The organism is Paenibacillus sp. CCS19, assembly GCF_033239625.1.
GTDB lineage: Bacteria > Bacillota > Bacilli > Paenibacillales > Paenibacillaceae > Paenibacillus_T.
The window spans coordinates 57,672-115,342 of the sequence record NZ_BTCK01000011.1; the positions used below are offsets into that span (position 1 = coordinate 57,672).

56 protein-coding genes (2 of these 56 cut by a window edge) are annotated in these 57,671 nt (G+C 41.1%); 53 read left to right on the top strand and 3 right to left on the bottom strand.

The annotated features are described in order from the left end of the window. The 32 genes from SBI19_RS10330 to SBI19_RS10485 form a co-directional block, all read left to right on the top strand. Nucleotides 1-198 carry the end of a hypothetical protein gene (locus SBI19_RS10330; protein WP_317967693.1) on the top strand. The gene continues 3,204 nt to the left of window position 1, outside the view, so 198 of the gene's 3,402 nt are visible here — the last part of the coding sequence; its start codon lies off the left edge, out of view; the stop codon is at nucleotides 196-198. 133 nt (nucleotides 199-331) lie between these two features. Beyond that, complete coding sequence (locus tag SBI19_RS10335) at nucleotides 332-646, top strand: hypothetical protein (RefSeq protein WP_317967695.1); 315 nt, start codon at nucleotides 332-334, stop codon at nucleotides 644-646. 455 nt (nucleotides 647-1,101) lie between these two features. Next, entirely contained in the window at nucleotides 1,102-1,908 is an 807-nt protein-coding gene (locus SBI19_RS10340; protein ID WP_317967697.1) for a hypothetical protein, read from the top strand. 1 nt (nucleotide 1,909) lies between these two features. After that, nucleotides 1,910-2,755, top strand: coding sequence for a DNA adenine methylase (locus SBI19_RS10345; protein ID WP_317967699.1), 846 nt, complete (start codon nucleotides 1,910-1,912; stop codon nucleotides 2,753-2,755). 627 nt (nucleotides 2,756-3,382) lie between these two features. Further along, on the top strand, nucleotides 3,383-3,874 hold the full coding sequence (locus tag SBI19_RS10350) for a hypothetical protein (protein WP_317967701.1): 492 nt from the start codon (nucleotides 3,383-3,385) through the stop codon (nucleotides 3,872-3,874). Nucleotides 3,875-5,199: 1,325 nt separating this feature from the next. Then, complete coding sequence (locus SBI19_RS10355) at nucleotides 5,200-5,754, top strand: recombinase family protein (RefSeq protein WP_317967703.1); 555 nt, start codon at nucleotides 5,200-5,202, stop codon at nucleotides 5,752-5,754. Nucleotides 5,755-5,784: 30 nt separating this feature from the next. Next, nucleotides 5,785-6,450: a hypothetical protein gene (locus SBI19_RS10360; RefSeq protein WP_317967705.1), complete on the top strand. Its 666-nt coding sequence runs from the start codon at nucleotides 5,785-5,787 to the stop codon at nucleotides 6,448-6,450. A gap of 14 nt (nucleotides 6,451-6,464) precedes the next feature. Continuing rightward, complete coding sequence (locus tag SBI19_RS10365) at nucleotides 6,465-7,103, top strand: hypothetical protein (protein WP_317967707.1); 639 nt, start codon at nucleotides 6,465-6,467, stop codon at nucleotides 7,101-7,103. A gap of 179 nt (nucleotides 7,104-7,282) precedes the next feature. After that, nucleotides 7,283-7,807 carry a hypothetical protein gene (locus tag SBI19_RS10370; RefSeq protein WP_317967709.1) on the top strand — a complete coding sequence of 175 codons (525 nt, stop codon included), beginning with the start codon at nucleotides 7,283-7,285 and terminating at the stop codon, nucleotides 7,805-7,807. A 1,258-nt stretch (nucleotides 7,808-9,065) separates the two neighbouring features. Next, entirely contained in the window at nucleotides 9,066-9,551 is a 486-nt protein-coding gene (locus SBI19_RS10375) for a hypothetical protein (protein WP_317967711.1), read from the top strand. Then, nucleotides 9,541-10,284 carry a hypothetical protein gene (locus SBI19_RS10380; protein ID WP_317967713.1) on the top strand — a complete coding sequence of 248 codons (744 nt, stop codon included), beginning with the start codon at nucleotides 9,541-9,543 and terminating at the stop codon, nucleotides 10,282-10,284. The genes SBI19_RS10375 and SBI19_RS10380 overlap by 11 nt, the downstream gene beginning before the upstream one ends. Before the next feature lie 15 nt (nucleotides 10,285-10,299). Next, complete coding sequence (locus tag SBI19_RS10385) at nucleotides 10,300-10,824, top strand: hypothetical protein (RefSeq protein ID WP_317967715.1); 525 nt, start codon at nucleotides 10,300-10,302, stop codon at nucleotides 10,822-10,824. After that, nucleotides 10,790-11,491 (top strand): hypothetical protein, encoded by a 702-nt coding sequence (locus tag SBI19_RS10390; protein WP_317967717.1) that lies wholly within the window; start codon nucleotides 10,790-10,792, stop codon nucleotides 11,489-11,491. The genes SBI19_RS10385 and SBI19_RS10390 overlap by 35 nt, the downstream gene beginning before the upstream one ends. 352 nt (nucleotides 11,492-11,843) lie before the next feature. Next, entirely contained in the window at nucleotides 11,844-12,647 is an 804-nt protein-coding gene (locus tag SBI19_RS10395) for a GLUG motif-containing protein (RefSeq protein ID WP_317967719.1), read from the top strand. 361 nt (nucleotides 12,648-13,008) lie between these two features. Continuing rightward, nucleotides 13,009-13,311 carry a hypothetical protein gene (locus SBI19_RS10400; protein WP_317967721.1) on the top strand — a complete coding sequence of 101 codons (303 nt, stop codon included), beginning with the start codon at nucleotides 13,009-13,011 and terminating at the stop codon, nucleotides 13,309-13,311. 22 nt (nucleotides 13,312-13,333) lie between these two features. Then, nucleotides 13,334-14,179 carry a hypothetical protein gene (locus tag SBI19_RS10405; protein ID WP_317967723.1) on the top strand — a complete coding sequence of 282 codons (846 nt, stop codon included), beginning with the start codon at nucleotides 13,334-13,336 and terminating at the stop codon, nucleotides 14,177-14,179. Nucleotides 14,180-14,417: 238 nt separating this feature from the next. Further along, nucleotides 14,418-14,687: a hypothetical protein gene (locus SBI19_RS10410; RefSeq protein WP_317967725.1), complete on the top strand. Its 270-nt coding sequence runs from the start codon at nucleotides 14,418-14,420 to the stop codon at nucleotides 14,685-14,687. A gap of 99 nt (nucleotides 14,688-14,786) precedes the next feature. Next, nucleotides 14,787-15,194, top strand: a complete 408-nt coding sequence (locus SBI19_RS10415; protein ID WP_317967727.1) for a hypothetical protein — start codon at nucleotides 14,787-14,789, stop codon at nucleotides 15,192-15,194. 315 nt (nucleotides 15,195-15,509) lie between these two features. Then, nucleotides 15,510-16,181: a hypothetical protein gene (locus tag SBI19_RS10420; protein WP_317967729.1), complete on the top strand. Its 672-nt coding sequence runs from the start codon at nucleotides 15,510-15,512 to the stop codon at nucleotides 16,179-16,181. A 156-nt stretch (nucleotides 16,182-16,337) separates the two neighbouring features. Beyond that, a complete protein-coding gene (locus SBI19_RS10425; RefSeq protein WP_317967731.1) occupies nucleotides 16,338-17,009 on the top strand; it encodes a GNAT family N-acetyltransferase in 672 nt (223 codons plus the stop codon). Between the two features lie 42 nt (nucleotides 17,010-17,051). Continuing rightward, complete coding sequence (locus tag SBI19_RS10430; protein ID WP_317967733.1) at nucleotides 17,052-18,521, top strand: protein kinase domain-containing protein; 1,470 nt, start codon at nucleotides 17,052-17,054, stop codon at nucleotides 18,519-18,521. A gap of 220 nt (nucleotides 18,522-18,741) precedes the next feature. Beyond that, nucleotides 18,742-19,557 carry a YkgJ family cysteine cluster protein gene (locus SBI19_RS10435; RefSeq protein ID WP_317967735.1) on the top strand — a complete coding sequence of 272 codons (816 nt, stop codon included), beginning with the start codon at nucleotides 18,742-18,744 and terminating at the stop codon, nucleotides 19,555-19,557. A gap of 534 nt (nucleotides 19,558-20,091) precedes the next feature. After that, nucleotides 20,092-20,991, top strand: coding sequence for a hypothetical protein (locus tag SBI19_RS10440; protein WP_317967737.1), 900 nt, complete (start codon nucleotides 20,092-20,094; stop codon nucleotides 20,989-20,991). Continuing rightward, nucleotides 20,981-21,481: a helix-turn-helix domain-containing protein gene (locus SBI19_RS10445; protein WP_317967739.1), complete on the top strand. Its 501-nt coding sequence runs from the start codon at nucleotides 20,981-20,983 to the stop codon at nucleotides 21,479-21,481. Before SBI19_RS10440 ends, SBI19_RS10445 begins: the two co-directional genes overlap by 11 nt. Then, nucleotides 21,478-21,966 carry an excisionase family DNA-binding protein gene (locus tag SBI19_RS10450; RefSeq protein ID WP_317967741.1) on the top strand — a complete coding sequence of 163 codons (489 nt, stop codon included), beginning with the start codon at nucleotides 21,478-21,480 and terminating at the stop codon, nucleotides 21,964-21,966. Before SBI19_RS10445 ends, SBI19_RS10450 begins: the two co-directional genes overlap by 4 nt. 21 nt (nucleotides 21,967-21,987) lie before the next feature. After that, nucleotides 21,988-23,124 (top strand): hypothetical protein, encoded by a 1,137-nt coding sequence (locus SBI19_RS10455; RefSeq protein ID WP_317967743.1) that lies wholly within the window; start codon nucleotides 21,988-21,990, stop codon nucleotides 23,122-23,124. A 63-nt stretch (nucleotides 23,125-23,187) separates the two neighbouring features. Continuing rightward, nucleotides 23,188-24,183, top strand: a complete 996-nt coding sequence (locus tag SBI19_RS10460; protein ID WP_317967745.1) for a DUF4365 domain-containing protein — start codon at nucleotides 23,188-23,190, stop codon at nucleotides 24,181-24,183. Between the two features lie 264 nt (nucleotides 24,184-24,447). After that, complete coding sequence (locus SBI19_RS10465; protein WP_317967747.1) at nucleotides 24,448-25,407, top strand: amidoligase family protein; 960 nt, start codon at nucleotides 24,448-24,450, stop codon at nucleotides 25,405-25,407. 30 nt (nucleotides 25,408-25,437) lie between these two features. Next, complete coding sequence (locus SBI19_RS10470) at nucleotides 25,438-26,103, top strand: gamma-glutamylcyclotransferase family protein (RefSeq protein ID WP_317967749.1); 666 nt, start codon at nucleotides 25,438-25,440, stop codon at nucleotides 26,101-26,103. Beyond that, complete coding sequence (locus tag SBI19_RS10475; RefSeq protein WP_317967751.1) at nucleotides 26,100-26,372, top strand: hypothetical protein; 273 nt, start codon at nucleotides 26,100-26,102, stop codon at nucleotides 26,370-26,372. Before SBI19_RS10470 ends, SBI19_RS10475 begins: the two co-directional genes overlap by 4 nt. Before the next feature lie 237 nt (nucleotides 26,373-26,609). Beyond that, a complete protein-coding gene (locus SBI19_RS10480; RefSeq protein WP_317967753.1) occupies nucleotides 26,610-30,074 on the top strand; it encodes a MucBP domain-containing protein in 3,465 nt (1,154 codons plus the stop codon). Between the two features lie 223 nt (nucleotides 30,075-30,297). After that, nucleotides 30,298-31,242, top strand: a complete 945-nt coding sequence (locus SBI19_RS10485) for a hypothetical protein (RefSeq protein ID WP_317967755.1) — start codon at nucleotides 30,298-30,300, stop codon at nucleotides 31,240-31,242. A 99-nt stretch (nucleotides 31,243-31,341) separates the two neighbouring features. Here SBI19_RS10485 and SBI19_RS10490 read toward each other — a convergent pair whose 3' ends face one another. Together SBI19_RS10490 and SBI19_RS10495 are read right to left on the bottom strand one after the other, a co-directional pair. Then, nucleotides 31,342-32,037, bottom strand: coding sequence for a helix-turn-helix domain-containing protein (locus SBI19_RS10490; protein ID WP_317967848.1), 696 nt, complete (start codon nucleotides 32,035-32,037; stop codon nucleotides 31,342-31,344). 204 nt (nucleotides 32,038-32,241) lie between these two features. Further along, complete coding sequence (locus tag SBI19_RS10495; protein ID WP_317967757.1) at nucleotides 32,242-32,445, bottom strand: helix-turn-helix domain-containing protein; 204 nt, start codon at nucleotides 32,443-32,445, stop codon at nucleotides 32,242-32,244. A 183-nt stretch (nucleotides 32,446-32,628) separates the two neighbouring features. Here SBI19_RS10495 and SBI19_RS10500 point away from each other — a divergent pair, with 183 nt between their 5' ends. From SBI19_RS10500 to SBI19_RS10510, 3 genes are all read left to right on the top strand, one after another. After that, nucleotides 32,629-33,969: a stalk domain-containing protein gene (locus SBI19_RS10500; protein ID WP_317967759.1), complete on the top strand. Its 1,341-nt coding sequence runs from the start codon at nucleotides 32,629-32,631 to the stop codon at nucleotides 33,967-33,969. Nucleotides 33,970-34,103: 134 nt separating this feature from the next. Then, nucleotides 34,104-34,820, top strand: coding sequence for a hypothetical protein (locus SBI19_RS10505; RefSeq protein WP_317967761.1), 717 nt, complete (start codon nucleotides 34,104-34,106; stop codon nucleotides 34,818-34,820). 71 nt (nucleotides 34,821-34,891) lie between these two features. Continuing rightward, entirely contained in the window at nucleotides 34,892-35,776 is an 885-nt protein-coding gene (locus SBI19_RS10510) for a DUF5677 domain-containing protein (RefSeq protein ID WP_317967763.1), read from the top strand. 118 nt (nucleotides 35,777-35,894) lie between these two features. On the opposite strand, the gene SBI19_RS10515 is transcribed toward SBI19_RS10510, so the two are convergent. After that, nucleotides 35,895-36,323, bottom strand: a complete 429-nt coding sequence (locus SBI19_RS10515; RefSeq protein ID WP_317967765.1) for a GIY-YIG nuclease family protein — start codon at nucleotides 36,321-36,323, stop codon at nucleotides 35,895-35,897. Nucleotides 36,324-36,451: 128 nt separating this feature from the next. Here SBI19_RS10515 and SBI19_RS10520 point away from each other — a divergent pair, with 128 nt between their 5' ends. From SBI19_RS10520 to SBI19_RS10605, 18 genes are all read left to right on the top strand, one after another. After that, a complete protein-coding gene (locus SBI19_RS10520) occupies nucleotides 36,452-36,922 on the top strand; it encodes a hypothetical protein (RefSeq protein ID WP_317967767.1) in 471 nt (156 codons plus the stop codon). A gap of 875 nt (nucleotides 36,923-37,797) precedes the next feature. Next, nucleotides 37,798-38,382 carry a recombinase family protein gene (locus tag SBI19_RS10525; RefSeq protein ID WP_317967769.1) on the top strand — a complete coding sequence of 195 codons (585 nt, stop codon included), beginning with the start codon at nucleotides 37,798-37,800 and terminating at the stop codon, nucleotides 38,380-38,382. Continuing rightward, the gene (locus SBI19_RS10530; protein WP_317967771.1) at nucleotides 38,382-38,669 is read left to right on the top strand and encodes a hypothetical protein; all 288 of its coding nucleotides are present in this window, start codon (nucleotides 38,382-38,384) and stop codon (nucleotides 38,667-38,669) included. Before SBI19_RS10525 ends, SBI19_RS10530 begins: the two co-directional genes overlap by 1 nt. Before the next feature lie 326 nt (nucleotides 38,670-38,995). After that, nucleotides 38,996-39,340, top strand: coding sequence for a hypothetical protein (locus SBI19_RS10535; protein ID WP_317967773.1), 345 nt, complete (start codon nucleotides 38,996-38,998; stop codon nucleotides 39,338-39,340). Nucleotide 39,341: 1 nt separating this feature from the next. Continuing rightward, nucleotides 39,342-39,842 carry a hypothetical protein gene (locus tag SBI19_RS10540; protein WP_317967775.1) on the top strand — a complete coding sequence of 167 codons (501 nt, stop codon included), beginning with the start codon at nucleotides 39,342-39,344 and terminating at the stop codon, nucleotides 39,840-39,842. A 546-nt stretch (nucleotides 39,843-40,388) separates the two neighbouring features. After that, nucleotides 40,389-40,655 (top strand): hypothetical protein, encoded by a 267-nt coding sequence (locus SBI19_RS10545; protein WP_317967776.1) that lies wholly within the window; start codon nucleotides 40,389-40,391, stop codon nucleotides 40,653-40,655. Between the two features lie 299 nt (nucleotides 40,656-40,954). Next, nucleotides 40,955-42,484, top strand: coding sequence for a PIN domain-containing protein (locus SBI19_RS10550; protein WP_317967778.1), 1,530 nt, complete (start codon nucleotides 40,955-40,957; stop codon nucleotides 42,482-42,484). Nucleotides 42,485-42,632: 148 nt separating this feature from the next. After that, nucleotides 42,633-43,283, top strand: a complete 651-nt coding sequence (locus tag SBI19_RS10555; RefSeq protein ID WP_317967780.1) for a hypothetical protein — start codon at nucleotides 42,633-42,635, stop codon at nucleotides 43,281-43,283. Nucleotides 43,284-43,971: 688 nt separating this feature from the next. After that, on the top strand, nucleotides 43,972-44,937 hold the full coding sequence (locus SBI19_RS10560; protein WP_317967782.1) for a DNA/RNA non-specific endonuclease: 966 nt from the start codon (nucleotides 43,972-43,974) through the stop codon (nucleotides 44,935-44,937). A gap of 385 nt (nucleotides 44,938-45,322) precedes the next feature. Next, nucleotides 45,323-48,034: a DEAD/DEAH box helicase gene (locus SBI19_RS10565; protein ID WP_317967784.1), complete on the top strand. Its 2,712-nt coding sequence runs from the start codon at nucleotides 45,323-45,325 to the stop codon at nucleotides 48,032-48,034. 773 nt (nucleotides 48,035-48,807) lie between these two features. Further along, on the top strand, nucleotides 48,808-49,641 hold the full coding sequence (locus SBI19_RS10570; protein ID WP_317967786.1) for a metallophosphoesterase: 834 nt from the start codon (nucleotides 48,808-48,810) through the stop codon (nucleotides 49,639-49,641). A gap of 19 nt (nucleotides 49,642-49,660) precedes the next feature. After that, on the top strand, nucleotides 49,661-50,383 hold the full coding sequence (locus SBI19_RS10575) for a nucleotidyltransferase family protein (RefSeq protein WP_317967788.1): 723 nt from the start codon (nucleotides 49,661-49,663) through the stop codon (nucleotides 50,381-50,383). 19 nt (nucleotides 50,384-50,402) lie between these two features. Further along, complete coding sequence (locus SBI19_RS10580; RefSeq protein ID WP_317967790.1) at nucleotides 50,403-51,089, top strand: nucleotidyltransferase family protein; 687 nt, start codon at nucleotides 50,403-50,405, stop codon at nucleotides 51,087-51,089. A 271-nt stretch (nucleotides 51,090-51,360) separates the two neighbouring features. Continuing rightward, a complete protein-coding gene (locus tag SBI19_RS10585; RefSeq protein WP_317967792.1) occupies nucleotides 51,361-53,916 on the top strand; it encodes a UvrD-helicase domain-containing protein in 2,556 nt (851 codons plus the stop codon). Between the two features lie 40 nt (nucleotides 53,917-53,956). Then, complete coding sequence (locus SBI19_RS10590; RefSeq protein ID WP_317967794.1) at nucleotides 53,957-55,126, top strand: hypothetical protein; 1,170 nt, start codon at nucleotides 53,957-53,959, stop codon at nucleotides 55,124-55,126. A gap of 405 nt (nucleotides 55,127-55,531) precedes the next feature. Next, the gene (locus SBI19_RS10595) at nucleotides 55,532-56,689 is read left to right on the top strand and encodes an ATP-binding protein (protein ID WP_317967796.1); all 1,158 of its coding nucleotides are present in this window, start codon (nucleotides 55,532-55,534) and stop codon (nucleotides 56,687-56,689) included. A 2-nt stretch (nucleotides 56,690-56,691) separates the two neighbouring features. Further along, nucleotides 56,692-57,297 (top strand): hypothetical protein, encoded by a 606-nt coding sequence (locus SBI19_RS10600; protein WP_317967798.1) that lies wholly within the window; start codon nucleotides 56,692-56,694, stop codon nucleotides 57,295-57,297. A 48-nt stretch (nucleotides 57,298-57,345) separates the two neighbouring features. Beyond that, nucleotides 57,346-57,671 carry the 5' portion of a hypothetical protein gene (locus tag SBI19_RS10605; protein ID WP_317967800.1) on the top strand. Its footprint extends 232 nt past the window's final position, so only the first 326 of its 558 coding nucleotides appear in the window; its start codon is at nucleotides 57,346-57,348; the stop codon falls past the right edge of the window.

Consider the following 57,671-nt stretch of genomic DNA (forward strand, 5'->3'; position numbering starts at 1 on the left):
ATGAACTCTGATCTTGCGACTCCGGTAGATAAGACCAAATTCTTCAGTGTAGGCTTACCTGGCTTCACCAAGCTTCAACTCAAAGTAGGCAACGCTCAGATGACTGCTGACAGCTCCACTGGTCAAATCGGAGTACAGCAACCGCAGTTCCTAGCAACCAACGTCTCCGTCCTCGACACTTTTAGCAATGTCCAATGAGCAGGGGGTTCCCACTGAAGCTGCCAATCGGCAGCTTCTTTTTTTTCCTCTGAAATCACGCCCCTCAAACGCTTCCCTTATCCACACTTCCAAGTTAGAATACAAGCCACTATTCTTTTGGGAGGGACTAAAAATGCCAAAGCTGAATGAGATCTTGCTATATCACCGCCATCCGTGGACAGTACCAGTAGTTCCTGAAATTGATCCGGACGAAGGCTTCTATGATGTGCAGCCGTGGCAATTCCCGGAGCCAGTCTTGCAGCTTCTCGATCAGATGTTCACCGAGGTTGAGGATTTCTTCACGTCGAATAATTTGCCCTTTGAGGTAGCTATCTACGAAGTAAAAGAGGTGTATGGTCAGCTCGAAGTCTCGAGCTTCACGCCGCATCCAGAGGTAAGCGACATTTTTATTAAATACTCCGAGCTGTCCCGCACTCTTTTTACTTAAGGGGTATCTAGGCTAGAAGCTGGCGACAAAATCGCCAGTTTCTTTTTATGTTCCGATTATTTCATGCCGCCGACAAAACGAAGTCCGTTTTTCTTTTAGCCCTTTCTGAAAATCTGTAAACCGAATTCGAAGTTCGTTCCACTTTAACAGTTGATATAAGATCCTAAACATAGTCATTAGCAGAGATATGCTCAAAACCAATAAAGTCCAACCTCAATAATAATTTCACCTCAATTCGACCTTAAAGTTGTGTTCCTTCTTCTACCCACTTTGCCGATCTGACCCATTCACCCATTCTCCCTATCTTACATAGCAGTAACCTAGCAAAGGATAATTTGGACACGAACTCAATTTCAATTTGAAGTTGGGTGTCTTTAAGTATTTTTTACGGTAATTTTTCAAGAGGTGATCACTCAGTATGTGAATCCAAAATTCACATGCGAGGTGCTTTAGAAATGGCGAAGAAGAAGGAAACACCAAAAGTATTATCAGGGAAGCTGCCCTCAGAAGAAGGAACAGTTATTGCAGATAGTGGTGATGGCATTCCTAAGGTGAATATCCCCGAGTCTATTCGTGAAAGTATTGAAAATGATTGGGATGTTGAAATCTTGTTAGAGGAGCATCCAGAATACGAGGGCAAAGTGTTCGTCATTAAGATGAAAAGTACTGGTGGCACGACAAAGCCAGTTTTCTTCCTTCCTTCTGACTTGTATGACCAAAAGAGTCAAAAGAAAATTATCAGGGAGCTTGTTAATAGAGGAAGATTTGTTCCTGATGAGATTCAAGCGCTAATTGAATACGTAGACTGTTTGAAAGTAGCCGGACCAACAGTAATCTCAACTGACAATGGTCATTATAAGCAGCACATTGCGGAGACATCCGATTCTGTTGACGCAAATACAGTTGAAAAAGTATACAACATGATAATCGAACACGTTATTGATAACCGTTCCGTTTTCCCAGACAGAAGTTGTAATAGTTTTAAGAAAGATGATTGTCATGGCGCTATCTTAGATGATCGTGCGGCAAGGAAAAAATATGGAGGACTTACTGTAGCTATCGTTGAGACACACTTGCAAGAGATAGTTGGAGTTCGTAACACTAAAATGTTGAACGCAGTTCTTAATGAGCTTGCAAACAGAGGTTTATACCATCTAGGAGCAAGTGAAACAAGGCGAAAGGTTACACTTGCAGAGCGATGTGTTATGAATGCCCACGTATTCAAAATTGAAGAGTCTCTCCTTCTGGAAGGGGTAAACTAAGATGTATGAGGTCAAGAATATCAAAGTAGTGAAGACAATAGGCGGAAAAATTCGCTTATTGTCGAGATTAGTACCCATTCTTCTCTTCGTCTTTAGAAGAATGGGTGTTATCGGATATCTCGATTTATTTGGAGGAGGCAATAAGTTCATACCTCAACTACATGGGTATCCTCTTGCTGAGCGAGTTTACAATGAGTTTGACACTGGTATTGCAAATTTGATGGCATGTTTCGCGGATTGGGGTAAGACTCGAGATGTAATCCGTCTCGCCTGTCATTTGCAAGATACTATACAGTCTCAAGAGGATCTTGATAATGCGAACAAAAAGAGATGTCTTGAAGAAACTCCTCAACTTGAATCTGCCGCGCTAACTATTTTAGTTATTGACTACAGCAGAGCCGCTGATCGTAAGCACTTTATTAAAGAGAATGCAGCCAAGGGGGTCAGCTATTCCAGTCTTAAGCGTTACAAAGAACTTGTTCCAATTATGCGAAATGTAACAGTAACAAATAACAGTTATGAGATATACATTGAGAGGTACAGTCATCGGAGTGACTTTCTATGCCTATTAGATCCACCATACGTTGACTCCGACATTTATTTAGATGGTTTTGGTCGACAACAGCATATCGACATGACGAGACTCATTGTAAATGTCCAAATGAAGATTATTTTGTGTGGAACGGACAATGGCGTATACGATTATTTGGTCGAACGTGGATGGTATAAGTACTGTCTCGGGAAAATACCGAAAAGTAGTGCGGCAAAAGATGGTGAGGAGCAGGAAGAATTCATTTGGTGTAATTTCTCTATTCCATCGTACTTATTGCCAAGGCAGCGGAAATAACCGATCACCCAATCTACCCAATCAACATTTTAGGAGTTGATTGGGTAGCCCTTCATATCGCCGTACAAGCCTTCAAACACGATATGCTAATCACATCAAAACCCTCCCAAGGGTTTTCTTTATTTTGCACTTAATTCGTCATTACGTTAACGAACACCTGATCATAGAGAGACATTCGTGAATGCGGCTCTTGAAGCAGGAGATTGAGTTGAGCCACTGCAAGACATGAACGAATTTGAAGAAATAATTCAAGAGGTGACTTGCAATGAGTGTGGGCAAGTAACAAATAGTCCTTTGAAAACAAAATAAGTAACAACCTACTAAATCCCACTCGCATAAGGAGTTGAACATCTATCGGATGGGTATGACGCCAAGTCATCAAGTAGCAAGTTAAGTGTATGTAGTCGAGAAACATGGAAAAAGTCACAGAAGACAAGCAATCATGACAGCGTATGTATTTTAAGCTGGCTCGGGGTATCTGCATGGAAGTCAGGATGCATATGGAAATAGATAACCAACCTTGAGAAGTAACTAAATCACTGAGCTATATAGTGCTTGGTCTCATCCTAATCGGGGGATCGAACTCAACCACAAAATTAACCGGCTCAAAGCCGCAGGAGGATTACTATGGCCAAGAATACGCTGAAATCCATTAAACATGAACTTGAGAAATGTCGTATGTCTAAACAAATGAATTTGAATGTTGAAACCATTGATATTTTAGATATCGTGGATGCCCTAGCACCCTATGAAATGGTCGAGTTGGATGGTAAGACTGATGAATATTTGATGGACTTGTTAAAAAATGGGGTAGTGGAATGGGAGAATCAAGAACAATTTTATTCTGCTGATTTCATTGAGGGTCTTTCAAATGACTTTTTCTTTACTTACTATAATAATATCGTAACGGGGTCATGCATTGTAGAATTTGTAGTGCATTTTGATCCATTGGGTGAAGGCTACCTCCCAAGAGTTCTTTTGAATTTCGATGACAGCACAGGATTTCGCAACATCCTAGAACGATGGATTGTTAAGGATGACAGCGTTGGGATCGTCCTTCATCGAAGTTCTGGTGTAATAAAACAAATAATGATGTTCGTTAATGGTCAGCCTATGTAACCAAGAAAATCGTAAATCGCCCTCTACGCCCCGTTCAACCCCCAGCGGTATTCAGATGCCCCCATCCATGTCATACAACGGCGTACGCCCCCCAAAAAATCGATCCGTTAGTCTCGCCCTAACCCCGCCTTATGGATTTTCGCTTTTATTGGGTTATTATTATTGAGGATGCAGGCTAACACAACAACAGACTAGTACCGAATTCACCAATTTAGTCTGGGAGTAATCCGAGCTATCGTAAAGGAACACATCGCCCCTTATACGGCACGGCGTTTCTTTTGAAATGTCGAAAATGTTGTCAGTAAGAATTAATAGGGGTAGCGCATGAGAAAGCATATCCCAATGCACAGAAAGAGAGCAGCCAGTTGCAGCTGCTCTCTTTGCATTTTCAACCAGAATGAGCCCACAAGCTGGCGTTACATCGCACGGCATATGCCCACGAACCTGTCCAATAGTCGTTGTCCTCCAATTAAATATGAGCTTATTAACTACGTGATAAGGACAGCTCAGCCCAAAATGAGTTTATTACCTACGTAATAAGCACAGTTCTTATGAAGATGAGTCTTTTTCATGCAGAGTAAGAACAGTTTGCAAGAAGTTGAGTCTTTTTCTTCAAACACAAAGATATGTTTAGACGAGAAATCACTACACGTTCAAGATCCATCCAACCACCCAGGCAGATTAAACAGAATTCCCGACCTAACCAACTCGATAATGAGTATTCGATCAGTCGCGAAGTACAAACTCCTAAAAATCAGTAAATGTGACCCTCAGCTTCGGATCACCCCCATTCGGGGTAGCCTTTCCCCACCGCTTGGGGTAGCCCTCCCTCGGCTTCCCTCTCCACGGCTTCAAGCATCGCCTGTGCTGCCCTTTGGCTCCTTCGCAGGTCTGCTCCGTCCAAGACCATGTATCGCTGCTTGTGGCGGCTACGGGCGCGGTCATCTCTATTCGCTCCTTTTGTCTTTTTCAGTCTTGTCTATTTCGTTATTAAAAGTGAAAACTTTCAGAAGATTGTTTAATGAAAGTGTGTACTTTCATTAAAAATCATGTTATATTATATCTATAAGGTAAATAAAACCAATTAAGTAAAAATAGAGGGAGATGACGCTTGTGTTCGGAACTTGGATGGCTTCATTGAGCGCAGGGATGCTTCTTGTAACGTTGGTAGCGGGAGTGGTGCTTTTTCGCTTAGCACTTGTTGGTTTCGGTGGAGATGTAAGGATGAGTGACCGCAAGGTAGCGTTGATATTGATGATATTCCTTCTATCCGTATATTCTGGTTTGTTTGCAGCATTTAACTAAGTTGAGAGGGGGTATCGGTCATGAAGTACGCTTACGTTCGGGCTAGAAAAGCAAGTGAAGTCGAAGAATTTAGGTTGAAAAACAAACATGATGAATTGTTTGTTGATACAGTAAACTCTTATGGGGTTTCCAGTGGCAGTTCGTTAATGAACCTACTCGCTAAAATCAGTAACGGTGACGAACTGGTTATCGAAAGTTTCGAAAGCGCTTGCGGTTCAATTTCCGAATTATGTAGTTTGCTTTGGACTTGCGCCGATAAAGGGATTAACTTAGTTTCTGCTGAAGGAATTGATACACAGAAGTTCAACTCCGAAGCTAAAAAGTTGCTTAAATACCTTCCACGGTTTGAACACTCTAAGCAAGATGAGGCGAAATTCAAAAAGATGGGTAGACCGCAGGAATACCCAGATGGTTTTTGGGATGTTTATTCCAAGTACCGATATGGAAGTATTGACGATAGGAACAGTGAAAAAGCCGCAGCCGAGTTGAATAAATTGGCTAAGTTGGCTGATACAGAAGCACCAGAAATCAAGGTTCACACGTTTTACAAGCTCGTGAGAGAATTCGAACGTTAGAGAGAAAGCACTTAAAAGGGAGGATTCGCAATGCTTACATTTAGCGCAAATCCAACAGTCGATCAAGTCCAGAAGGCAGCTTCTGCTGTAGTTCCGAATAAGTCTATCAAACAGCTTAACGAGTTTGAACGTATAGGTCTGAGTGAGGGTTTCGTTAAGATGGCAGAAGGCAAGCTAACAAAGCCTGAGTTCAATGCTGGAGCTTTCGGTTGCACCATCGAGCGTAATATTAAAATGTCAGTTATTGATCGGGAAATTCCTTTAATCTCATCGGAGGAGTATGAAGCTGGTGTTAGAGGGGTATCAGAGACTTATGTTCAGGTCGACTCTTTTGCCAATAATGACTCTTGGTTGGAGAGCTTGAGATTAAATATAAGCATGGTCAAGGAAGTTTTCGATCTAATGGAAGATCATATTATTGAGCAGGAACGCCAAAGTGGTAAGCGTTACGTAACGAGCTTGAGCGCCACCATGAAAAATGCCCTTTCTGGTAACTGTCGCAGTATGACGACTCTCTCCCGTCTGGTTCAAGACTACAAGGATTTCAACTTCTTACAAGTACCACAATGCAAAATTGTAATGATCGATTTCTTGAAGGACGTTAATTCGTTGGGAGGACTCATCGAATACATCTTAAGGCATCGTGAACTTGGCGAAGCACTTGGTCTTTACGACAACAATACTCTTACAGCTTAAGGAGGGCGTTTACCATGATAATTATTGCTGAAACTGTAAATCCTAAATCTTTGAAATTGCCTATACGTATTAACAACTTGAACGGCGAACCTACATTGTTGATTCCTTCGGAGAAAAATAAGGCGTGTTGGGCAATTCTCCAGAATAGGATGCATCTCCTCGATAATGTTGAACATTCATCGTTTGAGCGTTTCACTTTTCTTGTGGATCAGGAACAAGGTTTCTTTGGACGATTTGATAACAGAATTCGTGAGCTTCTTAAGGATGGTAACAAACTCTATCTTCGGAAAAAGCGCGGATATAAAGAAATGACACTGATCTATGCAAATGGTGTATTCTATCCCACTAAAAGAAAAGGGTTAATGGTGAGTGGACAGGGATCAGGTGACGATAACGAATATAAGTGTTGCACCCTTCGGAAAGGAATCATTCTGAAAGATCATCAAATGATCGGCTTGTTCAAGAATGGCGAAGTCGGAATGCTTGGTATCGACTCCATTTATGAAAACAATCACATTGACAGGGATACCTTCAATAACTCTGCTTCAAACCTGATTTTAGGTACTAGTGGGGAGAATCAGGAACATAAGAATGCTAATCTCGAACGTAAAGTACTTGTAAAACGTGGGGGGCAAATCGTTTTTAACGTGTGAGAATATAAATAAAGTTAAAGGGGATTCAATATAGTGGGATTCATGTTGAATATGGTGAATGGCAAGGAGGTGTCGATAGTGGATACCTCCTTTAATTATCTCTATGGAGGGGTTCTTATGAAACAGTCAGTAGGAGGTGGTATAATTATGCAATATGCTTACAGATAGGGGATACTCTAATGCCGAAAAGAGACGTTCAATTAAAGAAGCAGTTTCATATAAGAAAAAACGAACTTGATTTTAATAGTATAAAGCCAGTGCAGAATAAAGAGGGCTACGCAAAACCTGATCATGGATTTTGGACTGCAACTTACATGAGTGATTTAGAATATGGAGCACACTTTAACGAAGTGCTTAATTGGACAGGAAAATGGCACTTAATTGATCCTAAGGAAGCCAATATCTTTGTTGTAGAAGAGCTGGAAGATGTACAGTTCTTGTTAGAACACTATGGACGTCGAGCTAGTAAACACGATGGTATTACTTTTGTTGATTTCGAGAAACTCAGCCGAGACTTTGATGCATTGCAACTGACGCAACAATGTTTTGAAGAAGGCTCTCCAGTAAAAACACTTGAACTGGAAGGGTATGGTGAACTAGATATAAATAATTCAGCTCTGCATCCCTTTTATCAATGGGCAGGAGAGAGTACACTATGGTTCAATATAAAGTTTAACAAGTATGAAATAGTAGATGAAACTTAACGATGAAGGCTCCCACGCATGTAACTGGTGGGAGCCTTTTCTATGTTTAATGACTCAGCAACCAATGTCGGAAGGTCATCCCAACATCTACGACTTTGGTATTATCCTCAGCGATCCGCCTTTTGTTCCCTTCTCGCTACATCAGGGGTAGCTCCTTAAATTTTCTCACGAGCCTGGGCAGGAACTTCACGAGTTGTATCCCTGCAAGGATTCCCCTTTACAACATGCTTAGAAATTCATGACCTACATTCGCCGCGGTGGATAGTTTTCTTGTTCGATATATTAACGAGCAGTTTTTAAAACCAGGTATTCCTCAGTATGAGGGGTAGATATTTTATTGCCGACCGAAATTTGTTTTATAACGGTCATGAGACTTTTATAACAAACCGAAGTTGTTTTTATAAAATTCATGAGAGTCTTATGATAAAGCGAAATTACTTTTATAAAAGCCTAGAGAAATTATAACGAAGCGAAGTCTCTTTTATTAAAGTCTAGAGATTTTTTAGCCGACTGAAGTTTGTTTTATAAAATCCATAAGAGTTTTATAACGGAGCGAAGTCACTTTTATAAAGGTGTAGACTTGTTATTATTCCCACGAACATGATCGTTCAACTGTATGAGGTAATAATAGTCATTTTCGATTCTGCACCAAAGTTGAAATCATGTTTTATTCAATGAATTAAATACTTCGATGAAGTTAACGCCCATTCATATTCCTCTGATTATGTAGTTTTACTCAGTATTCGGTTATATTCACCATACTTTGTTGTAAGAACACTGTATTTCTAATCTCGAATATGAAAAGCCGACAGCTTTAGGAGCTAATAATGAGGCGATTGTCCTAATTATGTAGATTTTCGTAGACCTCCTATTATATTCCCCCAAACAATAGAGGAAACTTCTGAGATAACTTGTTTTCACGATACTACTCCATCGATCGGATAAAATTTCACTTGTTCAGCAAATAGCTCCTCTTTTAACAGAATACAATCAAGCATTTTTATACTACTTGACTCTCCTACTGAGGAAAAATTACAGTCCAATTTTCCCGCAGCTCGAACCCCGTGGGACGTCTGTGTTTGTGGCTCTCTCAAAAATAAGGGGATGCCTTAGACTTGAAAGTGTTGTAATCGGCTTCCTAAATCCTAAGTAGGGTCAGGTTTGAAAAAATCATGCTTATTTTGTTGTTTTTAGCCGACTTCATCCAAAAAGTAGGAAGTTTCTGTAATCGAACTCTGTCAAGAAGGGGATGTTCAACATGGGAAAGGACATTGAGATGGCAGTACCGCTAGTTGCACATGAGTACCGCTTGTTAATCGAGGGTTATGGGGAAATCAAAGCCAGGTCGGAGTCGGGTTCTTTGACAGATGAAGAACGATACTTACTTCATCTTAAATTGCTCACCATCGAAGGTATCAGCTTGATATTGGAATTGATAGAAGATAGTTCGAAAAGAAATAAAGTCCTGTTAGTCTTGTGCCTTAGCGGAGAGAAGTGCTCGTCGAGGAAGTACATGAGTAAGGAGTTCAAGAGTCAAGCTGCATTGAGAGCGGCGAGGAATCAGTTCCGTTTCCTGTTGGCATCGACTTTGTTCAAGAGCGATAAGATTGAAGCCCTTTTAAAAAGCGAGTCACGGCAAGAGGTGGAGGAAGTAGTGCGTTGGTTTAACACGGTATTCGATAACAGCGAATTGAAGCGATACTGCGATAATTCTCCTATGGGGGGGCATTGTCATGAAGCATAAAACTAATATCTTTCGTGAAGTAAAGGCTCTAAGGGAAACAGTCCAATACCGCATTAAGGATAACGTCTACAATGATGAGCTTGAAGTCGAGCATAAGAGGTTGGAGGCTATCGATGAAGTTTTACGTTATCTCAAGAATCTCTCAATAATTTCGCATGAAAAGACAAAGGAACGTATTCATCATTATCTGAAAAAAGCCAACTTGAATGCAAGAACGACTGCAGCTGCCTTCGATGTCTCGGTAAATGCCATTGAGGTAAGCGTGAAATATGTATCGGATAAGATCAGGTCTTTGATTGGTACACCTCTTAAAGTAATTGAGCAAGCAAATGATATTTCGACCATCGAGTCAGGAATGGTTGATTTTCGTAAAGTAACAGAGACGGGGACACCGGTTTACCGACATTTTCTCGCAGGGGTAGAACCTTATTTTCCGAAGCCGCGTTATAATCCGAAGTTTAGTTTAGCTGATTGCCAGAAGGAGATCTCCCGAATCGCAGTATTCGCCCACTATGCGGAGCAGGTCTTGTCAAAGGAATGCGATCAGGACAAGTTAGCCCATATTCTTTCGTTAGTGAGCTCCCTCAACGGTTCGGTAAACGACCGTGAAGCACTAAAACGGTTTTTCAGTGGGGAGTTCGGTCAATCGGAGACCGGGGAGAATCTGAACATCAGAGAACAGATGAATCAGATGCACCATTGGCATCAGAACAAGAATCCGTACATCGATTGAAGTGGAGGTTTTATCATGGCAAACACATTTGTTGCAATTAAGAAGACAATCGGGTTACTTAATGCCCAGTCGCGTTATTGTCGGGATACAGTTAGGTTGGAGCTAATTCAGGAAAAAGCCGATGCTCTTGAAGAGGTCTTCGACTTTGCAAAGGAATACGTTACTTTCGCCAATCATCAGATGTCCAGTACTGTTGGAGATCGCCTTCATTATTATTTAACCGATGGGAAGATGAACAACCAAAAGGTAGCAGATCGTTTTGGGGTTCCTGTTAATGTGGTGGCAGGAAATGTCCATTATGCATCGAGAAAATTTGCTGATTTGGTTGAAGGGCAGATCGATGCAATTAATCATGCAGGTGATATCGATACAGTTCGAGGGGCATTAACCACATTTCGTACCATTAAGAAATTGGTGGTCAATCCCTACGACCTTCCTGAAGTTTCTGAAGAACTATTGAGTTCTCTATCTAGGAGGAGAAAATCTAAGATGGGAGGCGTTAAAATTGCCAAGAATAAGTCGCAAGTCATCATTCCATAAGTATCTTACTCCAGATCCGACCTCAGCTCGCGTCATAAGAGTGGCTATTGCAGACCTCGCTGAATTAATTGAAATTTCGAATGGATCATATACAGAGAGCGGGTTTTCCAAATTGTCGTATTCTGTAGTTAAAGCCCAGCTTCGACCTTATATAGATGAGTTCTTCGCTACATTTAACGAATCAGTGCCAGTGGAGCCGAATGACTCCGCTGGCTTTTCTTCGTGCATAGCAGCCGAGCAGCTGGAAAGATGCCTGGTCTTTGACGCATTCCGTTCACCAATGGGTCTCGCCCAGGAGTTAAAGTTCATGAAGGAGAGGGATTTCCTTACAGGGGTCGGGGTATTTGCTCTCACCTCGAAATTCGGTTTTGGTGCGGAATCCAAGATGTTCAATTTAATCAAGATAACAGAATACAACTTGGAATCCATGCGTAATTTATCACTCAGATTGATGGTTGCCATTGTTCAACCAGATGACTGCTGGCAGATTGCTCTCGGAAACATTAAGGTTTCTTCGGTGGGAAGGAAGAGCTCGGCAAGTGTAATCTTTGCTCTATTTGATCCAGCAGTACTCTTATCTGCATTCTTGTCGAACAAGGATTTGCGGACTGTCGAACATGAGTCAATTCCAGTGTTTGTCTCTTTGATGGGAGATATGAGCAACTAAATGTAGGCGCATTCTGCTGTTTTATCAGTACTTTGTAACAAAGCATTTAAGGCATCGGTAAGAGCCTTTCGAGAGTTTTCGATATACTCAGAAAAGCGTCCAAGGGTGATACGGCAAGAAGTTTTGCAATTATTATTTTGGAGATGATACTTGATTGGTATTTGGAACAATAGCTCGAGATTTTCTACCTTGTATATGAATCGTAATTGAGTGCTGATACCTATATGGGGTAGTCAGCACTTTTTCTTTAGAGATTCTCCGATTTTAAGAGTAGTACTTTAATCAAAATTATTATTTACAAGGCGGCTTAAACAAAGGTCGCTAATTTATTTAGAGAGGAAAGTGTTGGGTTATGGGAAAGACGGAAATGAAAATTGCATCGTTAGTTCTAACTGCGGCAATATTAGTTGCCGCGGCACCAGCAGCTTTGGCAGCCCCTGCTTCACCTAGCGGTTCGGGAACAACATCCGATCCCTACGTTCTTGTTAGCAAGGAAAATCTAGAGTGGTTCTCAAATAAGGTGAATGGTGGAGCTGTTACCGCAAATGCAAAGCTTGGATCTGATATTGATGCAAGAGGATTGAGTATGGACCCTATTGGCACACCCGAACACCCGTTCACTGGAGTATTCGACGGACAGGAGCACCTAATTAAAAATTTGAAGATCGTTAAGCCCAACAGCAATAACGTAGGTTTATTTGGTTTTACCGAGTACGGTTCAGTTATTAAGAACCTCGGTCTCGAAAATGAGAGTGTGTTGGGTGCGTCATTCACTGGTGGCTTGGTCGGACGTAGTTACAGCATGATTGAAAATTGTTACACAACCGGTTCGGTATCGTCCAGCTACAATGCATTCAATGTAGGTGGTCTTGTAGGTAATAATCATGGGATTATTAAGTATTCCTACTCAGGTGCTGATGTTAGTGCATCATTTATTAGAGTAGGTGGTTTAGTTGGTCAGAACGGTGGAACACCGACTAAAAAAGCCGAAATTATTGATTCCTCTGCAACTGGTTCAGTTGCAGCAAGGGGGATGGTAGGTGGCTTGGTTGGTGAGAACTGCTCGTTCGGATCAGTAACAAATTCCACTGCTTCAGGCGGGGTATCTGGTCGAGATTTCACCGGAGATGTAATAGGTCGAAACGTACCTTGGTAATGGTATCGATCATACCCTGCATATATCAGAATAATATTAGTTTAAGAGATAATTTAGCAAAATAATCACTACTAAGTAGCCAGAATTTCTTCTCATTGGCTACTACCGAACTCTCCCTTCTTGCCCACGTTGCGATCTGCAATGTGGGACTTTTTATTTGAAGTTGTTATTTTTCATTCATTGAGAATAAAGAACTTTAGGAGTTTTTTGAAGAGCTAAATTATAGTCAATAGAACCCAAAATCTATGAATTAGATTGTCGATTGCAGAATTCCTTATTTGTTGTGGAGTTTGACTTATCTTAGGGGTTCTAGAAAGGATTTTTGGTCCTATATGCACACAAAATTGGAGGTATTGAGCTTATGGCTAAATTGATGACTAAAGCGATAGTAGGAGTAATGTACAGTCGCAAAACATGGACAATTTATAAGGCGGGTGTTTGGTTCCTCGAAATGTTAGCATTCACAGTCGCCCTTATGGGTGTTACTGTAGCTTCCTTGCTACTGATCTTTAACACAGGGGGGCAAGGAAACTTCGAAGTCTCCGAAACCATGCGCAATACAGTTGTGGTTTCATGTATGTTCCTTGCAGGTATATTTGCTTATTTCAGAATTATGAAATTTAAACCAGAAGAGAAGGTAAGGAAGGCTCTAGAAATTAAATAGAATTTAGGGGAGTGGCTATACAATGAAGAAGGGGTCATTTCTTTTTTTACTATTAATGTTATTCTCCTTATTTACTGGAGCAGTAGGGGCATTTGCAGCAAACGATGGTAGTTCAGATATAAAGAGTATTCAAATTCCGGTTGGTGATAAGAAGCACATGAGTGAAGTCTGGTCAAAGATGGGGACAGATGGTGAGTACTTAAAGTTGCAATTTAAAGCAAACTCAGGTGTTGAATCTTCTGATACCCGACTACTGGTGTATGATGACAGCAGCGGTGCTATCAAATTCAATAGCACTAATTTTAATGCAGCAACAGAAAAATCCCGTAAAAATGCATTAGGTATATTCATTGAAGAATTGCAGAAATCGCCTGTATCGACACAAACCCAACAGAACCTCATCGACACTATGTCATCTTATAACAGTGATGTCTCAGTTTTGTTGATACCATTGGTAATGGATAGTACGAAAGCGGATGTATTCACGGCTATGAAATGGTTAAACCCAATCTTGCCAGTTGTTCGCGTTATTTTCGGTATCGGTGCTGTGTTACTTTCAATTTTTCTTATTGGTTCTACTATTCTAGACCTTGCTTTCATAGGACTTCCCTTTGCCCGAGAATGGATGGATGCTCGTTCAGAAAGTAATGGAAAGCCGCGATTCGTTACAAATGACGCATTATCAGTTGTAAAAGAAACAGAAGCTTCTCTTGATTCATCTGGAGGGTATAAAAATGCTTATGTAATTTACTTACGAAGAAGAGCCCTAACGTACATCGTACTTGCTATCTGTCTGCTCTACTTGGTTGTCGGCGAACTTGGTGGTCTTATCGCATGGATCTTGAAACTTGGTAGTGGGGTTGTATAAGTTGTAAAGCTAACCTCATCTTTGGAAGGGGTTTTCCTTTTTTCTCGAACTATAGTTTCCATTGATAAGTATCAGGTGACCTTGATCCTGCAAGGCAGGATTTTCTTGCCGTTATTCGTCAATTGGGGTATATTGGTATCAAGTTAATAATTTAGAATGCGGAAGCACCGCAGACATTGCCTTAATCGGGCGAAGTCTGCGGTTTTTTGTGTTCAATAACAATTTGGAGGCGTTGTAGATGAGTTGTGTATTTTGCCAGAAGGAAGCTGAAATGCTGTTCAATCATTTAACCCATGACATGGGTTCACTTTGCATGGAGGATTACATGAAGCTCCACGGTTCCTGCGGGGTATGTAGTGCGAGCTTCATGCCGCCAGAGGTTCTTCCCGACACAGATTATCGTATCGAAGCCAAATTCATCAGTACGGGAAACAAGATTATCATGGTATGCGACCAATGCTATGGTGCGATCAAGATGAAGTTTTCCATTATGTTCGAGGAGGGGTAAGTGCGAATCAGCATTTGACTTTCTGTCTCTTTGACTGTTCAATTACAGATAATAACTAAGGTCAAGTGGAAATCAATGATGTATCGAGGAGGCAGGAAGATGTTTATCATTGAAGCTCACAATGGTAGCCGAACTTGGATATCGGGTATCCTTCAAGATGAGGAAGCGGCGAAGGATTATTTTAATTCAATCCCCGAAGACTTGAAGAAATTCCAGAGTATCATTTCGGTAAGCACACTATCTTATCCGTTCTACATTGTTGAGGGGCGGAAATCCTTCAGATACTTGAACCGAGCCGATGTTGAAGGTCTTTTCGACAGAATCAGTAAATTGGACGATGAGGATCATGTTTACTTCAACCTCTACTTTATCATTCAGGATTATCGTCACTCGGAGCCAGGGTTAGATAATATGGGGATCTTGAATCACATGCACATCGACAACCGGTTCCTTATGAATTATCAACGATACGGGATGGACTTATTGGTAAGGAACAGGATGGCGTAGTTCTCTCCGCAACTGCTCGGATCGGGGTAGATCTGGGCGAATTTCATGATCCAACTGGTGATCTAAATACATGCTAAGTGGAGCAGATAATTCGAACGTGCCAGCTCCTTTCAGATAGCTCCATGTGCGCCACATCCCCGCAAATGGGGCATTTTGTTTGGATCACCCGATCACCAACCAGAGATTGAATGCTTGGAATCCTCTGATTAATCGGTAGTCTATCCTATTCTGTAGATTTCTGTCGACTTTATGGAAGGTATTAGGAACTAACCTATAGAAATTATAAAGTAAGTCTTTTTAGAATGAGGGTCGAGCATGATACAAGGAAAAATGAAATCGATTTTGATCGGTGCAATTAATAAAGCTGAGACTGAGACATTTAGGCGAGTTTCTAAAGGTCGCCTAAACGGAGAGGAAAATATTACAGCAGCATTGCTAGCTCTAATAGAGTCCAAATGTTCTGATGTTTTGGAGAAATATAACAATGTGAGTGATAGATTCCAATATGAGGTAATATCTAAAGACTTTCCTAAGAATACAATGGAGCCTGTAGTCGGTGCAGATTTTGCAATTTCCTTACGTAAATTCAATGTCTGGAGGGGTAACGAAAAGGAAGTGCTAATAAAGAGTCTCCTAGTGCAAGCGAAGTTGCCCTCTAACAACGATTATGGGAAATTGAAAGAGCAAATTGGTTTCATGGAGAGAATCACAAAAGAATCCTACGTTGCTGTGTATGATGTTAGTGAAGATCGGGTGTTCCTTGCAAAATATATTGATGTTATAGCAGCTAACTATCGTGCGTCGAATGTGCCAAAGGAGAAAAGATTTACACTCGGTGACTTTTTCTCGGATATATTTGTTTGCAAGAAAGCTGAGGTTGGATTCGATGCAAGTAACCTTAAGAACAAAGAAGATGTGCTTGCCTACATTCCAGGTCATGAATTTGATCAGCAAATAGAGTTCATTGTAAAAGAGGCTATCGAATGATTGTATTAGGGTCTTTATAGTTAGATATCTGGGACAGCCATTATGCGCTGTCTCTTTTTTCTGTAGATTTCTGTCGACTTAATGGAAGGTATTAGGATGTAGGCTGTTGAATTATGGAGTACAGACGCGGCTTCGGGCTATAAGGGGGTTCCTGCTTTGAAAGATGAAGATCAGCGGGTTAACGAGGAGAAGTTAAAGATAATGGATGTCCTGAAAGGTCTATTTGGCGAGAGCGATTCGCTCGATGATCTGAAGCGAATGCGTAATTATAAGCCGATCCCTTTGAAGCGGAAAAGTGATATCGAATACGAGGTTAAGTATCAATCGTCTCAGATTGAGGGTGAAGGTCATCGTGTCCTCAATGTCGTGACCAACAAGTATAACGAACAAGTCATCATATATCGATTGTATTACGATGACGATCAAGACGATATCAATATCAATTTGCGTATTCGGATCATTACAGATAAGGGCGTAAAGCTGGCTGACCCCAATATCTACTTGCACGTATTTCAAGAGGAACAGCGTATTGAGATAGCAGACATTCGTATCGAGGGTGCTCACGTTAATCGCGGCTACGGTTCCATCGTCATGAACGAGATCTTGAAGCTCGCTCACCAGTTAGGTATCAAGTTCATCGACGGTTGGATTTCCGGTGTCGATTGGGGTCACATTGAACGGTCGGCTCACTTCTATCGGAAGTTCGGATTCGATGTCGAGCTAAATGAGGGGGCTGGAAAGATCCTCTGGTTGAATGAGGAACTTGGGGCTACTCGGGAAGCGTTTGAGCTTTTATCGAAAGCAGATACATTTGAATTCAATAAGTAGTCACATCACTCCCAATTCAATGGAAGTTTAAGGAGGGATATTGTGTTATCGGAGCAGAACTATATAAAAATCCTAAGTTATCTCGATAAGCGACTATGGGATGGTAAGATCTCAGATACCAACTGGCAGTATTATGGTCTTGTTTTGGATTGGTATTTTGATAATTCTGTACTGAGTGCTGAGTACTTGGATATTGCTGACTTCTTTGACCAGAATGGTGGTCTTAGAATAGTAGAAGACCAGTATTTAGTTGACCAATACAGTGGATTGCCGAACAATAAGTGGTTACATGTGCTGCAAAATATTTTGAACATTCTCAAGTTCTCCTCGATAAATAAAGAACAAAGTAACAACGTAATTGAACTCATCACAAAAGTATTATTGAGAGACAACGTAAAGGTTAGAAATCCAGATGCGGGAGACATCATTTTAGCTCCTAACGACATTTTGGATTATGGCTCTTACTGTAATATTGTGCGGGTTAGGGAAGGGGTTTTAAGGAAAGAGCTGCAGCCCCATTTTCAAAATGATGAAAAGCTTCAAAAACGCATGAGATATGAATTTGAAAATATGCAGAAGCTTGAAGGTTGCCCACAAATTCTGAATGTGTATGAATACGATTCGGACAACCATTCGTATTTGATGGAACAAGGGGATAAAAATCTCTTTAAGTACTTAGAAGAAGAGTTCGATCTCTCTGTTGAAGATAAGCTGAAAATCGTATTGTATATTCTGAACGGTATGGCATATGCTCATGAGCAAGGTATCATTCATCGTGATCTTCATTTAGGAAATATATTAAAGATTAAGAATGATTTTGTGATCTGCGACTTTGGGTTAAGTAAGGACTTATCTATTGAACGCAGCATGAAGTCGTCGATGACGGAGAAGAACAATCATCTTTTTGTTGATCCAGCCGCAGGTACAGACTTTACCAAATTGGATCTGAAAAGTGATATATACTCTATTGGCAAAATTATTGATTATATCTTCACCTTAAATTCAGAAGATCCTAATCATATGTTTAAGACTGTAGTTGAACGGTGTATGGCAAGGGATAAGTCATTAAGGTATGACTCGGTTAAAGAGATACTTAAGGATTTTGACTTCGTTATCAATAGTGTAAATAAAGAGGAGAACAAACAAAACTCCATAAATAATATTCTGAATGCTAAGTATAATGCCCAAGTGCATGAGTATGTAATGGCTTTGGTGGATGCAGATAAGATCAGTAAGTTTATAGTGGAACATCGACTGTCATCGTTTGGAAAACTGATCTTGAATTTTGGAGTTATTTATCAAACAAGGATTTTACAATCGATATCACAAACTTTTGTTAATGCAACTGGATATGGTGGATGGGGTAACTACGATATTTTTGCTAATATATCTTACCATTTGTGTATCACTTCTAAAGATGTGGAAGTAAAACAACTCGCTAGAAGCATCCTAGAAGAATGCGCGGGGATCAGGTATTCTGCAAAGGATTTGTTAGACAGGTTACCAGACTAGAGTTACAGTGAGGTTAGAAGCATTAGGTGCAGATATTAGCTAGGAAGCCGATGACTGGTCATCGGGTATTACTCAAACAAGGAGTCGAGTAGATTGCTGCTCGGCTCTTTCCATTTTAGTGGGGTTAAGCCTCTGTAGGTCTATCACCCTACAGGAGAAGGGATTTAGTCATATTTTGGCGAATATTTACTGGCGGAATTATACATGTTGGAGGTAGTTTATGGCTAAGAAAGAACGTTGCTTCTGTGGAAGCGGGAAGGCTTCGAAAAATTGTCATCGGGTTGCTTCTGACAGTCGTGCGGCACACCTATTCAAACTTTATGAGCAAGTTGAAACTACAGTTGAATCATATTTTAAGCATACCGATAATTCCCACGAGTGTTTCTCGGGATGTAATAATTGTTGCAGCGATTTCTTTACAGTCTCAGAGGTTGAACTTGAGATAATCATGGATGAAATTCATACTACATGGACTGAGCAGGAAATTATTAACCTATATAAAAAAGTGATGGATAATGTCCGGGATTTTCAAGCTGAACATCCAGATCTAGATAATGCAATCCAGACCCAGCTTGATTACGAGGGCAACTTAAATAAGTTCAAATCGTTTAAAGGTGGTAAAACTAGAACAAGCTTCCGATGTCCGCTTCTTAACGAGGAAAATGGAAGGTGTTCAGTCTATAGCAAACGTCCAATGGTTTGTAGAACGCATGGAACCACTCATTTTAAGTTAGACGAAAAGCTGAATTCAATAGAGAGTACAGTGTGTGAATATATCCCGAGTCGATTACAAAATAATGATATTACACCTGATGTGACTGACTTACAGACAAAGTATGAGGAAGTAGTAAACGTCACAGCTAAGCAGGGATCGCTATATATTCGGAAACTCCCACTATTTTACGGTATTTATACTTTTGCTTCGATGCAGCGGTTTAATCCTATCAAGCCAACGGTTGTAAACCGACACAATTTAGATATGTCGATCCAAGAAAGCAACTTGATGCAGCTTAAAAAGGCAGCGGCTATAAAGTGAGTTACAAGGGAGTTACGGTATGGGGCATGGAAAGCTAATCTTCATTAGACGAAGTCGGATCAATAGCAATACGAAGCTGATTAGAGATGAGTGGGATTATTACTTCGACCTCAATAACATAAGGGTTAGAGTTAATGATTTTGATCTAAAGGGTAAATCCGTAAGCTTTTATTTTCATGTAGGTAATTGCCATGTCTTTAAAGATCCCTCGAAGGGGTGCTCATTATTTCTTCAAGGTCTAGAAGATTTAGATAAGCACAAAGATACAGATAAATCGAATCCCAAGCATTGTCCATATGTTAATCAGCTAATGATGAAAGAACCGGAGCGCATGTTTCCGATAAATCTATACAAGTATAAATGTGGTCATTACAGTACAGGTCAAGGGCAACACAGGTTTTGTATTTCTGGCACATTAGGTAGAAACATCCCTATAGTGATTTTGGGGTTTGAAAATCATTTGGATTGTGGTTCATGTTCGGAGGAAGGTTTTTATACTTTCAAAAGCTTTTAATTCAATTGAAGGAGATACTCATGTATACGATAAATCTGTTTGAATCATCTATGCACTCTAATCACTTGAACAACAATACATTCATAAAGTTTGAGTTCGACTTGAGAGTTTCTGATAACATTCAGTTTTTCGATATTGTGATGTCGGATCAAACACACAGGCTTCAAAACATTTTAGACATTCAGGTATCTGCTAAGTCTAATTCCACTTTCTTGAAGAAAGCTGTCGGTGAAATCCAACCCAATATTAGGGTGTTCAATCAAAGCACCGGTTATAGAGAATGGGAATGGATTTTCGATTCCAATGATATCTCCGCTCTCGAAGGGGTTCGATCTGGCGACTTGCACTTTAGTATTGAAGTAAAAGCACTTGTCGAAGTACGGGAAAACGGAAATAAGATCATTCAGATAACCGGCAGCCAGCAAATAAAGATATCTGAATCAGACTGGATTCGGTTCATCCGACAATTTGGGTATTCCACGAAATACGGAATGACACTTCCCTCATCATTGCTAAATGATACGAGTTGGACTCAAGCGTATGAGCATCTCGAATTAGCCAGAGAACATATGCAGAGGGGATTTACTTATGACGCCCTTCGCCAATGTCTCTCAATTATTGAATCATATACCGACGTCGGAAATGGACGAGGTGGTCCTTACATGGCTAAGTCATGGGAAATGTTTCTGGAAGATGTTACAGATCAAAAGAAAAGTGGGATTATTGGATTGTTGACTGGTGTATCAACCTATCTCAATAAGATTGGACACCACCGTAACTCAGCACATAGGGAGAACGGGAATCTCCCTCCAGTAGCTGTTGACCAGTATGAAGCAGAGTTATTGCTCGGTATTTCACAGCTTGTGGTTACATATTTGGAAAAGTTAAAACCTAACGGAGGTAATGCAAATGTCCGTTAGAAAAGTAACACTAACCGTAAAAGAAGTCTCCGAGATGTTGGGTATATCAAGTGCAAAAATATATGAAATGGTCAGAACAAAGCAAATTCCCAGCATCAAGGTAGGTAGTAGAGTTGTTTTTCACGAGGAAGTACTACGTGAGTGGATGGGAGCAGCGACTGTCTCGCCAAGAGGACCACTGTTAACCCCCTTACCTTCTGACCGAAGTGATTCAGATGATCAGCTATCTGGAACGCGATATGAAATGCATTTATCGAGTGAGACTATTCGCTTTATCCAAACAGTCTTAGAAATTCAAGAAGCTGACATCAAAAAGCACTTAGACGAGGTATTCGAAGAAAGTGCAACTAAAAGCGTTTATTATAAAGATAGACCTGAGGATTTAGAAAAGCGTAGGTTGTATGCCCAGCGTAGATACCACGCTTTAATTCTTGCTCTTGATGAAATTGATCGTGAATTTGTTAGAGCTCAACGGCGAGAACTCAAATGATTGGTTATGTTCTTAGAGGTGAAGAGGAAGCGAAGAAGTGGTATGACAAACATATGTATGTTAAAGAAGCTGCCGAGTATTTAGGGCTCTCTAAATACTTAATTCGCAAAATGGTAAAGGAAAATAAAATTCCTTACACTAAGAGTTACAGGGATATCTCTTTTCATAAGGCGATTCTTGATTCCTGGATGCGTGGCGATTTTATTCCAGGTAGAGTTGCTTTAATTCTTGATGATGGATGTATTGACTATGACCATAGAGATGCACTTAGTGAACATTACCGAAGATACCCTGAGCTAGTTGAAATGAAACACGAGATATCGCTAACTTTATCCAACGATGATTATCACATTGAAGTTCGTGATGACGGGGTATCTATTTCAATTAAATCAGCATTAGGTTCGGTATCTTCGCAAATGTTTCTCAACAATCAAGTTATTGATCACCTTTTGCATATTGTAAACGCAAAAAGATCAACAGAATAAGTAAGGAAGAGGTTCAATGTTATGAACCCATATATTCTCGATAGCTCCTTACTTGAGGAGTTTAGGCAAGCCTTAAGCGATCATGACGATTTCCTAATTAACACATACAGCAACTACAACGGCAAGAACCTATGGAGCCTGATCTGCTCTGCGAAGGACTGGCTCTCCGTCAGTGTGAATGGTTTGCCGTACATCGACTTGAACCACTCTCATGACGATGTTCGCTCATTGAATGTTCTGCAACTGATCACGACATACGATATTGTCCTTCAATCCATCGAGCAGCTCCATCGTGTGTTCGAGATGGAGTACCCGCTAAAGAAGGACGATTCGGTATTCAATGCGGCTGTTCCTGACGATGCGTATTTCGCGCAGATCCGGGCATGCTTCGGGGCGCATCCGGTCGACTTAAGGAGTGCTGATGGAACAAAGAGTACGGACAAGTACTTCGCTTCTTGGTCTAGCGATATCAGCAGCAGCATCGGGGGTAACGATGATTATTCGGTGTATCTCTACAGCAACAATCCCGATACGGTTCAACCTATTCGCTTCTCAATGAGCTTCGCCAAAATTCATGAGTATACGATTAAACGATACTCTCTCTTATCGAACATAATCAGCGTAATTGAGAAAAAGAAAGGTGTCTTTGTCGAGGAGCAGCAGCGGCAGGAGATCGGGCGCAGCGCCGATGTTGTCGAGCAGCTCCAAATTCTTTTGAAGGAGAACAGTACTCGAATTCGTGAGGGTGATGGGTATCATTATGACATCCAGACGCTGATCGAGCTGTTCACTGCTCCACAAGACTTCCCCGAGCAGGAACGGCAAGAAGTAGCACAATACCTGAATGCATTGCATGTCTTGGTTGATGAGCTATACGAAGCGTTCCAGAGCATGTCCTTCGGTGAAGATGGTATGGAGCATGGACACCTTCTGCATTCGAGATCCGCTAAGTTCAACGGGCTACACTACGATTTGGAGAAAGTGTTCGAGTATCTGAATAATCCGTATTTCAGGGCTGATCGAGTCGACTATCACCTTAGGCGTCTTATCAGTGAAGGGGTTCTACCGCCCTACGTTAGTCGGCAGACTAACAAGCTCGACCTGCAACTCTTGCTCTTGGCTAGGCTTTCAGATCCTTATAGGGCGCAAAAGTTATAGTAGTGGGTAAAATCAAATAATCTAGGCTGTTGTCTAAGAATAAGTAAGTTGAAAGGAGATTGTATGGAACCTCAATTACCAAAAGTACATCAAAACACTAAGAAGGGTAATGTAGCAGTTGCCCTTCTTGAGAGTGTATTATCAAGATTTTCTATTGTTAATACGATTCCTGTAGAAAAAGATATCGGCATAGATTTACATGTTGAGTTATTGAATGGCGATACACCAAACGGATTTTGTTTTAATGCACAGTGTAAAGGTAAAGACGAAGTAGAGATCGATGAGCAAGCGATTACTATACCTATAAAGATTTCAACAATAAATTACTGGTTGTTACATAAAGAGCCCACTTTTTTGTTTGTAGTCGATATAGATAGCCTGAGTATTTTTTGGTGTTATCCATACGAGCAAATATCAGAGAGACTCGAGGAGCTACAGCAACAGAAGACTGTGAACATACATGTTGATAAAAAGTCTGTGTTCTCTCTTGGTATTAAAGAGGTACCTGTAGAGATAGTGGAGGTTATTAATAATTTTGACTATAAGTTATTTGAAGCCCTGTCCCATTCAGTTAGTCATACTTTCTTAGAGAATGCCGGCAAGCAGCAAGGTTCACTGAAAGATAGACTGTTGGCGTTTAAAGACTCTGCTGAGCTGTTAAAGGAAAACTTAGCAGCGATAATTGATCGTCAGCGTGATCAGTTTATCCTTGGTCAAACTAAGGTTCTTTTGGAAAAGTTTCGATTTGTTTTTCGCTGGTTGGATGCAGAATCAAGTTTTGTTTACCCATATACTAGCGGTAAAAAGATACGTGATGCTGAAGGTTTTGTTGAAAATTCGACAGTTGGAGAATTTATTGATGTTGTTCACTCTAGCATTAATGCTTATGAAAGACAGACAACCGAAGGGAATTTTAATATTCTGATAGCTAATTTGGAAAAACTAAACGAATTAAATATGGATTTATCATTCTTTCTTAGAGAAATCTTATATGAAATGAACCCATATGCCGACTTTGAATATTTAGTTAAAGACTACCTTGACGATTTAGAGAGTTAAATTCGTTGTTGCAGCGGAACATTTTGCTAGCTATTTTGCTTTACTTTCATTATACAGATGACCTGAAAACCACCTTACCACAAGGTGGTTTTTATTTTTCCAACCCAGGCTGTAATCCCCGAAAATCCCCGTAAAAATCGGACTTATGATAACTTTTCTGAACAATTTTTTCAAATTCCTTAGAAAACCGCCCTTTTGGTGCAAAGAAAAGCTGAGAAAAAACATTAAACATAGGAAGTGATTTTTCGCTTAGGAGGGTTGTATTTGCAAGTTAAGTTTAATGACCTGACTATGGGTATAGAGATTGAGTTTAGTGGAATAACACGACTTCAAGCCACCCAAGTCCTAGTGGGGTATTTTGGAACCACCTACGTTAGATACGGCGGGTGGGAAAATGAAGAATTTACCGTAATAGATCAACAGTCCCGAATCTGGCAGATAGTAAAGGACAACTCTGTCGACGCTCAGCGTAAAGGGGAAGGTAGTAGTCTCATCCCCGCAACAGAGGATTATAAATGCGAAATGGTGTCGCCTATATTGGAGTATGCCGATATTCCAACCCTTCTCGGGGTAGTCGCAGCCCTTAAGCTGGAAGGGGCAATAACCGGCGCAAACTGCGGAATTCACGTCCACATTGGCTCCGAGCTATTCAATGCGAAGTCATTGAGAACATTATGTAATTTGGTTTACAGGCATCAGTATCTGCTATCGACAGCCCTCAGCGTTAGAGAGTCGCGCAAGCTCCAGTACTGCGCCGATCTTTCGGAGGAATTCATCGAGAAGCTGAACAAAGTTAAACCGCAAACATTTGAAGAGTGGAACGAGGTCTGGTATTCGGGGTTCAATGCGCTCGAGTCGACCCGATCCCTGAGAAGGAACGAGACGCGCTACCGAATATTAAATTTACATAACTTGTTGTCGGGCAGATTTAAGGCGGTTGAGTTTAGATTATTTAATGGCTCCCTTGATATAGTTCGAATCAAGTCGTACATCCAGCTTTGTTTACTTATCACAGACAAAGCCCTTCGAAGTAAGAAGGCTATAACTCGAATCGCCATGTCGGATAACGATCGCTTCACATTTCGGGTATCATTGCTCAAATTGAACGCCATTGGCTCAGATTATCGCGATATGCGCTTATTGCTCTTAAAGCAACTGAGCGGCGATTCTGGCAGACGCCGACCTAATCCCAAACTAGAACCGGTATTAAGCAACATTACATAAATCCAAACCATTCCGAAAGGTTGATTAAATATGAGTAAGCGAATTTTGGTTGCAGCATTTGGTGTTCTGATGAATTCCAAAGAAATGAAACGTCATGAGATTGATGCATATGGAGTGGCGAAAGGGGTAATTGAGAGGCACGACTTAGAATTTCGAGGTCTCCCCTCAAAACCTCAAGGGCAACCTACAATTATTGAAAAGCCTCATTATATAGGCTCACGTTACCAAGTTCCGGTATTGATTTGGTCGATCCCCGAAGAGAATGAGGACATGCTTGATGAAGTCGAGAGTTACAATATTGGAAAGTTCATTAAAAAGCACCTTCCGGTAAGGATCGATGCTCTCACCGCGGAAGGGGTAATGGATGGGGTTCCGAGCGATGAAGTAACTGCTCTTGTCTATATCCCAGATGGGGATCGTATTTCTAAGCAACTGACCTTGCCTGACATTAATCTTATGTTTTCTGCATACCAGGAGCACGGTATCGACACTGCTATTCTAGTTATTGCAGCTATCGCGGCGAGAACAGCTTATGAGGAACGAGAGTTTGAGGCTTATGAAAAAATTAAGGAGTGTTTACAGTCGACTAAACTTGATGGAGAAAATCCTGAGATAGTTAGCCATATCCTGATCACTAAGCGGTTGCTAGGAATAGATACGGCAAAATTTCCGTTTGGAAAGGGTGACGAAAATTGAAATTCGTGAAGACCCCAGGAATTGAGCGAGTTGGTTGTAAGGACTGGAAACTGACGATCTCCATCGTCATAAGGTTGTTCAAGGATAAAGAACATTTCATCTCATTTGAGCCAAGAGCCGGCCGAAAGACGCGAATCACCGATGGGAATGAGAACGAGTTAGCGATAGTCGACAAGTTGCTTTTTCCCGATGACGTGAAGGTATGGGCGATCTATGGGGACGATGAAGAAAATGAGTATTATACTTTCCTTCTTCCCGAGGAGTACTAACTGGGTATCTTCTGAATTTTGCTTCTTTACCGAGACTTCGAACTAAATCCATTCATAAATAAGTCTCAAAAGCGCAGCTCCCTTAATGGGGTAAGCTGCGCTTTTACTATTTCTTCCTCAATACGGTTTAACTTTATTTCCGCTCGACCAAAGTCATTTTCTATTTCAACAGCTATGAAGGGAGTTTGTTTATAGCTGTATAGAAGTAAAAAGCTTGGCTAAGGGAGAGATGTTGGGATGAAGAAGCAAGCAACTGCCGCAATTTTGGCAACTACAATAATTCTGAGTACTGTCAACATAGGAGGTATGGCATTTGCTGATGATGTTGGAGGATCATCGAGTGCTGTTACAGATGCGGTATACGGCGGTAGTACGGTAACTGGTGATGTATATGGAGTTCCTCAGCCAGTAATGATGACTGTATCCACCCCGCAAGATGAACTAGCACAATTCCAAGCAGGTCAGGATGTAGTAATTAGAGATCTTTTTGCTGATCAAAACTTGGCAACTTACTTTGCACAATGGCTTACCCAAAGTGGACTAGTGAAGGATGTTAACAGTACCCTGAACAAAACCGAGCTTCAAGGGGTAAACAAGGATCTTTATACATTTAATGCTTCTGGTAGAGGCATTACAAGCTTGATCGGTATGCAGGTATTCGATGCAACTACAGGAACACCTTCTAATATTAATCTCTCAGGTAACGCTCTGACGTCTACCGAGGGTCTTGAGGGTGTAGAGTTTGCGGTCAGTCTTAATTTAGGCGAAAACCGACTGCCCGATGTTGAAGGTTTGCGGAATCTCAAGTCCGTTCAGAAATTATATCTACAAAATAACGAGATAACCTCTGTCTCGGGTTTGAGAAATTTGCAGTATGTAAGGGATATTATAAACCTTAAGAATAATAAATTGATTAACCTTAACGGATTAAATAATATCCATCCGTCGAAGACTAGTGAATTCGGTCCAGATATCTATTCCCGAACCTTTGACTTTAGTAACAACAAGTTGACTGATATTTCAGGGATCGGGCAGTTAATTAAGGTTGGGACATTGCTTTTGAATTCCAATGAGTTAACCGATGTGAACCCACTTAGCAATCTTACGACAGTTACAAATACATTGGATGTAAACACGAATTTTCTTACTGATCTGAAAGGGTTAAAAGAAACACTAAGTATTAAGAATTTTGTTGCATACTCCAATTACATCTCGAGTGTAGCATCGAGAGTTCCTTTTACTACGACAATGAGTAGTAATCTCGATCCGCAGAATGGTTTTCAGTTTAAACAGGACTTTGTATCGAAAACGGTAAACGTCGAGTACAGGGAAGCAGGAACAGATAGGCTCCTTGACTCTGAAACCTTTACCGATGTCTCTGTCGGGGTAGATAACATTTATCAACCTAAAATCATTACTGGCTATACGGTTGATGATGCAACGGAGCAAACAGTGCTATTTAACAGCAATTATAATCAACCGGACATGTACAAAGTATTTGTCAGCAAAACAGGTGCAATTTCAAATTCTCGGAAGGATACGATTTCGAGCTACACACTACAACCTGCTGATACCAGTATCTTAGCGTTCGATACCACTCTAAAGAAGTTAAGTGCTGTTGGCACAGGCACAACTGATGTAGCGGTTTATCAAAATGGGGTATCCCTGGGATCATATCCCGCAACGGTTCAAGTAGCTGATATCACCAATACCCGAACACTAACGTTTTACTATAACAAGGATGTAGTTCAAACACATACCCTTGAGGTTTCTAAAATAGGTAACGGCACAACGTCTCCTGCCGCGGACGGCACAACGTCAACTTTTAATGAATTAGAGCCTGTGACATTGACTGCTACTCCTGCCGCGGACTCTGATTTCGTAAAATGGACAGTTAATGGGACAGATTACACTACCACAACACTTCCGGTCACGATGGACACGGACAAGGTAGCGGTAGCTCATTTCGCCAAAGCGAAGGGGACAATTACCGTTAAGTATATCGATAGATTTGGGGTTGATCTGCTCCCACCTGCTGTGCAGCAGTACGAAGTTGGAACACATAACTTCACTGCAAAGCCGGTAGATGGTTACATTCTGAGCACTCCTGCAACGGCTTTAGTCACCTTGACTAAAAACGAGTCTAAAACAGTTACCTTCCAATACACGAAGGAAAGAGGAACCATCACCGTTCGGTATATCGATGAAGACGGTAATGAATTGCTTCCTTCGAAGGTCAATTCGTTCGATATCGGTAGCTATACCTTTAATGCTAATGATATTACGGGGTATGATTTGACTTCTCCTGCAGTTCTAACAATTACAATCGGGAAAGACGAGTCCAAAACAGTAACCTTCCAATATGCCAAGATTAAGGGGCAGCTAAATATTGAGTTCCTTGATCAAGACACGAACAGTCCGGTGCAGGGCAAAGTCGTATTGAACAATCTGCCGCTTGGAGAGCAATCTTATACAGCAGATGCTGAGGTGGAGACATCGGAAGGGGTGTTCAAGCTAGTTGGCAACGCAATTCAAAAGGCGATTCTGACAGTGGAGCAGAAGATCCAGTCGCTAACCTTCTTCTATAGGAAGCAAACGGTTGAGGCTCCAACACCAACGCCTACACCAGAACCTATCCCTACGCCAACACCAGATCCTGAGCCTGTTCCGACACCAACGCCAGAACCTGAACCGACACCAGTGCCAAAGCTAGATCCGACACCTACACCTACACCTACACCTACACCTACACCAAAACCGGAGCCGCCAGTAGTAATTGAACAAACACCTAAACCGCCAGTTATTGTAACACCGATTCAGAAGCCAGAACCGCCAGTTGTTAATCCGACACCTAAGCCAACTCCTACTCCAGTTGTTGTAGTAGACGAGGAAAAACCAGTCCCACCGCAGCGTGTGGTAGTTGTAGAAGCGAAGCCAGAGCCGATTAAGCAAGATGTTAAGCCGAATCCTATCATCGGGACGGTGTTCGGGGTAGTTAAAGATTCAAATGGCAAGCCGCTTGCTGGAGTCCAGGTCGAATTGCACTCAAATCCTCGAATCACGTATACAGATGCAAACGGCAATTATAGTTTTGATAATGTCGAGCTTGGAAAGCATACAGTTCTGCTTAAGACAAGCCCTTTGACTGGGGAAAAAGACATCATCATTGACGTTGTCGTCTACAAGGATTATACGGATATGCATTCAGCTCATACGGTTTCTTCCCTCAAAGACACAACTGAGGTAATACAGGGGTTGGAGCTCAGCGAGAAGGTTAGTAAACAACGGATCGATTTCGTGATCGAGCCAATCGAGAAACCGGAAGAGAAACCAGAAATTAAGCAAGATCCGACTCCGACACCAACGCAAGATCCGGAAGTACCAGAGAAGACTGCGCCAGAAAAGGAAATTCCGATTAAGTACTTCCTTCCATTCATTCTGTTGGTCATACTGCCATTCTTGAGACGGAACGTGGTGGTGTATAACGCCCAAGGGTTGAAGATTAAGAAAATGAGAGTTAAACCAAAAGAAGAGACAATCATTGATCTGACTGGTTTAGCAGCTGAGGAGTTCGAGATTGTATTCAAGTATCCGAAGCAATTCGCTGATAAGAGTATCCAAATTAAGTTTGATGAGTGCATGTCAGAAGTGGTAAAGCTCCAAGAGGATCAAAGCAGCATTAACTTTAGTCCAGAAGAGTAAAGAAGCCAGGAAGCACCCGCCCGAGCGCGAGGTGCTTTTCTTTTGTCTTATCAGGGGTAAACCATAACCAAAATTCTTGAGCTTTGTATTCGCGGCAGATTATTTGGTCAGCTGGTTCACTCAAGATCTAAAATTTTATTCCGTATAGGTGACGAAGGAAACTGCTTTAACACTTTGTTTCAGAGAAAGTTTATTTTAAGTACGAGGGAGGAGAGTGAAAATAATGAGTACAATTACAAGGCAATTTACCGGTATCACTAACTTAGATGATAATAACGATCTATCTTTTCAGTTGTTTGAAGACGGATCAGCTGGGGTTGATCTTGGTCTTGGTGCAGCTGCCCCGAGCAACCTAAATATAGATGCATCGCCATGCAAGAAGGAAGTTCCTGTTCAGCCTAATACACTGATTTCTTTAGAGCAACCAGAGCAAACCCACCTATCCACCCGACCAGATGTGGAGGAGGTTGTTGTAGAAATGAAGCCCGAGGAAAAATCAAAGGCAGCGGAAGGGATCCTTCATCAAACTGAACTCGAATCCGCATTTACAGGTCTTTCAATTCATAATGAGCATGAAGAGCTTGCTAACCCAATTCAAATCGATTTTGGCAAACTGCTTGAGAAGAGTAAGGAGAATTTCGATGACTTTCGGGCAATCTTGAAACAACCGACCATTAAGGATGCAGATTTCATACCAAAACATACTCGCCAGCAAGGAACGCTCTTATTTGAGGATGAGGTTGATGACGCGCCATTGATGGAAGTTATAGCTCAATTTGAGACTGAGTATAAAGAAAAGACCACTAAGGTAAAGTACGTCGATAAAGTCACGACAGCCGACCGAGCCGGTAAAGCTGTAAACTGGTGGACTCAGACCTTTATTGTGATGCCGACAAGTTGGATCTTCAAAAGATTGCATAATGGGGTTCGTGATCTTGTTTATGGATTCTTGAAAGTTTTGATGTGGGTAGCAGCAATTTTTACATTGTCTGTCTTTTTGACTGCATGGGTAAATCACCAAGAAGGGACAGCACTTACCTTAAGTGAAGTTTTGAATTCTTATGAAATCTTCAAGGGGTATGCAGTTAAGGCTTTTCAAGACTTACCAGGAACAATAAGGGCGGTAAAGGATTTTGTTCGACAGCTGTTAGAAGTAACAGATAAGTAAATTCACTTGATGCGAGGGGATGGTTTCATTGTGCGAGCTGCTACATATATTGAAGCTTCAAGAAATTAACACAAACCCGCCAGATCGATCTGGCGGGTTTTACTGTGGCTTTGCCTTAATTAATTCATTCCCGTTAATGTCTAACAATTCGTATGCTTTCCCGATCATCTCTTTATCTTGTCCATACAGATGTACAGATCTATCTAAAATGCCGCTTGTGGCAGTAACATGATTCATTTGCTGGACCATAAACTCCGAATTGCAAAGGACAACAACTTTATTGCTATACGCTGTCATTTCCCTTTGGAACAAAACAGCTTTTTCAGCAACTTCCGGTGAGTATACTGCAGGTAGTCCATCACCAGACTTCATATCGCGGTGGTCGACGAATACACTCAATTCACCTTTACCGTAGGCATTGCATATTCCCAAAAGAGTCTTTGAAATATGATCTACATGCTCTCCAGTGAGTAAGCCACTTATCTGAAAAGATAAGATCTTCTTTTCGTTATCAACTTGATACTTAAAACGTTTGGATAGTGGGACGGAAATATCTTTGTGTTGATATGCAGGGGTATTCGAAAAGCGTTCCCCCGAGAACATGAAGGCGACCGATACTTGGAGAGCTGCCGCTATTTTCTCTATGTTCATGATACTGATATTCCGTTCTCCCCGTTCAACACCCGATATATACGTCCGATCCAAACCAGCTCTATATGCCAAAAATTCCTGAGACATACCACTTCTGGCTCGAAGTTCTCTAACTCGTTGTCCAAACTCCACACGAATATCCACCAATGAATCTTTGCCCCCAATCATTACCATGAGTCTATGATTATTATAGGTCATAGGAATCAAAAATTGTAGGGTTTTGTCATCTTTTAGGAGGAGTGTGACTCAAAGTCGACAGACTCATTTCTGGGGAATGTGTATGATTAAGACGAAAAAGCCATCTGCATGTATCAGATGACTTGTAGTTGTTCACTATCATTGAGAGTATTATACCGATGGTCGTCTATCCATCCATTCATCAATTTTACGAGGATCAACATTAATCACTTCACAGATATGTAAAGCAATGTTTACAGTGGGCGCGGTTAATCCATGTTCAATGTTCTGATAATGTTTAAGCGATATGTTAACAGCACGGCTTACTTTTTCTTGAGTCAGTCCACTCTTTTCACGGGCATCCTTTAATTTCACAGAGAGAAACAACTCCTTGCATTGTTTCCCTCATGGTAGCTAATGCGTGAAGTTAATTTAACAAATTATAATTGGCGAAGTATAGTTCAAATAATATACTTATGAAGGTATCAAAAAACCGGTATTTTGCTCGATATATGTCGGAATCTACAAAATAACATCCAATTCGCAATGGAGGCAAGTATGAAGATTAAATATTATATCCCTAAGAAAATTAAAGCTATATTAGCTCTTGCGGTTATATTAGGGGGTCAAACAGCTCTTGCTCAAGCAGTACATGTTGCTCCAATAGTGCAAGTAGCTTCTGCAGCAACCAACACTGTAACGGTTGACGGTTACGAGTACTCCAAGGAGGTAGCTGAAGCACTAACTTACCTCAACGATATTCGTAAGAAAGCAGGACTAACAGAAGTAAAGTTAAATCCTTTTCTTGTGAAGGCTTCAGAAAACCATGCAAATTACTTAGAGATAAACAACATGACAACTCTTGAAACTTTCTCTCACAGGGAAGTATCGACGAATAAGGGTTACACTGGAGAAAAGGCTAGAGATCGTGCAACTGCAGTAGGTGCAGGATCTACATTCCAGTACCATTCGTTCGATGAGGGTATTTTTATGCAAACTACAAGCATTAAGAAATCCATTGACACCTCTCTCGGTATGGCGTACCACAGAGACGCACTGGTAAACCCTAACTTGGATCAGATAGGTGCGGCAATTAAAGGGAACACTGTTGTTTTTGTCTACACCATTAAAGGGCAGAACAAAACAACCGCTGTCTACCCTTACAACGGTCAAACAAATGTACCACTTTCGTTTAATGGTGCGTTGGAGGCTCCCAACCCACTGAAGCAGTTCGGAGTAAGTAAGTCAGGTTTTGTTATCTCTTACAAGGAGTACGATTCACCTCTATCTGTAAAGGCAACCCTTAAAAATAGCAAAGGCGAGTCGGTAGATTTTTATCTGGAGAACGCAAAGGACAGGGGCTATATGACTTGGTTCCTATACCCCAAGAAGGACTTGTCACCTAATGAAACTTATACTGTAGCTGTCAATAACACTACTTGGTCTTTCACTACTGTATCGAACGGTACAACTTCACCTACCACTCCAACAGCACCGACTGGTCCAATTGTTAACGAGAAGCCACCACGGAAGTTCAACGCTAACGATGTAGGCGTTCGTCTTAATGGCAAGTACATTGAAGTAACTCCAAAGGCAAAAGTCATTGACGGAAGCACATTCTTCCCCTTGCGTGGGGTATTGGAGAAAATGGGTGCTTCCTTGACTTGGAACGGTCAAACGCAAGAGGTTTCGATCATCGCTCCAAACTTGAGCATGATGCTTAAGATCGGTAAATCGCAAGCCCTTGTAAACCAAAAGATTGTTCAGTTGTCTGCAGCACCTTTCATTTCGGCAGAAGGTTCAACTTACGTTCCTTTGAGATTTATCTCTGAGACCTTAGGTGCTAAAGTTTCATGGGAACCTGATACGTATACGGCAGTAATCGATACACTAGAATAATGTGGCTTCTTAAGGAGGGTCGAGCCTTTAAGTGCTCGACTTCTTTAAATTTACTGACTTAAGAAGGAGTGACAAGAAGAGGAAGCGAATATTTATAAAGGAACTACGAGACTAGAGTCTTAAGGAGTCAGATAATGGGGCTTTCAGTATATAGAATTGATACCGGATTGATCGGTAAGATTTTTGGTTTTCTTCGTGAAACCGATATTCCGACTGCTGTAGGAGTCGCGGGAGCTACCTCTTTGTCAAAACGTATTGGATTGTCACTTTCTGATTTAATGAACTTTGAAAATCATTTTGTAATTAACTCAGAAGATGAACTCAAACGCTTTGAGAACCCACTGGGCAACTCATGGAGTAAATCGGCTAGTCAGTATTATATTCGACATCCCAAAAAATCAAGGGAGCGGCAGCTGATTGAGGCAGAAAAGTTTCATGAGTACATATACAGGGAGCAGATATCGGATATAGTAGCTTTTTTAAGAGCTAATCTTTCAATAAAGCACCTTACTATATCTTCAACAGCGGAAACAGACTTTTCGGCTTTTGCCAATCTGCCGATTGATGACTTGAAAATTGAGGGCAAGGCAGAAGTGAAACTTTTCTCTAAGAAGGAACTGGTCATTAATTGTCCTGAAGGATTGAAAATATCCGAGAAGAGGAAAGAGTATGTATGGATCAATGACTTTCAAGAGTTGTTGACAGTTGTAGACGGGTTTCAAGGTGGAGACTTCCGACACACGATTGAGATATCAAATTCGTTTGGTATGACTGCGAAGGAAGCTAAGCTCCTTGGAATAGAGCTTTCTTGGCTCAACAAACGTAAGTTCGAGATAAGATTTAGCTGTTAAGAGTGGAGTCGATACCTAAGGGTGTCAACTCCGTTGATATATTGGTTATTCTTTGTGAGGTGGGAGAGTATATGGATAACGAAAACTCCACGAAACATATTAAAAATAATGAAGTTCAATATTATTATGATAAGGTGTTACAAAAAGTTTCTACAAATATCAGAGAAAAGTACAATTCTGGTGACTATTTCAGTTTAGGACAAGAGGGCATGTACATATCCTTAGTAATGTTTGATAAGTACAAAATTCAATTTTATAGTGCTATTTCATTGACTTATAAATGTACTCAAAATCCGTTCAATCAGTTTGAATACCTAGATATTGCTTCGATTCATGCGATAATAAGATCTTGTTATGAAACCTTTTTAACATTTCAATACATCTATATGCAACCTGAAGTAATTGGTCAGCACGAGATTAAAGAGTTTAAGATGAGCAGAGAATCGTTTTTCAAAAGTTTGCAGTTAAAAATTTTATTATACAAATTTGAGGGATATAAGCAGTCCGTTTCAGGCTTTTCATCACTACCTGAAGAGCTAAGAAAAAACAAGAAGGTCTCTGAAGAATACAGAGTTAAAATACTGGACAATGAAATCATTAAAACCTTTAGTGATGAACAAAAAAATGATATCTTAGATAATTGGAAGCCCTCTTGGAATAAGATAGCTTCAAAGACTGAGTTGAGTACATGGAATTCAAAAAATATGTATAATATACTTTCTCAACATAGTCATAATGCTTATACAAGTTTGATGTTATTAGACAAACATTATAGAAATTTGGATGAATTCAATAAAGAAGCAATGCTCGTACAGTTATATGAATTTACTGCAATTTTAGTCAATAACTTAGTGAAACTTTTTCATATAGATGGTAGTATTTTTGATAAAGATGAAATTGCTTTACTAAATGAGTTTTATTCCTTAGCTCATAAGAATCCGAATGACACTCTATAGCTGTATGTCTCGAATAACGGGGCTTAGCAGTAGAAGCAGCATATCGTGAAAAAAATTGAAGCATGGCACCTGCATCAGGGGTTGCCATGCTTTTTGCATTATTATCCCGATTCATAAATCACTTCATGCTCAGAGACACGGAGTAAATCGGCTTTAACAGAGAGTTGAGATAATCTTCAAGACAGCCGCGCAGAGTAATTTCTTCGATCACGTAAAATCGGAGTAAGTAATTATCCGCGATATATTCATTGAGTTCATCCATTGTAGTGACGGGGGTATGCTTTCGGGTTTTCTTAAGCCCGAGCAAGGCATCCCGCAGACTCGATTTTCCTTTCCCATTCAAATGGACATCAAAAACGCGATCCCGGAGATCACCGGACTTCCCAACATAAACACATTCATCTTGGTCGATGGTAGTGAAGGCGTAAACCCCGCCCTTTTTTGGAAACGCGTATCGTTCCAGGGTTCGTATCTCGACAGGTTTCAGCTTAATGAACATGTCAGCGAGCTGTTCAAGTTGAAGCTTCCATTGGGGGTCTATCAGCATTTGCATCACTCCGAAGTTACAGTTTTAACAATTTTATTATCCAATGAAACCTATCCGTATTTCAAGACATGTTAGAGCATCGATTGTATAAACAATGAAAGCTATTCTTAGTGGGAGGGGTAACTCAGATGAAATTTTTAATGGATCTACGCAGACACCACAACAGATACATTCAAGTCTGTTTTGAAAGAGGTAAGGGGTTCGCATCACCTCATGAGGAAGAACTCGCTCGTCAGAAAATTGATGCGATGGATCTTATCTTAGCATTCATGTTGTCAGCTATTGATCGTAAGTACCCGTTCATGAAGAAAGGCTTTCGCGATAGTTTACCCGAGCATTCAAGAAACGCTGTAATTGCCTTTTGTAGTGAAATTGAAGATCACAACTATCCAAGAGCGTTAATGCGGGCAGCAAGTAAACTTGGAATGCCAGTAGGTAAACTAAAGGTCATCCTTGATGAAGTCGACGCCCAAATGAAGTCATTAGCTTATGACCAGGTAAAGGGACTCATAAAGGATAGAACCGATGTAGAGGTCAAATTCACAATGCATTTCTTCTGGCAGAAGGTTCAAATGTTCGAATCGCGTTCTTTAGTTTAGATCAGATGGTAGAGTGGAATTGAAGTTACAAGTTAATCTGTCACTTTAATTCCACTGATGCCATAGGTTTTCTGCTCGTCAAGCTTTACTGCTCTTTTTCGCTCTAAGAGCCGCACAAATCGATTTTCTTAGAATCCCTTCGACCACGATGCGTTTTATCCCACACAAGCCGTAACGAAGTTAGGTCGGTAACTATTCTGAAATGCGTTCCTTCATTATAAGGGGGTTAGCGTTCTGTATTAGTCTTTAATTAATCCAATGAGTGCCAAGAGATTCAGCTTGAATTCAATCTCAGTAGATGTTGTTTTATTGACCCGTTTCATTTTAAAGTACATTCTATCGATCACTCCTTTCGTTTTAATAATAATATAATTGCAGGTCAGCCTTAGATTATTCCATTGAAGGTGTTTAACCCTAACCTTAGCTCGTCTTAGTAATCGTTCAAGCGCGTGAAGTAGTTGCGGGAGCATAGTAATTTACTCGGATATTTCCGTACTGGGGTCGTTATGCATGCTTCTATATAATAGAAGCAATGTAGCTGAAGCCCCTCGAAGCGTCTTGTGTCATTATTGCAAAAGAACACTTGCGAAGCTTCTTGTTTCCCTCATTCGTGGTAGCTCTATTATATAGAAGGAATGCGCCGCAGTGGTCGATTTCCGGTAGCTTGCCGACCATCGCGTAGAAGAACACATGACGGAGATTATTTTCAATCAGGGGTTCAATATACCCGCCACTCAAGGTATCATAACGACCATAACTCTTAAGTTTTGCCCTTCCCATTTCTGCTCGTTTTTCGGACGGTAGGATGCGGCTTCATCCGGTGTCAAAACTTAGGGTCAAAATCGGATGCTAAATAATCGGGGTTGGTGGCGATAATGGTGGTAAGACGAGGTTATATCCGCGTTTCAACAGTTGGACAATCCAAGCATGGCAACAGCTTAGAGAATCAGATTAATGCTCTTGTCACTGAGGGGGTCGACCGCGACAACATTTTTTCTGATACATACACAGGAACAAAAATGGATCGCCCTGAGTTCTCCAAGCTCTGCTCTGTATTAAAGGAAGGCGATACTTTGGTTGTTACCAAGTTAGATCGTTTTGCCCGCAGCATGATTCAGGGCGCACAGATCGTAAATGAGTTAATCAATCGTGGGATTCGAGTACACATTTTGAATATCGGGATTTTGGACAACACGCCAACCAGTAAGTTAATCCGAAACATATTCTTCGCTTTTGCCGAGTTCGAGCGGGATATGATTGTTGAACGAACTGGCGAAGGAAAAGAGATCGCCAAGCAGAAGGAGGGCTTCCGCGAGGGTCGCCCTAATAAGTTCACGAAGATTCAAATCAATCACGCGATCAGCTTGCTCGAAACCCACACAATCAAGCAAGTCTCCAGCATCACCCGTATCAGTGAGAGCACAATTAAACGTGAGCTTAGAAAACGTAGAGGTGCGTAATGATAACCGTCCGAGCAGATGGTAATGCTGTCGTTGTCGACTTTGGAGATATAGTGATAAAGATCCCCTCGGGGTATTCTTCCTCTATCTCAGGAGTAAGGTTGGGCAAGGGCGGCGTGGTGTATTTCTTTGCTGACGGCGAAGAGGACTTCTTATCAATTGGTGCGACCGTCTTTGGAGAAGAGCCGAAATTCATCCCCTTCGAGTACAGTATCATTTTCGATAAGCATAGCAAAGGCATTCAGGGGTTGCATGAACTCATTAGGGGCATTTATACAAATGGTTGATTATCTCAAAGGTCGGATTGTGTTAAAACAAGGCTACTTCCCGCCCGAGCACCCAACCAGATCTACCCTTTGCAGCATCTGCTTAAATCATTGTTGGGTTAGTCAAATTGCTACACCGAAGAGTGCCGAGAAATTGGCACTTTTTATTTTTTCGCTGAGTCCTATTACGTTAGCTGAATCTCAGATAGGTTTTATTTTCCATGTTTCAAGATTATTAATACGATCACTTCATCTGTTTCCGATTTGGGAGTATATGCAAGAGAAAAAGAATATGAAGTACATCAATAGTTAAGTTGACTGTGGGTTAATCAGAGGGAGTGGGTCAATTGGACAAGTTGGCAGTTAGTGATGTGCAACGTGAGTATTTAGCTGTTCTTGAAAGAGTGGAGGAATTGCGTAATTTGGGGGTTAAAAAGCTTATCTATACACCGCTCAATCTAACAGAACTGAAATTGCAGATTGAATCGATCCGCGATTCTGATTCCTTAATGAGTTTTAGAACTAATGGGTATCTGGATCAACTGACAAATCTGACAAGAGCGTGTGGTTTAGTTTGTTGCAGGTATGTGATAAAGCCAGGATCACCTATGCAGTTCTTTTCTTGTTCTTCTTGCCCAATTGAAAAGTTTGAAAGTTCGTATTTAGGAACTAAACAGAACGGAGTGTATTAACATGTATGGAGTCACAGTAAATCGACCGGACAATTTACTTATCGCTTTGGTAATTGATAAGTTAAACAATCAACATGTGAGTACGATAGTCGGGCATTATAAAGAATTTTTACCGCAAGTGGATTTGACGAATAAAAAGGATAAAGAACGGGCTTTTGATAACTTTGGCAACTACGACTACATCTATCTTCATAACTTGATAAGAGATAAAACCAAATTCAAGATGTTTGTCGAAGGTTGTCGAGATCGGAGGTTATTAATCAACTTCCTAGATATTTTTAATGACTTGGAGTTTGTTCTCGATTACTACACTCTAAAAGATCCTTTTAATAAGCCAATGTATCCTGTTGCGGACTCGATCTTTCGGGATGCAGTAAGTACTAGACAATGTGTGCGGCAGCGCACGAGAGAATTCAACTTGTTAAGTGTATCGACCCCAGGTTATTCCGCACCGGTTGAACTCGGTGCTTTCTTAAAAAGCATCGTTCGAGTTAACGCCTAAGTGATTTTGCTTTAGGCGTTTTTCTTTGGTTGCTCAAATATTTTCCAAGTTACTAGAGTCAAGTTCAATTTTAAGAGTATACGGTTGAGAATAAATATTTTATATAGGAAGGGAACTGATAGTAATACAACTTCAACAAAACCAACATTCAATCGTTAAAGGAGTTTCTTCTCATGCGCTCTATCCGCTTATCCATCCACCTGAACCGATTCCGCATCCTATGCGAATCTGCCGCGCGTGGAGTCCAGTCCCTGAAGTTATACGGATCGGCACTCTATGACGAGTTGGTCAAGATTGACACGGTCACTTTCTTAGCCGTTTGCGACCCGACAACTGAGGTCGTCGACTCCTTCTTCGCGCTAGAATGTGACCTTAAGCTGATCCTGGGGAGAATGGTATCAATCATCGATCCCCGGCTAATACACGCGGAACAGGGCGCAAAGCTCCGAGCAGTCGACATCATGGATCTCGACCCCAACTGCACATACGTTACGTAGTTCGATCCCTAGTGGAAGTAACACAATCCAATCACGAGAGGTGTATAAAATGCGATTACGTCATATTTGCGAGGTTTGCGGTAAGGAAGAAATTTTAACGCCCGAAGAAGGTTTTGAACAAGGATGGGACTACCCGCCTAGAATGTATCAGTTCAAGAGCGTATCTCCGAGAACCTGCGGGGGTTGTGGAATTGACCGCACTTTATGGTGGGCATTGATCGTTGAGGGCAAACAACCAGCCGACCTAAATGAAAAACAGCTCCAAACGCTTAACCGTATCTTGCACGAGCCAGAAAGTATTATGGTAACTGATTGATCTTGTGAGTATTGAGGATCGGTCACTCACGAAGGTGCTGACAAAATAAGCACCTTTTTCATACCGATGATAATTGCCCACACTTGTATTGGCTAAAGTCTGATTTTATAGCACTTGATTCACTTTGTGATCGCAACTGGGTGAGAAGGATAATGTTGGCAAATGTCGAATAGTTCTCAATACCTGCATTTTCTGTTGAAGAGTAATAGTGGGGTATCTAAATGGGTATATAGGAACCTTTAACGAATGTGATGAAACGAAGATGACTATAAGCTGGAATGGCAAAAGGAGCTACCACAATGAAGTATTTGTTTCTCGACACTAACATCTATATCGACATGATTGTTTCTCGAAACGCATCACACTCTGCTGACTCCTATGAGCAGCTAAAGATGTTACTGGATCACAACCAAGTAAAGATATTAGTTCCTGCCATTATCGAAGCAGAGGTTAAAAGGCATATTGCAAGCGAAGTCAAGAATGTTGGGGATTTAGTGCAGGAAGCAAGGAAATCAATTGAAAACGTCTACTGGATTAATCACGTTGAAGAGATCGAGAAGTACAATGAGAAGATTAGACCACTTAGTCAAGCGCTTGGAAATATGGTTGACGAGTTTAGAAGGAATGAAGAACGCTACATATCCGATGCGACTACTAAAATAACGGGGTTAATGCATTATAGAAATGTAATTACTATTGAGGAAAATGGAGATTTGTTAAGTAAAGTACAGAGACGAAAGCTGTATAAGCAATGTCCGTTTCATATAGAGGATAAGGAATCTTGGGCAGATGCGATGATTATTGAAACATTGATTAATATTCGTGACTTTGTAGCTATAAATGATGATGACAAAATCTACTTCATTACACGGAATCACAAAGACTTCTCCAAAGGAAATAGTAAGACTGATAGAGTAATAATTCATCCTCACATTGAAGAGCAATTAAGGCAGAATAACTTGCTTCAGGCTTTTAATTATCGGTCACTTTACACCAAGACTCTGATAGAGGACTTTGCTGATGAAGCTACTGAGGCTAATATCATGCAACAATTGATTGAAGAGGCTGAGGATGAAAGAAGAGAAATGATTGATGCCGCACGTGAGCATTGGTATGACATGGAGAGAGAATCAGCAGGATTATCATCTTTGTCCTCGGCAGATGCTTACTTTGAAAGCATTGGCGAAAGTGATGAAGTTCAAGCTTTAATTAATGCAATTGATTCTTCCATTTCTTCACTAGAGGTATTGATTGAAGATGCTTTAGATGAGTATTCTCAGTTTGAAGATGACCTCAATGCAGAACCCATTGCTAATTTGAGGGCTAGGATTCAGGCGTATAACACCAACTCCCCTTTCTTACAAATTAGTTATGAAAGTGGCTTTAGCGATGATGAGGTACGCGAAGCAGTTCTGGAATTTGTGGATGACAATTTGCTTTCAGTTGATGACATAGAGTCATTACGAGATAGCATCGACAAAAAGGATCATTTTGAACTAGGCATACTAGTCAAATTTAATGATCTGCGTGAAAACACCATTAGCCTTTCTGTAGAAGGGGAACTAGACCCAAGGAATGATGATTCAGACCATCTTTGGGTAGAACTTTACATAAATGATGCTCGAGATGCTTATGGTGAAGTAGAAGTATACTATGGTGGGGTTCGATATGATGAAGATAGCGAATCTCCTGACGGAACGGTAGAATCGATTGACTATAACCTTGAAAAAGTTACAGACAGGTTGGTAAATATCATTCAGAGGAATATTGATTCTGTTGATCACAAGAAGGTCAATCTCGGCAAGTTGCGTACTGTCCTCAATATTTGATTCATTTAGAAATGTGGGGGTAATTGCTTTAAGGTGCTGACAAAATCAGCCCCTTTCTTCATTGCTTTTGATAATTTACCGTCTTATCAATTCAAGGAATCAAACAGAGGTGGCTCCCGCAGGGACAAGCTAGGAGGACGTAGTATAAATGACCACACATCTCGGTTTAAAGTTACGCAATAAAGAAGGTGGTTTTAGTTTAACCGCAGATAACTATATAAAATTTAGGAGTAAGGATATTACCTCTCCTCACTTTGAAGACTTAGAACATAAGTACGAGAAGGCAATGATGAACTTCGATCTTAATATGAAGTACTTCAAAACTCTGTCTTGGGATGAGTTTGATGTAGAATTGCAAAGGTTAGTAGCTTCGTATACCTTTGATAAGGTTACTGACCTTAATTCTATTGATGGGGTCAAAGGTTTCTACATCATGGTGCTAGACGATTATTGCCAAGCATATATCGGGATAAGTCACGATATTAAAGGAAGAATAAAGGCACATTGGGGTAGACAAGTTCCATTGGATCAACTCGCTATGGATTTCTCGGTGTATTCACTAGAGATAGATTGCTTTAGGGCGTTAGACACCACGAGAATATATGTGCGTCCTTGTCCTGAGTGTAATTTTATTGATTACCCTCTGATAGCCGGAAATCTTGAGAATGAAATAGTACACAAGTTGCCTATAGATTTTTGCTTAAATCAGGGTATGACAGGTACTAAAGAAGATGTGAGAGAACGGTTAAGGAATCGTGATATAAGGATTTCAAAGGTGCTTGGTCAGCCTATGTGTTAATCCTTGTGACGAACCAAATGGAAAAACTAGCAGTTAACTTCATGCCGCACGATAATTCACCCGTTCACCCAACCTCAGAACCTGATTTCCTCGCCCTCGAATCGACTTGCGTACCCCTCCCGAGCAAGTTATCATCATTCAAACTGCTTAGCGAGGTGAAGGTAAAATGTCGCAGGACTAATGGTCAGAGTCGTTCAAGAACCTAATCGATCAGCGTTTCAATGAGCTGGCGAGAGCTGCTTCATTGGTCGAAAAAGGTACCCGCCTTACGAGAGAAGCAAGCTGAAATCGAAGTAAAGTTGAAACAGGATCTCGGTTCGGAAGCGTTTCGCAGCATCTTAGAATGGGAAGATGTATTCAATAACCGTAACACGCTCGAAAGGGAATGGCTGTATTTAGTAGGGGTAATAGATGGGGTTCAGTTCTATAAGTATTTACTTGATTTCATGGACAGTAGTGAATAATTCGGACTAAAAATAGCCTTCATTCCGGTGAGTAGTGAGCCACCCATCCGGAAAAAATGAACCAATTCTCCGATGGCTCCCGCCATCGGAGACCTGCTGAGCTCTAACGGGTAAAATAATTAAATAGGCTATTAGTCTTTTATGATAAGATCATAGAACAAGATAACTTAAAGTCGTCGTTTTCAATATGAACAAGTTTGAAACGATTATAGGAGAGTCCTAAAATGAAAAAGAAAATGAACTATTTAATCGGACTGCTAATGATCGTCTTGATGGTTGGCTGTTCCAATGCAGAGAATTTAGCTGTTACAAATGTAGAAGATACTCCACAGGAAGTAACCACAGTTGATAAAGAACTTGAAGGAACAGTTTCCGAGGTCGTTGAAGAGACAAAAGCAGTTGAACCTCCCCTGACGGTTGTTAATGAACCAGCAGCTGAGGAAACACCAACTCAACCAGATAACGTACTCTTCTCAGGATACAAACGTATTGAAGTGAAAAATTGTGACTTGTCTGGGCATCGTGAACCTAATGTCGTAGTGGATGTAGGTTACGGGGATCGTGAGTACTGGGCATTTACAAACGAACATGGGCAGTTAGTACGAGTCATTGCCGACAAACTCATTCTACAAGATGACAGTAACGAGTCTGTCTCTTCGTCTGGTAGATATTGCGCTGATGAGGCGAAGGTTCCAGGTGTCGAAAGTGATGTGCTAGATGAAGGGCATGTTATTGCTGATTCCCTTGGAGGGGTATCGAATGCTTATAATATTACCCCGCAAGATAGCACGCTCAACCGACATGGTGATCAAGCTTATATGGAAGATGCGATTCGTAAAGCAGGTGGAGCTAGTAATTTTGAAGCGATTATCACCTACTCGAACACCGAAACGCAGATACCGTCAAGTTATCAGTATACCTACACGATAAAAGGTAACGTTATTGTCGATAAATTTGATAACCTGAACCCTGATGAGGTAAATGCATCGCTTGGTTTGACAGGTGATGATACTTCCAAGCCGAGCAGTACAAACACAGAGGGTGATCTTTCGAAGGTTGATACAAATGGAAATGGAAAAGTAACGATTAAAGAAGCAAAAGCGGCAGGCTTCAAGATGCCTATAACGAGTGACCACTGGTTATACAAATATATGGATGATCGTGATGGTGACGGCATGGTTGGTGAGTAAGATTACTAACGGATGCGATAGTTATATATAACAGGAGAGCCGCTCATAAACTGGGTGGTTCTCTTTACTTGAGGAATGATTCAAAAACACCGGAGATGTAGCTCGCACTCACCGAAACGATGGTTGAATACGCTCGGGAGTATTCACATTGGCGAACAACCGCCGCGGCAGTAACCACACGTTCCGAGAAAAGCACCAAGAACCCTAAGAACGGGGCACTTGGTGCTTTTGTTTGTTCAGGGCAGGACAAATGAAGTCAGTTGTAGAATTATGAAGTAATTTGGGGTATTGAAGAGCTTTTGCCGTTCCCATGCGTTCTTTTGAGCAACACTGGAGCGACTTACTCATTTTGACCCATACAACTATGCGCTCGGAGGAATTCATTGTGACTTTAGCTGTCGAAAAGAAGTGGATTAATCAGCTTGATCCGGATGAAGTGGTTTTATATCCGCTTCAGTTTGCTAACACCGAAAGATTAAACAATCATGGTAATGATGCAGTTTACATATTTGATGAAGTGGGTAGCGGTAAGACAATAAGTAGCGGTATCATGGCACTTGATTTTCTGGAGCATAACCCAGGTGAAGATGTCTTGGTAATAACGACAAATGCTTTAGCTCGGAGCAGTGATATTAAACCTAGAGGTCAGTTTCTTAGTGACTGGTTCGATAAGCTTCCCTTCGAGGAAATGGGGTATGAAAATAGGGTTCGGGTCGTTAATAACCACCATTCCAAATTCAAGGTTCCGAGAAAATATGGACTCGTAATTATTGATGAAGCGCACTTGTTCTTGAGCGGATGGACTCAGCGTTATCAGAATCTGACCAATAACATTACGGCTAAGAAAGTGGTATTTCTAACTGCTACACCGATAAAGCAAGGTGTTTATGATTTACAGGTCTATCCGCGAATAGCCACAGCCTTGCTTAAGAAGCAAGTTGATACAAGCTGGATCGATCAACTTCAGACAATTGGTAAGCAGCCTGAGGAGTTGATCTGCAGCCAGTTCGATGTGAAGTTTCCAGTTACTCGTTATTTCAAAGATACGATTAAATCCCTTGAGACCGAGGGGTATGTTAAAACAAATGTTAAGCGATACGAGTCCTTAATTTGGGAGTACAACTCGCGTAGCAACAAGAATGAAGTACTAGTAAAGAATTTGAAAGCCCAATATGACAAGTCTGATACTAACCGCTTTGTAGTGTTCACCAGATACGTATTAAAAGAAGCTGATCTCATAGGGGGTCATCTTGAAGAAGCGGGTTTCGTGAATTCTAACATTGCGCTTCCCGACAAGCCGACTTACTATGTGGTTACTGGTCGTAATCCAAGAGAACTGACGGACTTCTCAAGACAAGATAATCTACCCACCGTTCTGATCTTGACGTATCAAATAGCGGAGCAAGGCATTAATCTACCGGGGTATAATCATATTGTAAATTACCATGTCTCTGCTTACCCATCAGCACTTGAGCAGCGTTACGGGCGTATCGACCGTTTAAACAGTAAGAGCGATGCGATCTACAACTGTTTCCTTGTGGGTGCGAAAAACTATTATGATACAAGCACGCTCAACTTCTTCTATGCTATCAATACAAGCCTTGGCTCCTTGTTGAGTTATCTGCCATCAAGGAATACGATCTTGTCGATTGACATTTTAAAGCGGTATACGACAATGAAAAGTGATTCTGAGAGGTATCTTACTCGACTTTCCGATTCACTTGAGGCGCAAGGGGTCAGCGAGCTTTATGATCACCTTACCGCATGGGAAGCTCTTTCAATTGTAACGGGAGCAGTTGAGTCTGAATCCGTTGTAGAAGTGAGTGTGGGAGCGGAGGCGCTCAGTGAAGAATCGATTAATATCGCCCCTGTAATAGCCGATGAGAATCTTAGTGAGTTATTCGATTTCTGTAAGGATAGAGTATCTCTCGATCAAGATCTTAAATATTCGAGGTTGGAAGCTGAAAAGGCTCTGCTTGACGATGTTCAGAAACGTCTATTAGAGTTTAAGGCAGATTTTTCTCAGAATAGTGATGAGAGGGAACAGGTAATTGAGTGGTTGCTACGAACCGAGGGTATCTGGGATCACATCTTTTATGTTAATGATCGGAAAGTGGATTGGTCGGGACTTGATGTCGGACGAGTCGATGCCGTTGAGGGGTGTGCCAAATTCATCTCTGGTAACAGCGATTATGCGGTTTACCTAGAAATGTTCAACGAGCAGATCCGTTTGCCAAAAGAGTTCCAAAAGTATCGTGCTCTGATAAATAGGGGGTATGAGGAAGCATTTGAAGCGAACAGGTTTGATGTCTTGTTCCCTGACCTTGTGGGTAGCACGTATTCCGAGAAATTTGAAGGAGCGCTTAAAGCCTTAGTTGAAGATAAAATTGAAGCCAGGTCAAAAGCCAAGCGAGAAGCCAGCTCTGAAGCTAATCTTGAAGGCGACAACAAGATAAGTGCATTGGTAGTCGAGAATATTGACCAGTTGATTCCTACCCTACCCCTGTTCAAGATGATGGACTACTATAAGCAAGAGCTAAAAAAGTTAGCTCGTATAGAAAATGGAGCTTTGCGAGATAAGTTTCATGGGGAAGTGCATGTCTTCGCAACGGCAATGGGACGGCTAGTGTATAGGAATTTAAATGTATCAGATGAGTTCTACAATAAATATTTTGGGCATGTTCAAGGTAAAGATTATATTTACTTTAGGGAAGAGTACAAATCTTTCTTCGAGGTTGCCTTTACCAAAGAAATTGTTGAGGATGAGGTAACTAAGAGGATAAGTGCAGCCAGTAACTGGTTGAAGCTGGCATACCATATGTCGCGGAAGGAATCTGTAGCTTGCGTATTAGATTATTTTAATGGCGTTAGGAGACTGTCGAAAATAGTTGATTCTCAGAATGGTTCCATTGCTCCACCGCTTGGAAGTCGTTCACTCTTTTCGTACTTGATTGAGCGCAATGGGAGTGGCGGCTTCCGTACATGGGCTCAGAAGTATTTTGTTGATGACATTGCTAAACCTGACTTCGTGTGGTCAGACGATTATTGGACAAAAGGTGTTCTAAGAGAAGTAAAAGGTCTAAACTACGGTAATTAGCTTTGAAGAATATTGAAGTCGATCAAGCTGCTGATAACCTCAGCAGTTTTTCCTTTAATCGGGGGTAGTTGAGATCGTAGAATGGGTTAGTCTAGAACTTCGAATCGCACCTTCAAGAAAAACAGGAGTTAGCTTCACGCCGCACGATATTTCACCCGCCCACCCAACCACTAGACCTGTTTTTCACATCTACTTTAACAGTTATCGCCAGAGACGATTTATAGGAAGTGCAAGCCCCTATAACGGTCCAAGCGAAGGTGATGATGGTATTGGAACAGGTTCTTTCCGTTTTAGCAGGTATAAGCAGTTTCTTAAAGAGAGTATCCACCAAGTTCGAGAAGGACTCGAAAGAATAGTCACTGAGACAAGTTTGGTAAACACTCCTTGGATTAGCGATTCTAGCCCTGATCGGGGTAGTGTCAGTAATGAATGCATTGCTCCATCTTATCCCAAAACAAGGGTTCAGACAAGTAAAGCCCAAGCTGAAAGCAAGCCATTGACCCAAAAGTATAAGAACTTCATGGGGTATTATGACCCACAGACTCGAAAAGTAACTATTATTAAGCGGGTAAATCGCAGATCTCGCGGGAAGGAAATAAGAGAAGTCCACTCAGAGTATGTTTTATTCCCCGTTACTCAAGAAGAGTTGAAAAACTATGTTTCCATTGCCGCGACAGGGAAGCCATCAAGGTAAAATAATCCTACACGGGGTTCAGTTACCCCTGCTTTTACGGTAGAATACAACAAATCGAAAAAGCGCGGGGGTATTATTTATGGCAGCTTCTTCTTCATTTGACCTAATTTCTGATCTTCACTTAGATTTTTGGGTCAACTCAAACAACATCCAATCACAAATCGATCTCTTTGTAGACAGTCTAATCCCGACCGACCACCCGACCAACCCATCCAAGGTATTGGTCATAGCCGGTGATCTTGGTCATAAGAACAGCCAGAACGAGCTTCTCCTTAAAAGCTTCAAGCGCTATTACCGGAGCGTTTTGATCGTTTTTGGAAACCACGACTACTATCTAACTTCAAGTTCTACCAGATGGAGGTCCAATTATCGATCAGCAAATCGCATCAACAAAATGAAGCAGTTAGCCACGCAAATTGAAAGTATCTATATCCTAGACGGCTCAACCGTAACCATTGATGGTATCACCTACGGTGGAGCTGGAATGTGGCACGACTTTTCATTTGGGGTAGCGATGGGCTTTTCCGAGCCTTACCTATTGGAGATCTGGCAACGCTCCATGAATGATGCCAACCTAATCCTCCCGAGGTTTACCCTGAGTACCCTGCAGTACCACTTCAATAAGGAACTTGAGAAGCTGGAGAGTATCTTCGACCAATCCCAGGTCATCGTCACTCATGTCAGTCCCGATGCTTCCAACATGCCGACAAGGAACTTGAACGATCCGGTATCGACCTTCTATTACTTTGACGGTTTCCACTTATTGAGTCGGGCGAAGGGGAAGGTTTGGTGCTATGGTCACACTCACACTCACGCGGACTACTACCACCAAGAAGGTTGTCGCCTAGTAAACAATGCCTTGGGGTATCCCGACGAGAAGACGGGAGCCAAGATTCGCACCATCCAATTATGAAGTGGGGGAGGGTTCTTTTATGATCGTAAACGTCATCGACAGTATCATTGAGAACCGTAATAAGCTCATGGAGATCGTTTCTTGTCATGGGGTCACCTCTTTGAAGCTTTTCGGCTCTGTTCTCGCTCGAACCGAGAAACCTGACTCAAACATCGACTTCATAGCGGTATTCAATCCACTAAAATACGAATGGGGTGCACATTTAGACGTTCAATATGATTTAGAAACTATCTTCAACCGGAAGGTAACGGTAATCAATTGGAGTGACATACCTGAAACCTTCAAGCCAACCGACGCTGTCGATATCATGCAATTAGAAGCCAGTAAGCGGTATGACATAATCCCGAAGACAAGCTTACTTTACTTCGTCATGCTCGATCATTACCTTAAATACCATGATCCTAAGAAACACGAACATATATTTGAGCCGGAGAATAGAGGCAGTTTATATAGGTATCTAGCCAAAAGGATTAGTTGGTGGTTCAGTAGATTGCTCCTGCTTGAAGACAACGACCTTCGATCCTATGAGGGGTTCGATTTTGTCGAGGTTTTATACCTCTGTGATAAGCTGGAAGACCCTTTGAACGAATCGCCGAAAGATGTTGCTCGTTTTAAGCAGTTGTTCCTGAAAGTAAGGGATTACGTCCACCGTCACTGCCCACCCGAAAATGACGAGTTAATGCAGTTTGCTCGAGTATGGGTAGGCAACAGAAGCTTCGATCCATTCGAAGAAATGGACTAATTTGAAGGAGTTGGTCAATATGAACGTCATTGATACAATCATTGCTTGTCGATCTGAAATAATGTCCATCGCCGCGGCGCACGCGGTAAAGCAGTTGAAGCTTTACGGCTCTGTCCTCAATCGAACCGAGAAGCCCGAGAGCGACATTGACTTCCTTGCCGTTTTCGACCCAAGCATTCCATACGAGTGGGATGCCGCCTTTGAATTACAGGAAAAATTAGAAGCTATATTCAACCGGAGGATCAGTATTCTCGACTCACGAAGAATCCCTGAGGTTTTTTATCCACAAATTTACAACGATCCTGTGGACATTATGACACTAGAACACGGTATGCAATACAGAACTACGCCAAAGTCCAGCAGGATTTATTACTACATGTTGGACAAGTTGTTCAGGGACTACGATTATGATATTGAAGCCACGCCCTACGCCAACACGATATACGCTTCCCTTGCCGATCGGGTCAGTTGGTGGTTCAGCCGATTGCTCCGTTTAGAAGATAACGACTTGCGCTCCAATGAGGGGTTCGACTTTACCGAAGTTCTGTATATTTGCGATAAGATATATGATGAGCTTTTCGATCAATCACCGAAAGATATTGCCCGTTTCAAGGAGTTGCTCCCTGCAATCAAGGAATATGTCGCCGTACGGCTCCCACTGTATAAGCGCCTTCCAACACGAGTGTCTGAAGGATTTGCACCGTGAAATTGAGGGGTTCTATCAGAGCAACTTCCCCTCAAAAACTGAGAATGTAACCAAACATTGAAGATGCGGTCGCCCTAAGATGGGGTAGCCGTATTTTTTTTCTTTGCTTCATGATGATTACTACTTTAAGCATGAGTTTTGTCGATTATTGTTTACAAAAAGCAGGGGAAAAGACTCCCATTGGTGAATATTTACAAGATGGTTGCACTATTCCAAAAGTCACACCTCGAAGTAATAACCAACCAGAAAAGTATTGGAGGATTCAAAAGTATTGAAGAACTTAGTTGATAAGCTAACCGGCAAAGACAAACTGTTAGAAGAGCTTACTCATATCCGTAGTAGGCTGGATAAAGCTAATTATGAGAAGTCTACTATAGCATCAAAGCTTGACAAAGTTAGTGATGATTTCGCCGCGGCGAGGAAAGCTATCGAGAAAATGCAACACTTAAATTCCGAGTTGATGTCAAAATATAAATCGCTTGAACAAAGCTTCTATCGGAAGGATTCCGATTATAAGAAACTTCAGGAAGAGTACTCTGATCTATCGGATAGCCATGGAGAACTCTCGACGCAACTGATAGCGACTCGCAATAGCAATAAAGCATTGCAACAGAAGCTTCATAAAATAGAAAGTGAGCATGCTTTTTATAAGTCGAGATTCGGTGAAATCTTAGAAGTTCCCCAATCTGACAATCCGGTCGCGATCACGGATTGGGACAGCAGCTTCTTTGAAATTGCTGAAAAGATTAAGGGTAACCCGTTTAATGAAAATCAGGTTGAAGCCATCCGATATGATATGGAGAAGCATCTTCAAATTATTGCAGGTGCTGGTTCCGGTAAGACTGAAACGATTTGTGCTAAGGTTGCTTATCTCATTCAAATGAAAAAGGTTAACCCTAATCGGATTTGTATGATGACATTTACTCGCAAGGCTAAAGAAGAGATGGAAGGACGAGTTAATCTCTTCCTTGGGGTAGAAAATTCAAAGGTCAATGTCAGCACTTTTCATGGCACATTCATAAGCTTGTTCAATCAGTTAAAGAAACAGAATCCTGCTTATTCATCAATAGGGATTCAAGGTGGAAACGCTGATGAGGGTGAATTTGAGTATAAAAAAGAGCTGCGTAAGTTGATCAATAAATATAGACTATTTAAGCTTGACAAGGAAAATGAAAAGACGATTTTTGAACGTATAAGTTTCTGGATTAATATGGGGTTCTCAGTTGACCAAATGACTGATTATATCGAGAAGCATTTTGACAGCGTAATCGATGATAAGGAAGATGTCCCTGTTAGTGTCCGGTTCAATTTAATGATTAACGAGATGAATCAGATAAGAAAGGACAACGAGATTGTTGTATATGATGATTTCCTAATTAACTTGTATGATGCATTGCTTCAGTATCCAGAAGCAAGAGAGTTCGTCCAGAACAGGTACGACTATATCTTCATTGATGAGTTCCAAGATATCAATCCTTTACAGATGGAAACGGTCAAACTAATTTGTCCCCCAACAAGTGCTTCGAAATTGATCATAGTGGGAGACGATGACCAGTCGATCTATGCTTTTAGGGGGTCAGATCCAAGCTATATTAAGGATTTTCCAAAAATCTACATCACCCATGAGATAAGATTGATGAGGAACTATCGCTCGAAGCGGAAGATTGTAGATGCTGGTAACTGGGTTATCTCTGAGAACAAGCATGATCGCATACCCAAGTCGATGGATGCATTCCATAAAGATGATGGAGAAGCGATTATTGTAGCGTGTCCAGATACCAAAGAAGAAGCTCACTGGATTCTGTCGAGATCCCAGGAGATCGGTAAGCTTGAGCCCTTCGTATTGGAGGGCAAAGTTGAGCCTATCAACTATACAAAATCGACAGTTCTCTATAGATCAAGAAGGCAGCTTCAGAGTATGTTCCAAGCTCTAGATGTTAAAGGGGTTCCGTATGTCATCGAGAAAATGGATGATGTTATGGGTATCTTTTCTATTCAGGATTTTAATAATGTATTTAGCATGTGGCAGGAGCTGATGGCTTCTAGGGGTAACAAGCTTCAGTTGTGGAGGTCTATTTTGACCAACGCACTGGGACATTATTTCGTCAGTAAGCATGCCATAGAACAGTGGTATCAAACCTTAGACATCGCTACTTTATCCGACGTTATTCGCGAGGCTTGTGCGCTAGTCATTGAAAAGTCTAAAACCAAGGACACGCTCCCAATAAAACAGTACCTAACCCTTCTTGTTAATATGAAGCAAGAAAAGCCGGTTAACATGAAGGAAGTTGCCGAGCAATTCGTAGCTCTTCCTAGAGTTAAGGATAATGTTACTGATGAGGAAAAGGAATGGATTCTAAAGGAACTCGAAAAATACAGTACTTGGACTGATTTACTCGGTTTTCATGAGAGGATGAAACGGCGTAAGGATGAAATGAAGGAAAATCTGAAGAAGTACCATGACGAAAAGTACAATGCCCTGTATTTCTTGACAATTCACGGGAGCAAAGGGTTAGCATTTGAAAATGTATTTGTCATTGGATGTAACGATGGCGGTCTACCTTCAAAGTATGCAGAAGAGCTTAAAGATGTGGATGTTCAATCGTGCAAAGAGAAAGCTGAACCACCGACAACTGTGGAAGAAGAACGAAGACTAATGTATGTCGCTGTAACCAGAGCCAAACAGAAGTTGTATGTGACCTTTCCTAAGACAATACAAGATAAGCCATGTGGACGATCAAGATTCTTAAAAGAACTGAACTTACCGATTATCGATTCTGATAAGGTCAGTCCAGTCGGCACAGCTATGGTAACACTGAAGGGGTAGACATTGACTGTGACGGTTTCGTTGGGAGAGGGGGCGCAGTATGGATGAGTTAGAAGTCTATGAACAGAGTATTAAAGATATCGCGGAAAGTAGAAAGTTGGATTTACTAGATGCAGTTGAATTTCTTAAAGAAGCATTATTATATGAGCAAGAAAACATAATGAAGTTGGTTTCGATAAGAAAACAGTATCTCTCACCCCAAGATGGTAGGCTAGTTCATTTCATCGGCAATTATTTCCCGGAGTATAAAGAAGATGAACTAATGACATTATCTGCTATGACGTTTGAGATTTCAAAAGCAAGTTGTGTTTATCATCGGATTAAATCTTTTGAGAAGTATCACCCAACACAGCCACTCTTTCGCGAACATCCTGAGTTATATGAAAAATTACGCAAGAAGACAAGTGGAATTCCTGACCTAGAATTGATACGGTTGGATGCAGTTAAGTATAAACCGTTTCCCAATATGCCTAAATATAGAACTTGTAAATACAAAGATTCATATCTGTTTTTGGATAGTTATTTAAATGCTATGGTTCCGTTTTACTTGATGCAAAAATACGGCACAGAGAATTTATACATCAGGCTAGATCCGTATCATATCTCCAAAACTCAGCCACCATTGATTCTTGAAGAAGAGTTCATTCAGCCACCTAATCCGTATTGGATAGAACGATTGTTAATTCATCCTAACCAACATGAGGGAACTGAGTTGTTCTTACCACTATATTCAGTTGAGGAGATAGGTGGAGATGAGTGGAAGCGACAGCAATGGTGGGAATATCATACCATGGGCATTCGGAAGCTTCAGATCGTTGCCAATATGAAGAATGAAGGAGAGACTAGACACTTCAGTATGTCGCTAGAAGAACTATCCGAAGAAGCAATTGGGGACGGTATGTTAATCGGTCGAATGATTCATTTGGATGCTTTAGACTCTTATGACACTCATTTCGATCAGGTTAAACTTAACCATTTGGATCTAGCTGTGAATATTTACATGGAGAGTAGTATTCAAGAACGCTTGAACTCAACACTAACCACAGGTAAACGAATTACAGATGCAACTTTCCGTACTCACTTAATACGAGCAGATAACATTATGCTCTCTGACCTTTTAGAGATTGCTCAGACCTTTTTCAGGTCCAAGACAATGGTCAAGGAGTGGATCGATTCTCAATTTAAGTTTAGCGAAAAGGGTAATTTATAAAGAAATTGCTAAGGAGCTGCCGCTAAAATCGGCAGCTTTTCTTTCGTGAAGGATACTCCTAGTAGCGGATGAACAAAAAGCGATATTTCCCTAATCACAATCATCGACCCATAAACTCCAAACACAACAGTGAATCACAACAATGCCTTATCTATACAAATGATTCCAAATAAGTATAATGAGCTTATTACTTGTTCCGAGGGGGTTCGAAACAATGAAGGCTTCTTCCGAGTTTATAAAGCAGTTAGAGATATTGTTCGAGCAGTATGAGAATGAGGTTTTCGAAAAACAACGTGAAGGTATTCTTGAGGAGAAGACAGCAAAGACGTATCTTCTCCACTCCAATAACTTTGTCAGATGGTGTCGAAATGATTTCGTGCCTGGGGCAAGGAAAGCCAAGGTGAAATGATGATGTTTGAACTTAGAGAAGAAATACTGATGCTAATCGACTCTAAACGTGAAGACGATTATTGGGACTTCAAAGTGAAGTATCATAGTAATTCGGCTAATCTGTTACACGACATTATTTGTATGGCGAATAATCGTGTAGACAGAGACGCATACATTATATTTGGAGTAGTAGACGGGACATACGAGGTCGTTGGGGTTAAGGACGATGAAAATCGAAAGACTCAGCAACAGATGATCGATTTGTTAAAGGATAAGAAGTTCGTTTCAGGTATTCGACCTAGAGTCGAAGTACGTAACTTAATGATCTCCGGCTTGGAGGTTGATGTGTTGGTCATTAAGAACAGTACTGACACTCCGTATTATCTAACCGAAGATTATCAGGATCAAGGAAGAAGAGTTCGTGCTAATCACATCTACACAAGGGTGGGCGACACCAATACGGACATTAATAGAAGTGCGGATATTAATAATGTCGAGTATCTGTGGAAGAAACGATTCCTATTAACCAGATCTCCATTTGAACAAGTCATTAAGCGACTTGAAAATAAGAGTGAATGGAAAAGTGATGACGGCGGCTATTACAACGTCTATAACCCTGAGTTCACGATCACTATAGGTGATGAAGATGACGAATATGATAGGCGCATACCTGAGTTCTACTCGTATGCATTGATGAATTCATCTACAAGTTATCAAAAGCTCAGCATCAAATACTTTGGCACACAGTTATATAATGACTTGATTGTCGTACTTGATGGTGGCAGGTACAGCACACCTGCTCCTGAGTGGGCGTTCCTCAAATTTCGAGAACACAAGGTGCATGCGGATTATGCACTTAAATATTTCACGAAGGATAGCGCATCGTTTAAGCTGAACGAGTTTCTTTACAATGAAGAAGATCAGGAAGAAGCCTACGCCCGAAGCCGATTTTTCGAGGTCGTTCTGTTGTTTAATGATGAACTTGAGAAGGATACTTTCTTAGAATATGTCCACCATCACAAGGATGACTTTATCAATAAACTGAATGCTCTTGATGATCATTTCTCGGTTGATGCAGATACAGAACATCATCGGGATCATATTGTAGAGCGTTTGAAAACGGGCAAAGTGTTGAATCAGATGCTCTTGGAGTTCCGATCCAGATGGGGGTAAATATGAGCGATCCTTATAACCGCGAGTCCGAACTAAAGGCGCGGTTTAACCGATTCGTCGCGGACAAAATAACCGGCAATCCCGATGACTACTATTCAAAATTGTCGGTTGAAGACTTTGAAGACATTAAGACCACACTCAAGGACATCCACAATATCATAACCTACAGAACGACGATCCACTTCATTGAATGGGTTAGTGAACGCTTCCCTTACGTCAGAGAAAATTATCAAGTCTATTTGGATCAAGTATTAAACACCAAGCCAAGCGACAATGGATATGACCTTGTGGTCACAGGAGATATCAATGTTATAGCTGAGATAAAATGTAACAAGCCGATTAATAACGGCTTTAAGTTTGGTGCTCAACAGAAAACGGGTCTGATAAAGGACATCTATGGTTTACTTGAAGGTAAGACCAAAGTGAAGTCGATCAATCCGGATGAAGCGTTCAAGTTCTTGGTGATCTATGATTTTGGTGACCATACACTACTCGCCGCGCAGCACCTGATCAAGAACCTTTCGGCTGACCTGAAGGATAAAGTATCACTATATAAAGAAGAAGACGCTTTGGAATTAAACAAGGTATACATTGTGTTTATTAAGTAACAGAATCGCAGAGTTAATAATGACAAGAAATGAGTTGTAGGGATTTCAATGGACTATTTAGAGCAATACAATCAGGAAGCATACATCTTTGACGTAGTTCAGAAGCGTTTTGCAACCCAGGGATACCTAAACGCATATGACTTCTTTTTCATTATTATTTGGAAAGCCAATCGTGCGAAGTCAAAGGTAGCAAAGAACCTATTGAAAAGTGATCAATATAAAAGTCTCGACGACGCAGTTAGGCATCTTACAGAGAGTATCGGTAAAACCCCAGATCACAAGGCTAAATTACGGATATTGATCTCTGACTGGAAGTTCCGACTCCCGATGGCTTCTGCAATTCTATCCGTTTTATATCCAAATGACTTTACAGT

Bases quoted from the DNA above. Each gene is read 5' to 3' on its own strand.
- SBI19_RS10335 (WP_317967695.1), top strand. From the start codon at position 332: ATGCCAAAGCTGAATGAGATCTTGCTATATCACCGCCATCCGTGGACA.
- SBI19_RS10340 (WP_317967697.1), top strand. From the start codon at position 1,102: ATGGCGAAGAAGAAGGAAACACCAAAAGTATTATCAGGGAAGCTGCCC.
- SBI19_RS10345 (WP_317967699.1), top strand. From the start codon at position 1,910: ATGTATGAGGTCAAGAATATCAAAGTAGTGAAGACAATAGGCGGAAAA.
- SBI19_RS10350 (WP_317967701.1), top strand. From the start codon at position 3,383: ATGGCCAAGAATACGCTGAAATCCATTAAACATGAACTTGAGAAATGT.
- SBI19_RS10355 (WP_317967703.1), top strand. From the start codon at position 5,200: ATGAAGTACGCTTACGTTCGGGCTAGAAAAGCAAGTGAAGTCGAAGAA.
- SBI19_RS10360 (WP_317967705.1), top strand. From the start codon at position 5,785: ATGCTTACATTTAGCGCAAATCCAACAGTCGATCAAGTCCAGAAGGCA.
- SBI19_RS10365 (WP_317967707.1), top strand. From the start codon at position 6,465: ATGATAATTATTGCTGAAACTGTAAATCCTAAATCTTTGAAATTGCCT.
- SBI19_RS10370 (WP_317967709.1), top strand. From the start codon at position 7,283: ATGCCGAAAAGAGACGTTCAATTAAAGAAGCAGTTTCATATAAGAAAA.
- SBI19_RS10375 (WP_317967711.1), top strand. From the start codon at position 9,066: ATGGGAAAGGACATTGAGATGGCAGTACCGCTAGTTGCACATGAGTAC.
- SBI19_RS10380 (WP_317967713.1), top strand. From the start codon at position 9,541: ATGAAGCATAAAACTAATATCTTTCGTGAAGTAAAGGCTCTAAGGGAA.
- SBI19_RS10385 (WP_317967715.1), top strand. From the start codon at position 10,300: ATGGCAAACACATTTGTTGCAATTAAGAAGACAATCGGGTTACTTAAT.
- SBI19_RS10395 (WP_317967719.1), top strand. From the start codon at position 11,844: ATGGGAAAGACGGAAATGAAAATTGCATCGTTAGTTCTAACTGCGGCA.
- SBI19_RS10400 (WP_317967721.1), top strand. From the start codon at position 13,009: ATGGCTAAATTGATGACTAAAGCGATAGTAGGAGTAATGTACAGTCGC.
- SBI19_RS10405 (WP_317967723.1), top strand. From the start codon at position 13,334: ATGAAGAAGGGGTCATTTCTTTTTTTACTATTAATGTTATTCTCCTTA.
- SBI19_RS10410 (WP_317967725.1), top strand. From the start codon at position 14,418: ATGAGTTGTGTATTTTGCCAGAAGGAAGCTGAAATGCTGTTCAATCAT.
- SBI19_RS10415 (WP_317967727.1), top strand. From the start codon at position 14,787: ATGTTTATCATTGAAGCTCACAATGGTAGCCGAACTTGGATATCGGGT.
- SBI19_RS10420 (WP_317967729.1), top strand. From the start codon at position 15,510: ATGATACAAGGAAAAATGAAATCGATTTTGATCGGTGCAATTAATAAA.
- SBI19_RS10435 (WP_317967735.1), top strand. From the start codon at position 18,742: ATGGCTAAGAAAGAACGTTGCTTCTGTGGAAGCGGGAAGGCTTCGAAA.
- SBI19_RS10440 (WP_317967737.1), top strand. From the start codon at position 20,092: ATGTATACGATAAATCTGTTTGAATCATCTATGCACTCTAATCACTTG.
- SBI19_RS10445 (WP_317967739.1), top strand. From the start codon at position 20,981: ATGTCCGTTAGAAAAGTAACACTAACCGTAAAAGAAGTCTCCGAGATG.
- SBI19_RS10450 (WP_317967741.1), top strand. From the start codon at position 21,478: ATGATTGGTTATGTTCTTAGAGGTGAAGAGGAAGCGAAGAAGTGGTAT.
- SBI19_RS10455 (WP_317967743.1), top strand. From the start codon at position 21,988: ATGAACCCATATATTCTCGATAGCTCCTTACTTGAGGAGTTTAGGCAA.
- SBI19_RS10460 (WP_317967745.1), top strand. From the start codon at position 23,188: ATGGAACCTCAATTACCAAAAGTACATCAAAACACTAAGAAGGGTAAT.
- SBI19_RS10470 (WP_317967749.1), top strand. From the start codon at position 25,438: ATGAGTAAGCGAATTTTGGTTGCAGCATTTGGTGTTCTGATGAATTCC.
- SBI19_RS10480 (WP_317967753.1), top strand. From the start codon at position 26,610: ATGAAGAAGCAAGCAACTGCCGCAATTTTGGCAACTACAATAATTCTG.
- SBI19_RS10485 (WP_317967755.1), top strand. From the start codon at position 30,298: ATGAGTACAATTACAAGGCAATTTACCGGTATCACTAACTTAGATGAT.
- SBI19_RS10500 (WP_317967759.1), top strand. From the start codon at position 32,629: ATGAAGATTAAATATTATATCCCTAAGAAAATTAAAGCTATATTAGCT.
- SBI19_RS10505 (WP_317967761.1), top strand. From the start codon at position 34,104: ATGGGGCTTTCAGTATATAGAATTGATACCGGATTGATCGGTAAGATT.
- SBI19_RS10510 (WP_317967763.1), top strand. From the start codon at position 34,892: ATGGATAACGAAAACTCCACGAAACATATTAAAAATAATGAAGTTCAA.
- SBI19_RS10515 (WP_317967765.1), bottom strand. From the start codon at position 36,323: ATGCTGATAGACCCCCAATGGAAGCTTCAACTTGAACAGCTCGCTGAC.
- SBI19_RS10520 (WP_317967767.1), top strand. From the start codon at position 36,452: ATGAAATTTTTAATGGATCTACGCAGACACCACAACAGATACATTCAA.
- SBI19_RS10525 (WP_317967769.1), top strand. From the start codon at position 37,798: ATGGTGGTAAGACGAGGTTATATCCGCGTTTCAACAGTTGGACAATCC.
- SBI19_RS10530 (WP_317967771.1), top strand. From the start codon at position 38,382: ATGATAACCGTCCGAGCAGATGGTAATGCTGTCGTTGTCGACTTTGGA.
- SBI19_RS10540 (WP_317967775.1), top strand. From the start codon at position 39,342: ATGTATGGAGTCACAGTAAATCGACCGGACAATTTACTTATCGCTTTG.
- SBI19_RS10545 (WP_317967776.1), top strand. From the start codon at position 40,389: ATGCGATTACGTCATATTTGCGAGGTTTGCGGTAAGGAAGAAATTTTA.
- SBI19_RS10550 (WP_317967778.1), top strand. From the start codon at position 40,955: ATGAAGTATTTGTTTCTCGACACTAACATCTATATCGACATGATTGTT.
- SBI19_RS10555 (WP_317967780.1), top strand. From the start codon at position 42,633: ATGACCACACATCTCGGTTTAAAGTTACGCAATAAAGAAGGTGGTTTT.
- SBI19_RS10560 (WP_317967782.1), top strand. From the start codon at position 43,972: ATGAAAAAGAAAATGAACTATTTAATCGGACTGCTAATGATCGTCTTG.
- SBI19_RS10570 (WP_317967786.1), top strand. From the start codon at position 48,808: ATGGCAGCTTCTTCTTCATTTGACCTAATTTCTGATCTTCACTTAGAT.
- SBI19_RS10575 (WP_317967788.1), top strand. From the start codon at position 49,661: ATGATCGTAAACGTCATCGACAGTATCATTGAGAACCGTAATAAGCTC.
- SBI19_RS10580 (WP_317967790.1), top strand. From the start codon at position 50,403: ATGAACGTCATTGATACAATCATTGCTTGTCGATCTGAAATAATGTCC.
- SBI19_RS10590 (WP_317967794.1), top strand. From the start codon at position 53,957: ATGGATGAGTTAGAAGTCTATGAACAGAGTATTAAAGATATCGCGGAA.
- SBI19_RS10595 (WP_317967796.1), top strand. From the start codon at position 55,532: ATGATGATGTTTGAACTTAGAGAAGAAATACTGATGCTAATCGACTCT.
- SBI19_RS10600 (WP_317967798.1), top strand. From the start codon at position 56,692: ATGAGCGATCCTTATAACCGCGAGTCCGAACTAAAGGCGCGGTTTAAC.